Genomic DNA, 57,671 nt, shown 5'->3' with positions numbered 1-57,671 from the left:
GGCGGCCGCTGCGCTGTGCCGCCACGACGGGCATGAGACCCGGCACTTCGGCCACCATGTCCATGGCGTGAGCCTGCACGGCATGGGCGCCGAGCGCCATGCGGGCACGGGCACGGATGCCGAGTCCGGCCCGCCTGCGCAAAAGGCCGACCAGGGCCTGCAGTCCTCGCTCAGCGTGGACTGCTCCATGTGCCACGCCTGGGTGGCCGCTGCCACACAGCACTGGCAGGCGGCGCCGGTGGCCCCGCCGCCCGCGCAATTCGCCGAGCCGCTGCGCCGGCATGCCTCGGCCGTGCTGCTGCGCCCCGACCGGCCCCGCTGGCAGGGCTGACGCTCCTGCAGCCGCCGGCCGGGCATTCGGCGTTCATCGCCCTGTTTCGCCCCGGACCGGCATTTTCCAGAAATCCCTTCGCGCGCAGCGGCCCTCGTCCGTGCGCGCCCTGTGGCGTGGGGCCTGATCGACCAAGCGATCACGCCTGATCCGCGCTGCGGGCAAGGAGCCCGTGTATGTCTTTTCCTTCGTCCTTTCCGTCGAGGACAGCCTTCGCACCGTGGGTGCTGGCGGCGCTGGCCGCCTGTGGCGTCGTGCAGGCCGCCGAGCCACCGGCCGATTCCGTGGCGCCACCCGCCTTTGCAGGCGCATCCCTTCCTGATGGCCCGCCGCTGGACCTGCAGCAGGCACGGGCCCTGGCGCTGGACGGCAATCCCGGCCTGCGCGCGGCCCGCCAGGCGCTGGCCGCCACGGAGGGGGCCGTGCTGCAAAGCCAGGCCCGGCCCAATCCCGAGCTGGCCTGGTCGCAGGAGGACACGCGCCGCAGCACCCGCACGCTGACCGTGCAGCTGAACCAGACCCTGGAAGTGGGCGGCAAGCGCGAGGCCCGCATGCGCGTGGCCGAGCGCGGCCGCGACCTGGCCCGCGCCGAACTGGCAGGGACCGAGGCCGCGCTGCGCGCCGATGTGGGCGCGGCCTTTTTCGGCGTGCTGGCCGCGCAGCAGCGCGTGGTCCTGGCCGGGCAGACGCTGGAGATCGCCAGCAGCGCGCGCGAGGCGGCGGCCCGGCGCGTGGCGGCCGGCAAGGTGGCGCCGCTGGAGGAGACCCGGGCCCGCGTGGCCGAGTCCGGCGCCCTGCTGGAGCAGGCCCGGGCCCGCTCTGCCCTGCGCGTGGCGCGCGGCCAGCTGCAGGCGCTGTGGGGCGAGAGCGTGCGCCCCTTCGGCCAGGCCGAGGGCGCCGTGGACGCGCTGCCCCAGCTGCCGGAACTGGCAGCCCTGCAGCAGCGCATCGAACAGGCTCCCGCCGTGCTGCGTGCGCGCCAGGCGCTGGAGCAAAGCCGCGCCACGGCCGACCTGGAGCGTGCGCGCCGCCTGCCCGATCCCACCGTCAGCCTGGGCGTCAAGCGCGCCACCGAGGTCGGGCGCAACCAGCTCGTGGTCGGCGTCTCCGTGCCCCTGCCCGTGCTCGACAGCAACCGGGGCAATCAGCTGCAGGCCCTGCGCCTGGCCGACCAGGCCGAGGAGCAGTTGCTGGCCACGCGCGTTCAGCTGCAGGCCCAGCTGTTCGAGGCGCGCGAGCTGCTGCAGTCCAGCCGCGAGCAGGCGCGCCAGCTGGCCGAGGAGGTGCTGCCCACGGCGCGCACGGCCTACGAGCTGGCCTCGCGCGGGTTTGCGCTGGGCAAGTTCGGCTACCTGGACGTGCTGGACGCGCAGCGCACCTGGTCCGAAGCGCGCAGCCAGTACCTGGACCAGCTGCTGGCCACGCACCGCGCCGCCGCCGACATCGACCGCCTGCTCGGCACAGAAGCCGGCCTCTGACCCCGATAGCAACCTGATTGCATCCAGACCATGAACACCAAGCCCTCCTCCTCCCCCCTCGGACCGCGCCGCACCCTCGTGGCCATTGCCGTCATCCTGGCCGTGGGTGCGCTGGCCGCCACGCTGATCCTGCGCAGCGGCCCGCCGGGTGCCGCCAAGGCCGACAGCCATGGCCACGGCCACAGCGAGGCCGCAGGCCATGCCGATGGCGAGCACCACGGCGCTGCAGCCGCAGCCGCAGCCGATGGCCACAAGCACGACGAAGGCCATGCCGACGATGAGCACCATGAAGATTCCAAGGCGGAAAAAGCCGAGGCCAAGCCCGCCGCCAAACCCGCAGCCACCGCCGAAGCCGGCCATGGCGACGACGAAGGCCTGATCGCCATGGACGCCCAGCGCATGCAGGCGGCCGGCGTGCGCCTGGCCGAGGCCGGCCCGGCCACCGTGCGCTCCGTGCTGCAGCTGCCCGGGGAGATCCGCTTCAACGAAGACCGCACGGCCCACGTCGTGCCGCGCGTGGCCGGCATTGCCGAGAGCGTTCCCGCCAACCTGGGCCAGAACGTGAAGAAGGGCCAGTTGCTGGCCGTGCTCAGCAGCGCCGCCGTCTCCGAGCAGCGCAGCGAACTGCTGGCCGCCAGCAAGCGCCTGGAGCTGGCCCGCACCACTTATGCGCGTGAAAAGCAGCTGTGGGAGGAAAAGGTCTCGGCCGAGCAGGACTACCTGCAGGCGCGCCAGGCGCTGCGCGAGGCCGAGATCGCCGTCTCCAACGCCCAGCAGAAGCTGGCCGCCACGGGCGCCGGTGCCGGCGGTGGTGCGGGCGGGCTCAACCGCTTCGAGCTGCGCGCGCCGTTTGACGGCGTGATCGTGGAAAAGCACCTGTCCGTGGGCGAGGCCGTGCAGGACACCACCCAGGTCTTCACCATCTCCGACCTGCGCAGCGTCTGGGCCGAGATGCGCGTGGCCGCGCCCGACCTGCCCGCCGTGCGCGTGGGCGAGAAGGCCACGGTGCGCGCCACGGCCTTCGACTCCTCGGCCACGGGCGAAGTGGCCTATGTGGGCGCACTGATCGGCCAGGACACGCGCACGGCCCCCGCGCGCATCACCCTGCCCAACCCCGACGGCGTGTGGCGCCCGGGCCTGTTCGTGAATGTGGAGCTGACGGCATCGTCCCGGCAGGCGCCGCTGGCCGTGGCCACGCAGGCACTGCAGAAGATGGAGCAGCAGACCGTGGTCTTCGTGCCCGTGCAGGGCGGTTTCCGCGCCCAGCCCGTGCGCGTGGGCCGCGCCGACGGCAAGACTACCGAGGTGCTGGACGGCCTGAAACCCGGCCAATCCTACGTGGCCGAGGGCAGCTTCATGCTCAAGGCCGAGCTGGGCAAGGCCAGCGCCGAACACAGCCACTGATCGGAGAGTCCATGTTTGAACGCATCATCCGATTTGCCATAGAGCAGCGCTGGCTGGTCCTGCTGGCCGTGCTGGCCATGGCGGGCCTGGGCATCTACAACTACCAGCGCCTGCCCATCGACGCCGTGCCCGACATCACCAATGTCCAGGTGCAGATCAACACCCAGGCCAGCGGCTACTCGCCGCTGGAGACCGAGCAGCGCGTCACCTATCCCATAGAGACGGTGATGGCCGGCCTGCCCCACCTGGAGCAGACGCGCTCGCTGTCGCGCTACGGCCTGTCCCAGGTCACCGTGGTGTTCAAGGACGGCACGGACATCTACTTCGCACGGCAGCTGGTGGGCGAGCGCATACAGCAGGCGCGCGACAGCCTGCCTGCCGGCATCACGCCCACGCTGGGCCCCATCTCCACGGGCCTGGGCGAGATCTACCTGTGGACCGTGGAGGCCGAGGACGGTGCGAAAAAGCCCGACGGCACGCCCTACACGCCCATGGACCTGCGCGAGATCCAGGACTGGGTCATCAAGCCGCAGCTGCGCAACGTGCCCGGCGTCACCGAGATCAACTCCATCGGCGGCTACGCCAAGGAGTACCTGGTGGCGCCCGCGCCCGAGAAGCTGGCCGCCTACGGCTTCACGCTGGCCGACATCGTCACCGCCCTGCAGCGCAACAACAGCAACGTGGGTGCGGGCTACATCGAGCGCCAGGGCGAGCAGTACCTGATCCGCGCGCCGGGCCAGGTCGGCGGCATCGCCGACATCCGCGAGGTCATCGTGGGCTCGGCCCAGGGCCAGCCCATCCGCATCCGCGATCTGGCCGAGGTAGGGCTGGGCCAGGAGCTGCGCACGGGCGCGGCCACCGACAACGGCCGCGAGGTGGTGCTGGGCACGGTGTTCATGCTGATCGGCGAGAACAGCCGCACCGTCTCGCGCGCCGTGGACCAGCGCATGGCCGAGATCAACCGGGGCCTGCCCCCGGGCGTCAAGGCCATCACCGTATACGACCGCACCAACCTGGTGGACAAGGCCATCGCCACGGTCAAGAAGAACCTGGTGGAGGGCGCGGCCCTGGTGGTGGTCATCCTCTTCCTGTTCCTGGGCAACCTGCGCGCGGCGCTGATCACGGCGCTGATCATCCCGCTGTCCATGCTGTTCACCTTCACGGGCATGGTGCACTACAAGGTCAGCGCCAACCTCATGAGCCTGGGGGCGCTGGACTTCGGCATCATCATCGACGGCGCCGTGGTCATCGTGGAGAACTGCGTGCGCCGCCTGGCGCATGCGCAGGAGGCGCGCGGACGGTCGCTGACGCGCAGCGAACGCTTCCATGAAGTCTTCGCCGCCGCGAAGGAAGCGCGCCGCCCGCTGCTGTTCGGCCAGCTCATCATCATGGTGGTCTACCTGCCCATCTTCGCGCTCACGGGTGTGGAGGGCAAGATGTTCCACCCCATGGCGCTCACGGTGGTCATTGCGCTGGCCGGCGCCATGCTGCTGTCCATCACCTTCATCCCGGCGGCGATTGCGCTGTTCATGGGCGACAAGGTGGCCGAGAAGGAAAACCGCCTCATGGGCTGGGCACGCCGCGGCTATGCGCCCGTGCTGGCGCGCGTCATGGCCGCGCCCGCCGTGGTGCTCACGGCCGCCGCCGTGGCCGTGGCGCTGAGCCTGCTGCTGGCCACGCGCCTGGGCAGCGAGTTCGCGCCCAACCTCAACGAGGGGGACTTCGCCATCCAGGCGCTGCGCATCCCCGGCACCAGCCTCACGCAGTCGCTGCAAATGCAGATGCAGATCGAGAAGGCGCTCAAGAAGGAGTTCCCCGAGATCGACCGCGTGTTCGCGCGCACCGGCACGGCCGAGATCGCCTCCGACCCCATGCCGCCCAACATCTCCGACGGCTACATCATGCTGAAAGCCCGCAGCGAGTGGCCCGACCCGGCGCGCCCGCGCGATGAGCTGCTGGCCGCCGTGCAGGCGTCGGTGGACCGCATCCCGGGCAACAACTACGAGTTCTCCCAGCCGATCCAGCTGCGCTTCAACGAGCTGATCTCGGGCGTGCGCAGCGACGTGGCCGTGAAGATCTTCGGCGACGACATGGCCGTGCTGGAGAAAAGCGCCCAGACCGTGGCCGGCATGCTGCAGCAGATCGCGGGCGCCTCCGAGGTCAAGGTCGAGCAGACCACGGGCCTGCCCATGCTCACCGTGCAGATCGACCGCGAAAAGGCCTCGCGCTACGGCCTGAACATGGGCGATGTGCAGGACGCCATCAGCACCGCCATGGGCGGCACCGAGGCCGGCACGGTGTTCGAGGGCGACAAGCGCTTCGACATCCAGGTGCGCCTGCCGGACGCCGTGCGCAACGACCTGCAGGCCCTGAGCCGCCTGCCCATCGCCCTGCCGCGCGGGGCGGACGGGCGCATCGGCTTCGTGCCGCTGTCGGCCGTGGCCACGTTCGAGACCGCGCCCGGCCCCAACCAGGTCAGCCGCGAGGACGGCAAGCGCCGCATCGTGGTCAGCGCCAATGTGCGCGGGCGCGACATCGGCTCCTTCGTGGGCGAGGCGCAGCAGAAGCTGCAAGGCCTGTCGCTGCCGCCCGGCTACTGGACGCGCTGGGGCGGCACCTTCGAGAACCTGGAGTCGGCCACGCGCCGCCTGCAGATCGTCGTGCCCGTGGCCCTGCTCATGGTCTTCGTGCTGCTGTTCGCCATGTTCGGCAATGTGCGCGACGGGCTGGTGGTCTTCACGGGCATTCCGTTCGCGCTCACGGGCGGCATCCTGGCGCTGTGGCTGCGCGACATACCGCTGTCCATCTCGGCGGCGGTGGGCTTCATCGCGCTGTCGGGCGTGGCCGTGCTCAACGGCCTGGTCATGATCTCCTGGATCAGGAGCCTGCGAGAGCAGGGCGCCAGCGTGCCCGACGCCGTGACCGAAGGCGCGCTCACCCGGCTGCGCCCCGTGCTGATGACGGCCCTGGTGGCCTCGCTGGGCTTCGTGCCCATGGCCATTGCCACGGGCACGGGTGCCGAGGTGCAGCGGCCGCTTGCCACGGTGGTGATCGGCGGCATCCTGTCGTCCACGCTGCTGACCCTGCTGGTGCTGCCGCTGCTGTACCGGCTGGTGCATCGCAACGATCCGTCGGAGGCCAGCGGCACAGACCCCGTGCCCGCCGCGCCGGCACCTGCCGTGTGACGCGGCGCCCGGGCAGCACCCGGGCGGCCACTTTGGAACCCGCTGCAGCCTGGCTGCAGCGGGTTTCTTCATGCCCGGGATATCCCGGGCCACACATCTTTGCCCATCGATGTGAACCTCGCGCATTTGGCATGGAGCGGCTGCGAACCCCTGCCTAGAATTCGTCCCACAACAGCAAGGACAACGGGAGGGAGACAAGGCCATGAACAGCCCCGCCAGCGGACGGCACGGCCGTGCCCGCATCGCCGTGGAGAGCCGGTCCATCGACTGCATTCCCGACAGCGAGCGCCACGCGCGGCTCGCCGACCAGGGGCCGTTCTGGTTCCTGGGCAACTTCCACTTCTTCACGCTTTCCATCGGCTTCGTCGGCCCGTCGCTGGGGCTGTCGGCGCCCTGGAGCGCCCTGGCCGGGGCGCTGGGCATCATGTTCGGCACGCTGTTCATGGCGTTGCACGGCGCGCAGGGGCCGCAGCTGGGGCTGCCGCAGATGATCCAGTCGCGCGCGCAGTTCGGCTTTCGCGGTGTCATCCTGCCGCTGTGCGCCACGCTGCTGGTGTTCACGGGGTTCAACGTCGTCAACGTCTCGCTCATCATGCAGGGCATGCAGGCCGTGTTCGGCCTGCCGCCAGCGCCCACGGCCTGCGTGGCCGTGGCGGCAGGCGCCTTGCTGGCGGTCTGCGGCCACGATGTGATGCACAGGGCCTTCCGCTGCGCGCTGATGCTGGCGCTGCCGCTGTATGCGCTGGCCACGCTGGCGTTGCTGGCTGGCGTGGGCGAGCCTTTGGCACGCCAGGGCACGGGCCCGGCGCCGGGCTTTGCATGGAGCGCCTTTGCCGCGCAGTTCACCATCGCGGCCAGCTACAACATCTCCTATGCGCCCTATGTGTCCGACTATTCGCGCTACCTGCCGCGCCACACTGCGCCCCGGCGCCTGATCGCAGCCATCTTCCTGGGTGCATCGCTGTCCGGGGCCTGGATGATCGGGCTGGGCGCCTGGATGGCGCAGCGGCTGCAGGCCGGGGACGCGCTGGCGGCGCTGGGCCAGATCGGCGCGGCGCTTTTCCCGGGCGCGGACCGGCTGCTGCCTGCCCTGGCCGTCGTGGCCTTCCTGCCCATCATCGCGTTGAACACGTACAGCGCGGCGCTGACCGTGCTCACGGCGGCGGATTCGCTGGGCGGCCTGCGCCCCACGCGCAGTGCACGCATCGGTGCCATCGCCGCCATCAGCGCCACCATCCTCGCGTGCGTGCTGTCCATCCAGGGCAGCGGCGTGGCACTGCTGCACTCCTTCCTGGCGCTGCTGCTGTACTTCCTGGTGCCATGGACGGCGGTCAACCTCGTGGACTACTTCCTGGTGCGCAAGGGCCGCTACGCCATCGCTGATTTCTTCACGCCACAGGGCATCTACGGCGCCTGGGGCTGGCGCGGCATCTGCGCCTATCTGGGCGGCTTTGCAGCCATGGTGCCGTTCATGCACATCCACGACGCCACCGATGGCCATGCGGTCTTCATCGGCTGGGCTGCGCAGCGGCTGGGCGGCGTGGACTTCGCCTGGCTGCCGGGCATTCTCGTCGCCGGCAGCCTTTACGGGGGGCTGGCCCGCAACCTGGATCTGCAGGCCGAGGAGGCCGCCAGTTGCCAGCCGCGGCAGGACAGCCACCCTTTGCATCCCAAGGAGCGCACACCATGACGGAGCACCGCATCCGCATCATCCAGCCCCGTCTGCGTGACGGCGACATTGCCGGCAACTTGGCGATGACGCTGAAGACGATCAGGGCCAGCGCGGGTCAGGCCGACCTGCTGGTCTTTCCCGAAACCTGCATCAGCGGATTTCCCCGGCCCGACAACGTGGCGCAGCTGGCCGAGCCGCTGGATGGCCCCTCGGCCACTGCGCTGCGCGAGGCCGCGCGGCAAGCCGGCGTGGCTGTCGCCATCGGCCTGGCCGAAGCAGACCAGGGCCGCCGCTTCAATGCCGGCCTGCTGATCGATGCCGACGGGCAGGTGCTGCTGCACTACCGCAAGACCATGCTCTACGACTCGGACCAGGGCGTGTTCGAGGCAGGTGAGCGCTGGCCCCCATGCGAATGGCGCGGCCTGCGGCTGGGAATGCTGATCTGCTTCGACATCGAATTTGCGGCACCGGCCCGCGCGCTGGGTGCGCAGGGCGTGGACCTGATCGTGCTGATGGACGGGATGATGCACCCCCACGGCCACATCCATCGCCATGCCGTGCCCGTGCGTGCGATGGACAACCAGTGCTACATCGCCATGGCCAACCGCGTGGGCCCTGGCGACAGCTACGCTTTCAGCGGAGGCAGCCAGTTCGCCGATCCCTTCGGCCAGACGCTGGCGCGCATCGCGGGCGATGCCGAGGGCCTGCTGGACGTGCGCCTGGACCCTCTGGCGCCCGGCCGCGCGCGTGCGCAGTACCGGGGCTGACGAGCGCCGAGGCGCCACCGTGGCGCGGTCATCTGTGTCGGTTGTATGACAGCATTGTCACCATCCTGTGGGGGTGGCGTGGGGGGGCGATTTCTACATTGGAGTCCTCTCCCCGGCGTTCCGCCTTGCGGGGCGTGGGGAGAACGAATCACCAACGTTCTTTGAAAGGGACACACCATGTCGCAACGCCGTTTCACCCCCGCTACCCTGATCGCCGGCCTGGTCGCATCGGCAGCGCTGCTGCTGCCGGGCATGGCATCGGCGGCCGGGTACATCCACCCGGCCAACAACGAGGCGGGTGCCGTCGTCCATCCCGAACATTTCAAGAGCAGCAAGACGCGCGCCCAGGTGACGGCCGAGGCCGAGGCGGCCGTGCGCCAGGGCGGCACCTCGCGCTTCAATGCCGGCGTCTACCCGGCGCCTGCACCGCAGACCGGTGGCGGCAAGACGCGGCAGGAAGTGATCAATGAACTGATCAACGAAACGCCTGCCCAGCGCGATGCACGCCAGCGTGCCATGGGTGGTTGATGCACGTGCGGGGCGATGCAATGCTGCCCCGCAGCAGCCGTATCAGGGGATGACCGACGCGCCGCGCGGCTACGAGCCTGCGGCGCGTTCCGCTTCCTCGGCCTCATGGGCGCGTGCGATGGCCAGGATCACGTCGCGCGCCAGGCGGCGCTTGGGTACGGGAAGGCGCAGGTAGATCTTGAACAGCTCGTTGTCCTCGTAGCCCAGGCCGGCGGACCAGCTGCCCTTGGGCTCACGCACCTCGCGCGCCGGCTGCGGCGCGCGCAGGAACTCCTCCAGCGGCACCTGCAGCCAGTCGGCCAGCGCAGCAAGTTTCTTGGTGTTGGGCATGGTCTTGCCCAGCAGCCACAGACGCACGCCGTGCTGCGACATGGGCTTGCCCCAGAAGCGTGTGTTGAATTCGCGCTCCAGCACCGAGGGCTTGGCTTCATAGCCACGGGCCTCCAGGGAATCACGTAATTTCTGCGCAAACCGCTGCTTCGCATCCTGCATGCGGGCACGCTATGGGATAAGTCTGATTGTGCAGTGAGTATTGTGAAAAATCACATATCCGGTGTGATTGATAGTTAACATCAAAGACTCAACCAGAAATCACAAGCACAGGAGGGCCCATGCGCTGGCAAGGAGTGTGGCTGCTGCCTGCGGGCCTGGCCCTGCTGCTGGGCGGTTGCGGCGGTGACGATGGCGAGGTGCTGACCGTGCGGGCTGCGCCCTGGGGCGCCGCCTCGGGCGTGTCGATAGGGCAGGTGCTGCAGGACAGGTCGGCCTGCGCGCGCAGCAGCTGGCGCAGCGTGGGAGACGGCAGCGGCGGGCGCATCGTCGAGTACGCCTGCGAGCGCGCAGGCGTGCGTGACTACCTGCAGGCCAGTCTGCGCCAGGAGGTCGGGCCACTGCAGCGCGCCGCCGAAAGCGAACAGGCCCGGTTCGAGGCGCGGTTGCGTGGCGAATGGCGTGAGCTGCTCGTGCTGGAGCGGCAGCGGCAGGAGATGCTGCGGCGCCACGCGCAGGAGGCGCAAAGGGATGCCGACCACAGGCAGCGGCACCTGGAGGATCTGCGTGTGCTGGGGGACATGAAGGAGTGCGGCAGCTTCCGTCCGCAAAGCCTCAGTGCCGAGGCCGCGCCGCAGCGCCTGGTGCTGGCAGCCCAGGCCTGTGCGCAGGCCGGGCGCGCGGCCGGGCATGTCTATGCGCGCGAGCGGGAGCGGACGCTGGTGCGGCTGCGCGCGGCCCTGCCGCGCTACGACGAGGCCCGGCTGGGCCGCGAGGCGGCCTTGCAGGCGATGGACCGCACCCTGGAGCAGCAGGAGGCGGCGCTGCGCCGGCTGGAGGAAGACCGCCCCGAGGCGGGCGAGCGCATACGCCGCTCATTGGCCGCGCGCATGGAGGCCATGCGCCTGCGGCTGGGCCAGGTGGGCCGCGTGCGCGAGCTCACGCGCTGGAGCGTGGCCGGCGCACGCGTGGTCTACCTGGACACGGCCCTGGCCATGGAGTGCGGCGTGCGCACGCTGACCGAAGCCATGCCGCTGGACACCCTGGTCGAAGACCTGGGCGAGGGCCAGGCCGTGCCCCGACAGGGAGGCGCATTGGCCCGGGCGCTTGACGGACTGTGGGCGCGCTGCCTGCAGCAGCCCTGAGGGCGGGAAGGACTGCACGGCGCCGGTTGCACCGCGCCCGTTGCACCACGCCTCAGAATCTCGGCAGGTCCGGGTGTGAGATCTGGCCGCCGCGCACCAGCATCTTTCCGTATTCGGCACAGCGGTTGAGCGTGGGAATCACCTTGCCGGGGTTGAGCAGGGCCTGCGGGTCGAAGGCGGCCTTGAGCGCGAACATCTGGTCGTTCTCGGCCGTGGTGAACTGGGTGCACATGGAGTTGAGCTTTTCCACGCCCACGCCATGCTCGCCCGTGACCGTGCCGCCCATGGCCACGCTGGTCTCCAGGATGTCGGCGCCGAACAGCTCGCAGCGGTGCAGCTCGTCGGGGTCGTTGGCATCGAACAGGATCAGCGGGTGCAGGTTGCCGTCGCCCGCGTGGAAGACGTTGGCGCAGCGCAGGCCGTATTTCTTTTCCATCTCCTGGATGGCCAGCAGGATGTCGGCCAGGCGCTTGCGCGGGATGGTGGAGTCCATGCACATGTAGTCGGGGCTGATGCGCCCGCTGGCGGGAAAGGCGTTCTTGCGCCCGCTCCAGAAGCGCAGGCGCTCGGCCTCGCTTTCGCTCACCGTGATGGCCGTGGCCCCGGCGCCGCGCAGCACCTCGCTCATGTGGGCGATCTCTTCCTCGACTTCCTCGGGCGTGCCGTCGCTCTCGCACAGCAGGATGGCCTCGGCCGTGAGGTCGTAGCCGGCCTTGACGAAGTCCTCGACGGCGGCCGTCATGGGCTTGTCCATCATCTCCAGCCCGGCCGGGATGATGCCGGCCGCGATCACGGCGGCCACGGCGTCGCCGGCCTTGCGCACGTCGTCGAAGCTGGCCATGATGCAGCGCGCCAGCTGGGGCTTGGGGATCAGGCGCACGGTGACTTCGGTGGTCACGGCCAGCATGCCTTCGCTGCCGACCAGGATGGCCAGCAGGTCGAAGCCCGGCGTGTCCAGCGCCGTGGAGCCGAACTCCACCGGCTCGCCCTCCACCGTGAAGCCGCGCACCTTCAGCACGTTGTGTACGGTCAGCCCGTACTTGAGGCAGTGCACGCCGCCCGAGTTCTCGGCCACGTTGCCGCCGATGGTGCAGGCGATCTGGCTGCTGGGATCGGGCGCGTAGTACAGGCCGAAGGGCGCGGCGGCCTCGCTGATGGCCAGGTTGCGCACGCCGCACTGCACCACGGCCGTGCGGCTGGCGGCATCGACCTGGAGGATCTTGTTGAACTTGGCCAGCGACAGCGTCACGCCCATGGGATGGGGCAGGGCGCCGCCCGACAGCCCGGTGCCTGCGCCGCGTGCGATCACGGGCACCTGGATGGCGTGGCAGGCGCGCAGCACGGCCTGGACCTGGGCCTCGGTCTCGGGCAGGCAGACCACCAGGGGGCGCTGGCGGTAGGCCGTGAGTCCGTCGCATTCATAGGGGGTGGTGTCCTCGGCGTTCCACAGCAGGGCATGCGTGGGCACATGGCGGGCCAGCGCGGCCACGACCTCGGCCTGGCGCCGTGCGCGTTCGGAGGCCGTGGGCTGCTGGTGGGCGGCATCGGCGGCGGCCGACGCCATGGCGCCGGGGGCAGGGCTGGCTGGGGAGCTGGCGGAAGTCATGGGGCCTGACTTTAGGCGATGCCGCCGTCTTTGTGCAGCGGGACTGCGCTGATGTTTATTGCAACGGCGCGTGAAATCCGCGAAATCCGCGAAATCAGTTATGGGCGCCTCAGCATGCCATCGCCCTCTTCAACCATTCAGCAAAGGCCGCGCATTCCCAGCGGTCCATGGTGCCGGTGCGCCAGCACAGGTAGTGGGCGTGGGGGCTGGCCGTGTCCATGTCGAACAGGCGCACCAGGGTGCCGTTGTCCATCCAGGGTGCGCCCAGCTTGTGGCGCACCAGGGCAATGCCCATGCCGGCCGAGGCCGCGTCGCACATCAGGCCGATGTCGTTGAACTGCGAGCCCTCGTGCGGCTCGGGCCAGTCCAGGCCGGTGGCGCCGAACCAGGTGCGCCAGGGCTCCAGCGGGCTGCGCAGCAGGGGCATGCCTTCCAGGTCCTGGGGCTGCTCGAAGGGGCCGTGCTCGCGGATGAAGGCCGGCGAGGCCAGCGGCGTGACCACGTCGCGCGCCAGCTCGATGTGCTCCACGTCGGCATAGTGGCCGGGGCCGAAGCGCACCATCAGGTCGGCATCCTCGGCCACCACGTCCAGCAGCGGGATGGAGACCTGCAGGGCGATGTCGATCTCGGGATAGGTTTCCGTGAACTGGCGCAGGCGCGGGATCAGGATCACGCGCGCAAAGGTGGGCGTGACCGCAAGCTTGAGCCTGCGGCGGCCCGGCGCCGTCACCTCGCCCGGGAAGCGCTGCAGCGCGCCCAGGCCCTCGCGCACGTGGGACAGGTAGGCGCTGCCTTCGGTGGTGAGCGAAAAGTCCGAGCGGCCGAACAGCCGCGTGCCCAGGATCTGCTCGAGCTGGCGCACGCGGTGGCTGACGGCGCTGGGCGTGACGCACAGCTCCTCGGCCGTCTGCGTCACGCTGCGCAGCCGCGCCAGCGCCTCGAAAGTGAGCAGGCACTGTATGGGCGGGATGCGGCGGGCGCCGCTGCCGGGCGGGGCAAAGCCGCTGCCGGCGGCAAGGGTCACGTTCGCCATGGGCGGCCGGGAGCCGGCTTCAGCGGAAGACCACGGTCTTGTGGCCGTTGAGGATGACGCGGTGCTCGCTGTGCCACTTGACGGCGCGGGCCAGCACCTGGCTCTCGGTGTCGCGGCCGCGGGCCGTGAGGTCCTCCACGGTGTCGGTGTGGTCGGCGCGGGCCACGTCCTGCTCGATGATCGGGCCTTCGTCCAGGTCGGCCGTCACATAGTGGGCCGTGGCGCCGATCAGCTTCACGCCGCGGTCATGGGCCTGGTAGTAGGGCTTGGCGCCCTTGAAGCTGGGCAGGAAGCTGTGGTGGATGTTGATCGCGCGGCCGGCCAGCTTGGTGCACAGGTCGTTGGACAGCACCTGCATGTAGCGCGCCAGCACCACGAGTTCGGCGCCTTCGGCCTCGATGATCTCGAACTGCTTTGCCTCGGCCTGGGCCTTGGTGGCAGCCGTGACGGGGATGTGGTGGAAGGGGATGTTGTAGCTGGCCGCCAGCTGGTAGAACTCGCGGTGGTTGCTGATGATGGCGCGGATGTCCACCGGCAGCAGGCCGCTCTTCCAGCGAAACAGCAGGTCGTTGAGGCAGTGGCCTTCCTTGCTGACCATGAGCACGGTCTTCATGGCTTCGGCCTTGGTGTGCAGGCGCCACTTCATCTGGTACTGGCCGCCCAGGTCGGCCAGGGCCGCCCTCAGAGCCGCGGGATCGCAGCCGTTGCAGGCAAATTGCACGCGCATGAAGAACAGTCCGGTGGCCGGGTCGTTATACTGCGCGGCCTCTTCGATGTTGCCGCCTTGCTCGAGCAGGAAGCCCGAGACGGCATGTACCAGACCGAGCCGGTCGGGGCACGAAAGGGTAAGAATATAGGCTTGGGTCATAGCGGCGCAATTGTCGCAGCATGCACACGACCCTGCGCAAGTCACACGTTCTGGGAACGTTCTGAGGAACCACATGCAAGATCAGGGAGAGCAGCCCCGAATACCGCTCTGGGGCGCATTGACCCTGTATGTGTGCGCAGGTCTGCTGTGGCTCTGGGGCGTGGAATGGCTGCTGGCGCACCTGCAGATACCGCCCGGGCCGGCAGCGCAGCGGCGCATGCTGTCCTCGGTGGCCCTGGTGCTGGTCACGGCCGTGGGCGGCGGCTGGCTGCTGTGGCGCATGCGCCGTGGAGAGCGCACTGCCCATGCCGCGATGGCCGCCGGGCGGGAGGCCGACGAACGCCAGCGCCTGGCCGCCGCCGTGGTGGACAACACCATGGAGGGCGTGGTCGTCACAGATGCGCGCAGCCGCATCCTCTCGGTCAACAGCGCCTTCACGCGGCTGCTGGGCTATACCGAGCAGGAGATGCTGGGCAAGACCCCGCGCATGTTCAAGTCCGGCCGCCACGACAAGGCCTTCTACGAGGCCATGTGGGACAGCATGCAGGCCACGGGCCACTGGCAGGGCGAAATCTGGAACCGCCGCAAGAACGGCGAGGTCTTTCCCGAGCGCATGTCGCTCAGCGCCGTCAAGGACGCACAGGGCAAGGTCACGCACTACGTGTGCATGTTCACCGACATCTCGGCCGAGAAGGCGCGCGAGGCCCAGCTCGAATTCCTGGCCCACCGCGACATGCTCACCGGCCTGCCCAACAGCGTGCGCTTCACAGCGCTGCTGGAAGACGCCGTGGCCGAGGCGGCCGCCGAGCAGGGCACGCTGGCCGTGATGCTGCTGAACATCGATCGCTTCAAGGACGTCAATGACAGCTACGGCCACGCCATCGGCGACCAGGTGCTGCGCCACATCGCCGCCCGTGTGCACGACTCCCTGGGTCCCCAGGACCTCATAGGTCGCATGGCCGGTGACGAACTGGCCGTGCTGTGCAAGGGCATGAGCGAGCGCGGCGACGCCATCGCCCGTGCACGGCAACTGATCGCGGCGGCCGGCCAGCCCTGGAGCTCGCCGGACGGCCTGTCCGTCATGGCCGGCGTCAGCGTGGGCATCTGCATGTACCCCTCCCACGCCGGCAATGCCCAGGACCTGCTGCAGGGCGCGCATGCGGCCGTCTACGGCGCCAAGTCGCGCAGCGGCCGTGCCTGGTGCTTCTTCGAGGAAGACATGACCTCGGCCGCGCGCGAGCGCCTGGCCATGGAGGCACGGCTGCGGCAGGCCATAGACCTGGGCCACCTGCGCCTGTACTTCCAGCCCCAGATCGACCTGGCCACGGGCCGCCTGGTGGGCGCCGAGGCCCTGGTGCGCTGGCTGGACCCGGACGAGGGCCTCATCTCCCCGGCACGCTTCATTCCCGTGGCCGAAAGCTCGGGCGTCATCGGCGCGCTGGGCCTGTGGGTGCTGCGCGAGGCCTGCGCCCAGGGCCAGCGCTGGCGCGATCAGGGCCTGCCCGAGATGACCATCGCGGTCAATGTCTCGCTGCACCAGTTCCTGCTGACCGACATTGCCGGTGCCACCGCCGACGCGCTGGCCGCCACGGGCTTCGCCCCGCACTGCCTGGAGCTGGAGATCACCGAAAGCGCCCTGGCCGAGCGCCCCGAGGAGGCCCTGGCCGTCATGCGCCGCCTGCGCGCCCAGGGACTGCGGCTGGCCATCGACGACTTCGGCACCGGTTATTCCTCGCTGGCCCACCTCAAGCGCTTCCCGCTGGACCTGCTCAAGATCGACCAGGGCTTCATCCGCGACATCCCGCACAGCGCCGACGACATGGCCATCAGCGGGTCGGTGATCGCGCTGGGGCATGCCATGGGGCTGAAGGTGCTGGCCGAGGGCGTGGAGACGGCTGAGCAGCTGGCGTTCCTGCGCGGCAAGGGGTGCGACTTCTTCCAGGGCTATCTGTGCAGCAAGCCCATGCCTGCGCAGGCGTTCGGCGAGTGGGTCTCGGGCAACGAGGGGATGTGGGCCGTGCAGGGGTGAAGCTCAGTCCACCCGACCCGCATCCGCCCGCGGTGCCGGCGGGTTCCTGAACTTCTCGCGCAGCTCTGCGCAGTGATCCTTGGCCGGCAAGGCGTCCGTCTTCTGCAGCCAGTCCACATCGGATTCGTGCGCCACCGATGTCTCGCCTGCCTGCGCCACGGCCACTTTGGCTGCTGCGGACTCCGGCAGCCAGGTCGGGATGCCCACCCCGCGCAGGACATGGCCCCGCCCGGCCACCAGCACCACGGTCTTGCCGGGCCTGATCGCCGCCTTGGCCACCTCGGCCATGCTGGCATCGCGGGCCAGCTGGATGCGGGCCATGGGCGGCAGCTGTGTGTCGGGCAGCAGGCCGCAGTGGCCTTCGCGGATGGCGTCGAGCTGGCGCTGCCAGCCTTCGGGCGGCAGGTGGGTGTCCAGGTTCTGGTTGCGCATGGCCTGCTTCATGTCGGCGCGGGGCAGGTTGCCGCCCAGCACGGGCACGCCTGCGCGCACGGCGGCCATGACCACGCCGCGGTAGCGCGGCCAGGGCCAGGCGGCGTCCTGCCATTGCAGGGCCTGCTGCACAGCGTCCTCGGAGGCATCGCGCGCCAGGCTGGCCGTGGAGCCCGTGCGCGGCGCCATCTCGATCACCAGCGCGGCCAGGCGCTCCTGCGTGGCCAGCTGCTGCACCGTGGCCTGTTGCCAGGCCTGGTGGGCCGCCGCATCGTGCTGCTCGCCCAGCAGCACCAGGGGTGCGTCGGACCAGCGCTGCAGCTGCTGCGTCCAGTCCCGCGCCGGTGTGGAGGAGCTGGCGCAGCCGGCAAGGGCTGCCGCCAGCCATGCGGCCGCAGCCAGGCCGGCAAGGCGCGGGGTGCGGATGAAGGGGCGGGGGATGGAGCGGACTTGCATGGCCCCATGCTAAACACTGGCCTCGCCCGGGGGCCCCATAGGCCCTGTGGGCATTGGGGGCAGTTGAAAGGATCCTAGGAATCGGGGCGGGGCACGGCGCAAACGGGCGGCGCTTGATTCAGGTCAAGACGCGCAAATGTGCCGTGGCTACAGTGCAACCATGCATGGCAAGCCCTCGCTTTCGACCAAGCTGCTGCTCATGGGCGCGGCCTGCCTGCTGGCGGCCGTGGCATCGATCGGCTTCACGCTGTGGGTGGCCTGGCAGCTGGAGGGCGGCGCGGCCGCCGTGAACGAGGCCGGGCGGCTGCGCATGAGCATGGTGCGCATGGCCATGGCGCGCCAGAACGAGGCGCCTGCGCAGTGGCAGGCGCGCGCGCAGCAGTTCGACGCCAGCCTGGACCTGCTGCGCAGCGGCGACATGTCGCGCCCGCTGTTCGTGCCCTGGAGCGACGAGGTCAGGGAGCGCTACGAGCGCATACGCCGCGACTGGAGCGCGCTGCACGCGCGCTGGCAGGCCGAGGACCAGGCCGATGCGCAGGCCATCATGGGCAGCGCCGACGCCTTCGTGCGCGAGGTGGACGGCTTTGTCGAGGCCATCGAGGACCGGCTCTCGCGCTGGACGGCCATCCTGCACCTGTTTCAGATGTGTCTGATGGCGCTGGCCATCATCGCGGCCGTGAGCTTCATGGCCACCAGCTACTGGCTGGTGCTGCATCCCGTGGGCCAGCTGCGCTCGGCGCTGGAGCGCATGCGCCGCGGACACTTGGACACGCGCATGAGCGTGGAGGTGGACGACGAGTTCGGCCAGCTGGCGGCCGGCTTCAACCTCATGGCCCAGTCGCTGCAAAGCTCGCACGCCGAACTGGAGGACAAGGTGCGCGAGAAGACCGCCAGCCTCAACGTGCAGCACCAGCAGCTGCAGGCGCTGTACGCGGTCAGCGTGCAGGCGTCGGAGGCCGCCAGCCTGCAGTCCCTGGCCGAAGGCTTTGTGCGCCAGGTCCGCCTGGCGGCCCAGGCCGATGCGGCCACGGTGCGCTGGTCCGACGAGGCCAACGAGCGCTACGTGCTGCTGGCCGGCGACGGCCTGCCCCAGTCCATGTCGGTGCAGGAGCACTGCCTGCACACGGGCGCCTGCCTGTGCGGCCAGCCGCGCGAGCAGGCGCGGCTGCGCGTGATCCCCATCACGCCGGCCAGCGACCTGCAGCTGCCGCACTGCCGCGAGGCCGGCTTCGAGACCGTGGTCAGCATCCCCGTGCAACTGCAGCAGCGCCTGTTGGGCGAGGTCAACCTGTTCTTTCGCTCCACCGTGGTGCTCACGGACGACATGCGCGACCTGCTGTCCGCCATGGCGCGCCACCTGGCCAGCGCCATGGAAAGCCTGCGCGCCACGGCGCTGGAGCGCGAAGCCGCCGTGGCCGAGGAGCGCGGCCTGATCGCGCGCGAGCTGCATGACTCCATTGCCCAGTCGCTGGCCTTTCTCAAGATACAGACCCAGCTGCTGCGCGACGCCGTGGCCAAGGGCCGCGACGAGGCGCGCGACCGCAGCCTGGGCGAGCTGGAAGTGGGCGTGCGCGAATGCTATGCCGACGTGCGCGAGCTGCTGGTGCATTTCCGCACGCGCACCAGCGCCGAGGACATCGAGGCCGCGCTGCGCGCCACGCTGTCCAAGTTCGAGCACCAGACGGGCATTGCCACCTCGCTGAGCATGACCGGCCAGGGCCTGCCGCTGGCGCCCGATGTGCAGATCCAGGTGCTGCACATGGTGCAGGAGGCGCTGTCCAACGTGCGCAAGCACGCGGGTGCCAGGCATGTGCAGCTGCGCGTGGGGCGCCACCCCTGGCGCTTCGAGGTCAGCGACGACGGCTGCGGCTTCGTCCCCGCCGACGTGGCGCCGGACTCGCTGCATGTGGGCCTGGGCATCATGCGCGAGCGCGCCCTGCTGGCGCAGGCGCTGGTCCATGTCCACTCCCGCCCCGGCGAGGGCACGCGCGTGCTCATCGAGCTGCCGCCGTCGGCCTCGGCCGGGGCGCCGGCGCAGGCCCTCCCCTCGAACGCGTGACACGCTCCCGGAAGAAAAAAGCCGCCCCATGTCCTTCTCCAGCCCCATCTCCGTCTTCGTCATCGACGACCACACGCTGTTCCGCCGCGGCCTGATCGCCCTCATCGCCCAGGACGCAGGCCTGCGCGTGGTCGGCGAGGCCGGCGACGCGGGCGAGGCCCTGCGCCTGGTGCCCGCGCTGGCGCCCCAGGTCATCCTGCTGGACAACCACCTGCCCGGCGTGCTGGGCGTCGATGCCATCGCGGGCCTGCGGGCCGCATCGCCCGGCAGCCGCGTCGTCATGCTCACCGTGAGCGAGGACGGCCAGGACCTGGCGGCCGCGCTGCGCAACGGCGCCCAGGGCTATCTGCTCAAGACCATCGACGGCGACCTGCTGTCCGAGGCCCTGCGCCGCGCCGCGCGCGGCGAGCCCGTGGTCAGCCCCGAGATGATGGGCAAGCTGGTGGCCGCCTTCCAGTCCCAGGGCGCGCCCGAGCCCCAGGCGCCCGAGCCGGACGAGGCCCCGGCCTCGCCGCTGTCCCCGCGCGAGGAAGAGGTGCTGGTCCAGATCGCCCGGGGCGCCAGCAACAAGGAAATCGCCCGCACGCTGGACATTGCCGAGACCACGGTCAAGATCCATGTGCAACACATCCTGCGCAAGCTCGGCCTGAGCTCGCGCGTGCAGGCGGCCGTGTATGCGTCGGAGCGGCAGCGGGATTAGCGGCCTACGCTGTGGCTGAAGCCCAACCATCCCCCGCACACCGCAGCGCCCACACCCAGGCCAGCGCGGCCGCCACGGTCAGGCCGGTGAGCATGGCTGCCGCGCCCACGGCGTCCAGCGCCACGCCGGCGGCCAGCGGCACCAGCATGCGGCTGGCGGCGAACAGGCTGGCCTGCAGGCCGTAGTCGAAGGCCTGCCAGCGCGGGCGGGCGAATTGCATCATCAGTCCGAAGACGCAGGCCGAGGAGGCGCCCATGGCTGCTGCCACGCAGGCCACGGCCGCGACCAGGCCCGGGGCCGGGGCGCCGGCTGCGATGACGGCCGCCAGCAGGGCCAGCGCCGCCACGTTGCAGCCCGCATACAGGGGCAGGGCGCGCCGGGTGCCCAGGCGGCGCGTGAGCAGGGGCGAGGCCGCGCCCGCCAGCGCGGCCACCACGCCGCCGCCCATGCCGGCCAGCAGGGCGGCCTGAGCGGGCGCGAAGCCGTGGTCCAGCATCAGCGGCTTGAGGTAGAACCAGGCCGCGCCGATGAAGGGGAAGAAGCTGACCAGCACCAGGGTCCAGCGCCAGGCGCCGGGCTGGGCGCCATAGCCGCGGACCATGGCGGCCAGTCCAGCTTTGGGCGCAGGCAGCAGCACAGGCGAGGGCGCATCCCCGGGCTCATGGCGCACCACCCAGGCCAGCAGCAGGGCGCCCAGGGCCAGCGTGCCGGCCAGGCAGAGGAAGGGCGCGCGCCAGCCCCATTTCGCCTGCATGAGCAGCATCATCCCGCCGCCCACGATGGCGCCCAGCGACAGCGCCGCTGCGCGCACGCCCCCGGCGCGCATGCGCTCGGACGCGGGCAGCAGGCGGATGGCCAGGGCGCTGACGGGAATGTCGGCCCAGGTGGCAGCCAGCGCGGCCGCGAAGGCCAGGCCGAACAGCCACAGGCGCTCGGCCAGCAACTGCTGCCAGCCCAGGGCCAGCAGCACGGCCGCATAAGCCAGGCACAGGGCCAGCGCCCAGGCGCGGTAGCGCGGCTGGCCGTTCGCGCTGCGCGCTTCCACGGGCGCGGCCAGCGCGAACTTGATCAGCGCGGGCAGGCCCGCCAGCTGGAACAGGCCGATGGCCGTGCCCGACCAGCCATGCTGGCGCATGACCAGGGGCAGGCCCAGCCAGAGGTAGACGCTGGGCGCCGTGAGCGCCAAGTGCAGCCAGCCGAAAAGTGCCTGGAGCAGCCAGACCGGGCGGGGAGCTGCGGCCGTCATGGCGCGGCCTTGCGGGCAATGAGCACGACCAGCGGCGCCATCGGAAACTCGCGCGACTCGATGCGTTCGATGCGCTCGAAGCCCGCCTGCGCCAGCAGCGCCTGCAGCTCGCCGCGCCGGGTCACGCTGCGGCCCAGCAGGCGCATGGGCAAGTAGTAGGGCAGGGTGCGCAGGGCGGCTTCGGGCGTCTCATCCACCTCGGCATGGGCGCAGACGAAGACGCCGCCGGGCGCCAGCGCGTCGAACACCTTGGCGACCACGGCTGCCGCATCGGGCACGAAGTGCAGCACGGACGAGCACCAGACCAGGTCGTAGCCGCTGCCTATGCTGTCCGTGGCCAGGTTGCCGCCCAGGGCGGTGAAGCGGTCGGACAGGCGGGACTGGCGGGCGTTGTCCGCCGCCACGGCCACGGCCTCGGGCCAGTCGAAGACGCTGGCCTGCAGCGCGGGCTGCCGGCGCAGCAGGGCCAGCGCGATCCAGCCGGGGCCGCCGCCCAGGTCCAGCATGCGGCGCGCGGTACCCGCACCGGCAGCGACCTCGGGCACCTGGTCCAGCACCTGCAGCGCGGCAGGCACGCTGACGGCGCGCTGCTCCTGGCCGATCTGGGCGCGTGCGGCGGCGGCCCAGCCTTCGGCATTGCCCGTGGCCAAGGGGGCGCTGCAGGCCGAGCCGTCCCCGGCAGGGCCGTGCTCGACCAGGCCGCGCAGCAGCGTGGCGGAGTGGCGCAGCGAGCGCAGGCGGAACAGCCAGGCCGCGCCGCAGGACTCGGGCGATGCGCTGTGCAGGTAGCGCAGCGCGTCGGTGGCCAACAGGTAGCTCACGGGCGCGTGCTGGCCGCGCCGCAGCAGGCCCATGCTCCACAGCAATTCCAGCCAATGGGAGGTATTGGCCTCGTTCCAGCCCTGGGCCTGGGCCAGCTCGGCCGGCGTCTGTGGCGTGGCCAGCCGGTCCAGTGCCCCCGATTCGAGCGCCAGCACCAGGGCCTCGGCCTGCACCTGGGCGGCGGCCAGGTCCCACAGCGGCTGCAGGGCGTGAGAGGGGGCGTGGGTAGGGAATTCACGGCGGGGTGTATTCATCGTAAGGTCCTTTTCACGAAAGGGAGTCACATGCGCCAGGTCAGCCGCACGCCGAACTCGCGCGGCGGGCTGTAGACCACGACCTGGCCGTTGAGGTAGCCCACGGCGTCGTAGCGGCGGTTGGCGGCATTGCGCAGGTAGGCGGCGATTTCCCAGGACCCCTGGGCATAGCCGGCCGCCAGGTTGAGCAGCCCGTAGCCGGGGCGGCGGTAGGCGTTGGCGGCGTCCAGGTAGACCTTGCCCGTGCCCTGCACGGCGGCCTGCGCCCACCAGCGGCCGGGCGCGTCGTAGCGCAGCGCCACATGGGCCGTCATGTCGGGCGCAAACGGGTTGCGGTGGCCGTCGTAGACGGCGCCGCCGTCGCGGAAGCTTCCGAAGCGCGTGCGGTTCAGGCCCAGGGCGGTCTGCAGCTGCCAGCCGCCGCCGAACACATAGTCCAGCTCGAAGTCCGCACCCGTGGAGCGCGCCCGCGCCGCATTGGTGATGTAGACCACGCCCGGCAGGCCCATCTGCTGCACCTGCATGTCGCGCACCTGCTGGGTGTAGACCGAGGCCGCATAGCGCAGGCGCTGCCCCAGCAGCCGGCCCTTGGTGCCGATCTCCCAGGCGCGCACGGTCTCTGGCTCGTAGGCCGCATAGCCCATGGCCGGAGAGAACACGTTGAAGCCGCCCGCGCGGTAGCCCTCGCTGAGGCTGGTGTAGACCTGGCCCTGGGGCGACCACTGGTATTGCAGCGAGAGCTTGGGGCTCAAGCGCGACCAGTCGTCGCTGCGCGCCGCCGCGCCCACGGGGGCCAGTTCCACGCGGTTGCGCTCCGCGCGCGCGCCGGCCGCCAGCGTCCAGCGCTCGGACAGCGGGACGGTCCAGTGCGTGAACAGCGCCGCCGTGCTGCCCTTGAGTCCGGCCGTGGGCCGCATCAGCGCGGCGGGCAGCTTTTGCTCGTAGCGCAGGTCATGGTCGTCGCGGTCCAGGTACAGGCCGGCCAGCCAGCGCGCGTTCCACAGGCCTGCGGCCTCGCCCTCCAGGCGCAGTTCCTGCGAGGTCGTGGCCAGGCGGTAGTCGCGCCGCACGTGGAGCAGGTCGGCGCTCTGGAAGTCCGTGTCCTGCAGCACGCGGTCGTCGAAGACATTGCGCGCGGTGATGGAGCGCAGCCGCAGGCCCGAGGCAAAGCGGTGCGAGACATCGAGCGACAGCGTCTGCCCGCGCGAGCGGTTCCAGCTGTCCGTGCCCGAGTTCACCGTGGCGCGCGGCGCGGCAATGCTGCCCCATTGCGCGGCGCCGTCGTCCCAGCGCTGCTGGGCGTAGCGCAGCGTGGCCTCGGTCTCGGCCGTGGGCGTCCAGCGCAGGGCCAGGCGGCCGCTGGCGCGCTCGCGGTCGTCCACGCGCGCTCCCGTCGCCTGCTGGCGAATGAATCCGTCCTGCGCGCGCCACTCGCCCGACAGGCCGATGTAGAGCTGGCCCGGCACCAGGGCGCGGCCCAGCTCGAAGCTGCCCGCGCGCTGGCCGTGGTTGCCGGCCTCGGCGCTGATCGATGCATAGGGCGCGTCGCCGGGCTGGCGCGTGACGATGCTGACCACGCCCGCTTCGGCATTGCGGCCGTACAAGGTCGATTGCGGGCCGCGCAGCACCTCCACGCGGTCCACGCCCTGCAGGTTGTGCTCGAAGCCCTGGGCCATCAGCGTGGGCACGCCATCGACCAGCAGCAGCGTGGACGAGGAGAACGACACGAAGTTGGCCGTCAGCCCGCGCATCACGGGCGGCTGCACGCCCGACTGGCCGAAGGCCTGGAACACAAAGCCCGGCACCTGGGCGGACAGCGCGTCCAGCCCGCGCACGCCGGCCGCCTCCAGCGCCGCGCCCTCGAAGACGGAGACGCTGGCGGGCACGGCGTCCAGGCTCTCGGCCTGCTTGTTCACCGTGACCGTGATCTCGGGCAGGGCGGCTTCGGGCGCCTGGCCCTGGGCCGCCACCGTGAAGGGGGCCAGGGCCAGCGCGGCCGGCCAGCGAAGGGGGAATGCCATGGTTTTCTCGTCCTCTCCAAAAGGGAATCTCGTTGGAGACCGATGCTAGGGAAGATGAGAATCGCTATCATTTGAAAACGTATGCGCGCCGGAGCATTTCCTATGCGAAGCGCGCCTCCATTCCTCTCCCATGACCTCCCGCATCCCTTCCTCGCTTGCCTTGCCCCAGCCCTGTGCACCGGGCTGGACGCGGCATGCCCTGCCCGCCGAGCTGGGCGACTGCCATGCGGAGCGCTTCACGCTGGGCGACGGCATCGTGCTGGCGCGCTCGCACTACTGCCCGCTGCGCGACCTGGTGGAGGACAGCGTGCAGGCCGATGCCTCGGACCAGGGCCGCACCCTGGTCATCACGCTGGGGCTGGCGGGCGAATCGGGCTTTGTGGCGCGCACGGGCGCGGCGCTGCGCTTCGGCGCAGGGCAGACCACGCTGGCAGCCTTTCGCGGCAGCCAGGGCGAGCGCCGCTATGCGGCAGGCCAGACCGTGCGCCAGCTGCGCCTGCTGCTGTCGGGCGCGGCGCTGGACCGCTATCTGGGGCCTGAACTCTCGCAGCGCCTGACCCAGGTGGACGGCGCGGCCGGCGTGCGGCCCTTGGACCACCGTGCCAGCCTGCCGGCCAGCCTGGCGCTGGCGCGGCGCCTGGCCCAGCCGCCCGGGCACCAGCCCACCGATGCGCTGGACCGCCACATCGCCATGCTGAGCCTGGCCGCGCTGGAGCTGCGCCACCTGGCACCTGCGCCGCAGCCGGCCAAGGCGGCACCGCGCTGGTCGGCCGACGAACTGGCCCGGCTGGAGCAGGCGCGCGAACTGCTGTCCACCCAGATGGACCGCGCGCTGACCCTGGCCTACCTGAGCGCCGCCGTGGGCCTGGGCGAGCACCGGCTCAAGCAGGGCTTTCGCGCCGTCTTCGGCACCACGCCCCAGGCCCTGCTGCTGGAGCTGCGCATGCGCCGCGCCTGGGCGCTGCTGGAGACCGGCTGCCAGGTCGCCCAGGCCGGCTGGCAGGTGGGCTATGCCCATCCGTCGAACTTCAGTGCCGCGTTCACGCGGTTCTACGGGCGCAGCCCGAAATCGGTCTTCGGCCGCCGCTCCTGATCTGCGTCAAGCCTTTTTGTCCCCGATAGTTCTTTGGAACTAGGCCCGCCTGCGCGCTCCTAGTTCTTCCGCCTTGTCCGAGCGTACGGCTGGCGGATGTGCGGCGCGGCCCTCGCGCGGGACCATGCAAGCCATAGCCCCCACGAGGAAAACAAAATGGCAAACACAGCGCCCACCGCACAGGGCGACCCCCGAAAGAGCACCAGCACAGGCACACGCCACGACCGCCAGGCCTGGTCGGTCCTGGCCGTCAGCACCCTGGCCTTCACGGTCTGCTTCATGGTCTGGATGATGTTCGGCATCATCGGCATCCCCATCAAGAAGATGCTGGATCTGAACGCCACGCAGTTCGGCCTGCTCACGGCCATGCCCGTGCTCACGGGCTCGCTGGTGCGCGTGCCGCTGGGCATCTGGACCGACCGCTTCGGCGGGCGCATCGTGATGGCGGTGCTGATGGCCGTCACCGTGCCCGCGATCTGGGTGATGGGCTATGCCACCGAGTACTGGCACTTCCTGACCATCGGCCTGTTCGTGGGCCTGGCGGGCGGCTCGTTCTCGGTGGGCACGCCCTATGTGGCGCGCTGGTTTCCCAAGGAGCGTCAGGGCATGGCCATGGGCATCTATGGCGCGGGCAACTCGGGCGCGGCGGTCAACAAGTTCGTGGCGCCGGTGATCCTGGTGGCCTTCGGCTGGGCCGCCGTGCCGCATGCCTATGCGGCCATCATGCTGGGCGCGCTGGTGCTGTTCTGGCTGTTCAGCCACAGCGACCCGGCCCACCTGGTGCCCAGCAATGTGCGCTTCAGCGACCAGCTGAAGGCGCTCAAGGACCCGCGCGTGCTCAAGTACTGCCAGTACTACAGCATCGTCTTCGGCGGCTATGTGGCGCTGAGCCTGTGGATGGTGCAGTACTACGTGGGCGAGTACGGCCTGGACATCCGCGTGGCGGCCCTGCTGGCGGCCTGCTTTTCGCTGCCGGGCGGCGTGCTGCGCGCCATCGGCGGCTGGCTGTCGGACAAGTACGGCGCACACAGCGTGACCTGGTGGGTGCTGTGGGTGTGCTGGATCTGCCTGTTCCTGCTGTCCTATCCGCAGACGGATTTCACGGTACTCACCACCGAGGGCAGCACCCGCTTTCACCTGGGCCTGAACGTCTATGCCTTCACCGCGCTGATGTTCGTGCTGGGCATTGCCATGGCCTTCGGCAAGGCCAGCGTCTTCAAGTACATCAGCGACGACTACCCCGGAAACATCGGCGCCATCAGCGGCATCGTGGGCCTGGCCGGCGGCCTGGGCGGCTTCATCCTGCCCATCCTGTTCGGCGTGCTGCTGGACTGGACGGGCATCCGCTCCAGCGCCTTCATGCTGCTGTACGGCGTGGTCTGGGTGTCGCTGATCTGGATGTATTTCACCGAGGTGCGCCGCACCGACGTGCTCAACAGCCACGGCGGCCACAGCGATGTGCAGCCGGCCGCGCGCTGAACCGCAGGAGTTGCACATGCATGCGAACACCAAGACCGCCGCAAAGGCATCCGCGCGCAGCCGCCCCGGCAGCGTGCTGACCCTCTGGCGCCCCGAGGACAGGCAGTTCTGGGAGCGCGAGGGCGAGGCCATCGCCAGGATCAACCTCTGGATCTCGGTGCCCGCCCTGTTCCTGGCCTTTGCCATCTGGCAGGTCTGGAGCGTGGTGGCCGTGAACCTGCCCGCGCTGGGCTTCACCTACTCCACCAACCAGCTGTTCTGGCTGGCGGCGGCGCCCGCGCTGTCGGGCGCCACGCTGCGCATCTTCTATTCCTTCATGGTGCCGCTGATGGGCGGGCGCCGCTGGACGGCGCTGTCCACGGCCTCGCTGCTGATCCCGGCCATCGGCATAGGCTACGCCGTGCAGGACGCCAGCACCGGCTATCCGACCATGCTGATCCTGGCCCTGCTGTGCGGCCTGGGCGGGGGCAACTTCAGCTCCAGCATGGCCAACATCAGCTTCTTCTTTCCCAAGGAGCGCAAGGGCTCGGCCCTGGGCGTGAACGCGGGCCTGGGCAACCTGGGCGTGTCGGTGGTGCAGTTCCTGAGCCCGCTGGTGATCACGGCCGGCATCTTCGGCGTCTTCGGCGGCGATGCGCAGACCATCACCAAGGCCGGCGAGACCACCCGGGTGTGGGCGCAGAACGCGGCCTTCATCTGGGTGCCGTGGATCGCCATCGCCTCGCTGGCCGCCTGGTTCGGCATGAACGACATCGCCGACGCCAAGGCCAGCTTCGCGGCCCAGGCCGCCATCTTCCGGCGCAAGCACAACTGGGTGATGTGCCTGCTGTACCTGGGCACCTTCGGCTCGTTCATCGGCTTTGCCGCCGGCTTTCCGCTGCTGATCAAGAGCCAGTTCCCGGCGGTCAATCCGCTGGCCTATGCCTGGCTGGGCCCGCTGCTGGGCGCGCTGTCGCGGCCCTTTGGCGGCTGGCTGGCCGACAAGGCGGGCGGCGCGCGCGTGACGTTTTGGAACTTCCTCGTCATGGCCGTGGCCGTGGTGGGCGTGCTGTATTTCCTGCCCAAGGGCAGCGGCGGCTACGCGCTGGGCTTGGGCCCTGCCGAGGGCAGCTTCATGGGCTTCTTCCTGATGTTCCTGGTGCTGTTCCTGACCACGGGCATCGGCAACGGATCGACCTTCAGCATGATCCCGGCGATTTTCCTGGCCCTCAAGCAGCGCGAGCTCGGCGCCCATCCCAGCGAGGAAGCCCAGGCCCATGCCCTCAAGGAGGGCAATACCGAAGGCGCGGCCGCCCTGGGCTTTGCGGGCGCGCTGGGAGCTTACGGCGGCTTCTTCATCCCCAAGAGCTACGGCAGCTCCATCGCCGCCACGGGCGGGCCCGAGCTGGCGCTGTGGGTGTTTGCCGCCTTCTATGTGCTGTGCGTGGGCGTGACCTGGTGGTACTACGCGCGCAGGAACGCCGAGATGCCCTGCTGAGCCCCGGGCCGCAGGCACTACTGCACCGAACAGCAACGCACCGCAACGAACAACAAGGAGTCCCGCGATGAGCCATTTTCTGGACAAGCTTTCCTACTTCTCCCTGCCCCGGCAGGAATTCTCCAACGGTCATGGCCAGGTGACGGGCGAGGACCGCACCTGGGAAGACGCCTACCGCGACCGCTGGGCGCATGACAAGGTGGTGCGCTCCACGCACGGCGTGAACTGCACGGGCTCGTGCTCGTGGAAGATCTATGTCAAGGGCGGCATCGTGACCTGGGAGACCCAGCAGACCGACTACCCGCGCACGCGCGCCGACCTGCCCAACCACGAGCCGCGCGGCTGCGCGCGCGGCGCCAGCTACAGCTGGTACCTGTACAGCGCCAACCGCGTCAAATACCCCATGGTGCGCGGCCGGCTGCTCAAGCACTGGCGCGCTGCCCTGGCCGTGGCCAGGAGCCCGGTCGATGCCTGGGCCGCCATCGTCGAGAACGCGGATGCGCGCAGCGAGTGGCAAAAGCAGCGCGGCCTGGGCGGCTTCGTGCGCAGCAGCTGGGACGAGGTCAACCGCATGATCGCGGCGGCCAACGTCTACACCATCAAGAAGCACGGGCCGGACCGCATCATCGGCTTCTCGCCGATTCCGGCCATGTCCATGATCTCGTATGCCGCAGGCAGCCGCTACCTGAGCCTGATCGGCGGCGTGTGCATGAGCTTCTACGACTGGTACTGCGACCTGCCGCCGGCCAGCCCCCAGACATGGGGCGAGCAGACCGACGTGCCAGAGAGCGCCGACTGGTACAACTCCAACTTCATCATCGCCTGGGGCTCCAACGTGCCCCAGACGCGCACCCCCGACGCCCACTTCTTCACCGAGGTCCGCTACAAGGGCGCCAAGGTCGTGGCCGTCACGCCCGACTACTCCGAGGTCGCCAAGCTGGCCGACCTGTGGATGCACCCCAAGCAGGGCACGGACGCGGCCGTGGCCATGGCCATGGGCCACGTCATCCTCAAGGAGTTCTACTTCGGCGAGCGCGGCCGCCCGGCCTATTTCGAGGACTATGCGCGCCGCTACACCGACCTGCCGCTGCTGATCCGCCTCAAGCGCCAGCAACTGCCCGACGGCCGCACGGCCCTGGTGCCCGAGCGCTATGTGCGCGCCAGCGACTTCGACGGCCACCTGGGCCAGGACAGCAACCCCGAATGGAAGACCGTGGCGTACGGCGAGGACGGCGGCGTGGCCCTGCCCAACGGCTCCATCGGCTTTCGCTGGGGCGAGGCCGGCCGCGCCGACGAGGGCCTGTGGAACCTCGAATCCAAGGAGGCGCGCACGGGCAACGACGTGCAGCTCAAGCTCTCGGTGCTGGACGGCCAGGGCGTGGACAGTGAAGTGGCCGACGTGGCCTTCCCCTACTTCGGCGGCCTGCAGTCGCCGGGCTTCGACGCCAACGAGCAGGGCACGGATGTGCTGCTGCGCCGCGTGCCCGTCTCGCGCATGGTGCTGGACGGCGAGGAGGCCATCGTGGCCACCGTGTTCGACCTGCTGGCGGGCAACTACGGCATCCACCGTGGCCTGGAGGGTGAGGCCACCGAGGGCGCTGATGGCGGCTATGACGCCGATGCGCCCTACACCCCGGCCTGGCAGGAAAAGATCACCGGCGTGCCGCGTGACCAGGTGATCGCCATTGCGCGCCAGTTCGCCGACAACGCCGAGAAGACGCGCGGCAAGTCCATGGTCATCATCGGCGCGGCCATGAACCACTGGTACCACTGCGACATGAACTACCGCGGCATCATCAACATGCTGATGCTGTGCGGCTGCATAGGCCAGAGCGGCGGCGGCTGGGCGCACTACGTGGGCCAGGAAAAGCTGCGCCCGCAGACCGGCTGGACCGCGCTGGCCTTTGCGCTGGACTGGCTGCGCCCGCCGCGCCAGATGAACTCCACCAGCTTCTTCTACGCCCACACCGACCAGTGGCGCTATGAGAAGCTGGGCGTGGAAGAGGTGCTGTCCCCGCTGGCCGACCGCAGCCAGTACGGCGGCGCCATGATCGACTACAACGTGCGCGCCGAGCGCATGGGCTGGCTGCCCAGCGCACCGCAGCTGCAGGCCAACCCGCTGCAGCTGGTGCGCGACGCCCAGGCCCAGGGCCTGGACGTGAAGGACCACGTGGTGCAGTCCCTGCAGGACGGCTCGCTGTCCATGAGCTGCGAGGACCCCGACCACCCGGCCAACTGGCCGCGCAACATGTTCGTGTGGCGCTCCAACATCCTGGGCAGCTCGGGCAAGGGCCATGAGTACTTCCTCAAGCACCTGCTGGGCACCACGCACGGCGTGCAAGGAAAAGACCTTGGAGAACAAGACCCCCCCGATGCGCTGCGCGCCTCCCCCCAGGGGGCGGCCGGCTTGGGGCGGCCCGGCGCCGGCCATTCGGCCAAGCCGCAGGAAGTGCGCTGGCACGACAAGGCGCCCGAAGGCAAGCTGGACCTGCTGGTCACGCTGGACTTCCGCATGAGCACCACCTGCCTGTACTCGGACATCGTCCTGCCCACGGCCACCTGGTATGAGAAGAACGACCTCAACACCAGCGACATGCACCCCTTCATCCACCCGCTGTCGGCGGCCGTGGACCCGGCCTGGCAGGCCAGGAGCGACTGGGAGATCTACAAGGGCTTCGCCAAGTCCTTCAGCGAGGTCTGCGTGGGCCACCTGGGCGTGGAAAAGGACGTGGTGCTCACGCCGCTGATGCACGACACCCCCGCCGAGCTGGCCCAGCCCGATGGCGTGCGCGACTGGAAGAAGGGCGAGTGCGCCCTGATCCCCGGCAAGACCGCGCCGCAGATTGCCGTGGTCGAGCGCGACTATCCCAACCTCTACAAGCGCTTCACGGCCCTGGGCCCGCTGATGGACAGGCTGGGCAACGGCGGCAAGGGCATCGGCTGGAACACCGAGACCGAGGTGGAGCAGCTGGGCGAGCTCAACGGCCTGGTGCGCGAGGAAGGCGTGAGCCAGGGCCGCCCGCGCATCGTCACCGACATCGACGCCACCGAGGTGGTGATGATGCTGGCGCCCGAGACCAACGGCCACGTGGCCGTCAAGGCCTGGGAGGCGCTGTCGAAGCAGACGGGGCGCGAGCACGCCCACCTGGCCCTGCACCGCGAGGACGAGAAGATCCGCTTTCGCGACATCCAGGCCCAGCCGCGCAAGATCATCAGCTCGCCCACCTGGTCGGGCCTGGAAAGCGAGAAGGTCAGCTACAACGCCTGCTATACCAACGTGCATGAGCTGATCCCATGGCGCACCCTCACCGGCCGCCAGCAGTTCTACCAGGACCATCCATGGATGCGCGACTTCGGCGAAGGCTTCGTCAGCTACCGCCCGCCCGTGCACATGAAGGCGCTGCAGGAAGTGCAGGGCCAAAAGCCCAACGGCCACCCCGAGATCGCGCTGAACTTCATCACGCCGCACCAGAAGTGGGGCATCCACTCCACCTATGGCGACAACCTGATGATGCTCACGCTGGCGCGCGGCGGCCCCATCGTCTGGCTCAGCGAGGACGACGCCAAGAGCGCCGGCATCGCCGACAACGACTGGGTGGAGCTGTACAACGCCAACGGCGCCATCGCGGCGCGGGCCGTGGTCAGCCAGCGCGTCAAGCCGGGCATGGTGATGATGTACCACGCGCAGGAGAAGACCATCAACACGCCGGGCTCGGAGATCACCGGCACGCGCGGCGGCATCCACAACTCGGTCACGCGCATCGTGCTCAAGCCCACCCACATGATCGGCGGCTACGCGCAGTACAGCTACGGCTTCAACTACTACGGAACCATCGGCACCAACCGCGACGAGTTCGTCCTGGTGCGCAAGATGCGCCGCATAGATTGGCTCGACGACGAAGCCGAGGCCGGCGCAGCCGCCCATGCCTGAACAACAAGGAGAAACACGATGAAAATCCGCGCACAGATCGGCATGGTGCTGAACCTGGACAAGTGCATCGGCTGCCACACCTGCTCCGTCACCTGCAAGAACGTCTGGACCAGCCGCCCCGGCGTCGAATACGCCTGGTTCAACAACGTCGAGACCAAGCCCGGCATCGGCTACCCGCGCGAGTGGGAAAACCAGGCCAAGTGGAACGGCGGCTGGATGCGCCGCACGGACGGCTCCATCGCGCCCCGCCAGGGCGGCAAGTGGAGCCTGTTGATGCGCATCTTCGCCAACCCCAACCTGCCCCAGATCGACGACTACTACGAACCCTTCACCTACGACTACGAGCACCTGCAGTCGGCCAGGGAAAGCAAGGCCGCGCCCACGGCGCGCGCGCGCAGCCTGATCTCGGGCCAGCGCATGGAGAAGATCGAATGGGGTCCGAACTGGGAGGAGATCCTGGGCGGCGAATTCAGCAAGCGCAGCCATGACGTGAACTTCGAGCAGATCCAGAAGGACATCTACGGCCAGTTCGAGAACACCTTCATGATGTACCTGCCGCGCCTGTGCGAGCACTGCCTGAACCCGGCCTGCGTGGCGTCCTGCCCCTCGGGCTCGATCTACAAGCGCGAGGAGGACGGCATCGTCCTCATCGACCAGGACAAGTGCCGCGGCTGGCGCATGTGCGTCTCGGGCTGCCCCTACAAGAAGATCTACTACAACTGGCAAAGCGGCAAGGCCGAAAAATGCATCTTCTGCTACCCGCGCATCGAGGCCGGCCAGCCCACCGTCTGCTCCGAAACCTGCGTGGGCCGCATCCGCTACCTGGGCGTGCTGCTGTACGACGCCGACCGCATCGAGGAGGCGGCCAGCGTGGAGCGCGACCGCGACCTCTACCAGGCGCAGCTGGACATCTTCCTGGACCCCAATGACCCCGAGGTCATCCGCCAGGCCCGCATCGACGGCATCCCCGACGCCTGGATCGAGGCCGCGCAGTCCAGCCCCGTCTACAAGATGGCCGTGGACTGGAAGGTGGCCCTGCCGCTGCACCCCGAGTACCGCACCCTGCCCATGGTCTGGTATGTGCCGCCGCTGTCGCCCATCACCTCGGCGGCGAACGCCGGGCATCTCGACAGTGTCGGCCGCAGCCCCATCAATGGCGACCTGCCCGATGTCTCGCAGCTGCGCATCCCCGTGCAGTACCTGGCCAACCTGCTCACCGCCGGCGACACCACGCCCGTGGTGCGCGCGCTCGAGCGCATGCTGGCCATGCGCGCGTACCAGCGCAGCAAGCACGTGGACCAGGAACAGAACCTGGCCGTGCTCCAGTACGCGGGACTGACGGTGGACGAGGTCGAGGACATGTACCAGACCATGGCGATCGCCAACTACGAGGACCGCTTCGTCATCCCCTCGGCCCACCGCGAATACGCCGAAAGCGCGTTCGATTTGCGCGGCGGCTGCGGCTTCTCGTTCGGCAACGGCTGCTCCGAAGGCAGCACCGACGCCAGCCTGTTCGGCGGCAAGAAGCCGCGCACCATCCCCATCCGCGCGCAAATGTGAGGACTGCCGCCATGTTCAATCACAACACCTCCACCCCCGTGCGCCTGACGCTGCGCGCGCTGGCCTGCCTCATCGGCTACCCCGGCGCCGAGCTGCGCGCCCTGCTGCCGGGCCTGATCGACGCCCTGCGCCTGGAGCAATCCGTGGCGCCCGCGCGGCTGCGCGAGTTGCAGCAGCTGGCCGAGCAGCTGCAGGCCATGGACCCCTTCGAGGCCGAGGCCCGCTACGTGGACACCTTCGACCGGGGCCACCAGACCTCGCTGCACCTGTTCGAGCATGTGCACGGCGACTCGGCCGACCGGGGCCCGGCGCTGATCGACCTGCAGCAGACCTACGAGCGCGCGGGCCTGGCCTTCGAGGCCGACGAACTGCCCGACCACCTGGCCGTGGTGCTGGAGTTCGCCTCCACCCAGCCGCCGGCCATCGCCCGTGAATTCCTGGGCGAGATGGCCCACATCCTCAACGCCCTGTTCACGGCGCTGGCGCGGCGCGACAGCCCCTATGCCAGCGTGATCGCGGCCGTGCTGGAGATCACCGGCCACCGGGCCGAGCGCGTGGAAATCCGCCCCGAGCCCGCCATGGACGAGGCCTGGGCCGAACCCGCCGCCTTCGACGGCTGCAGCAGCCAGGGCCAATCGCGCCCCGGCGCCGAGCAGCCCGTGCATTTCGTGCGCCGCACGGCGGCGCCCCAAGCCCAAGGACCCCGCCAAAGGAGCCTGACATGACCCCCTCCTGGATAGACCACCTGCTCTTCGGCCTCTACCCCTACATCTGCCTGGCCGTGTTCTTCATCGGCAGCTGGCTGCGCTTCGACCGCGACCAGTACACCTGGAAGAGCGATTCATCGCAGCTGCTGCGCAGCGGCAGCCTGCGCTGGGGCAGCAACCTGTTCCACATCGGCGTGCTGTTCCTGTTCTTCGGCCACACCGTGGGCATGCTCACGCCGCACTTCGTCTACGAGCCCTTCATGGCCGCAGGCGCCAAGCAGCTGCTGGCCATGGTCAGCGGCGGCATCGCGGGCACGCTGGGCTTCATCGGCCTCACCATCTTGCTGCACCGCCGGCTGTCGGACGTGCGCATCCGCGCCCACTCCAGGTTCAGCGACATCGCCATCCTCTGGCTGCTGTGGCTGCAGCTGCTGCTGGGCCTGGCCACCATTCCGCTGTCGGCAAGGCACATGGACGGCTCCATGATGATGGCCCTGGCCGAATGGGCGCAGCGCATCGTCACCTTCCGTGGCGGCGCGGCCGAACTGCTGGCCGAGGCCGGCTGGGTGTTCAAGGCCCACATGTTCCTGGGCATGAGCATCTTCCTGGTCTTCCCCTTCACGCGCCTGGTCCACGTCTGGAGCGGCTTCGGCACCCTGGTCTACCTGCTGCGCCCCTACCAGCTGGTGCGCTCGCGCCGCCTGGGCCTGCCCGCATCGTCGGCACGCCGTGACGCCAAGCCCGGCCATTGAGGAGATCGACATGGAACATGGATGCAACGGATCGGGCGGCGGCCACTGCGGCTGCGCGTCTTCAACCCCTTCTACTTCTACTTCTTCTGCCCCGATGGGGGATCTCCCGGCGATTCCCGAAGTGCCGGCCTTCCAGCCCGTGGGCGAGGCCGGTGCCGAGGTGGCCCGCATCAACAACACGCCGCTGCACGCACCCGGACAGCGCCCGCCCGAGCGCGAACTGCGCCAGCGCGCCTGCACCGAGCTGCTGCGCCAGGCGGCCCAGCGCGAAGGCCTGCTGGGCGCCGATGATGCGGCCGGCGACGACGGCGTCATCAGCGAGCGCGCCTCCCAGGCCATAGAGCAGCTGCTGGAGCAATCGCTGCACCTGCCCGAGCCCGGCGAGGACGCCTGCCGCCGCCACTTCGATGCCAACCCCGCGCGCTTCGCCCAGGGCGAGCGCGTGCGCCTGCGCCACGTGCTGTTTGCCGTCACGCCCGGCGTGGACGTGCGCGCCCTCACCCAGCGGGCCGAGGCCCTGCTGATCGAGCTGCGCTGCGCCGACGACGGCGGCCTGCGCTTTGCCGAGGCCGCGCGCCAATGGTCCAACTGCCCCAGCGGCCAGCATGGCGGCGAACTGGGCTGGCTGGGCCGCAGCGACTGCGCGCCCGAATTCGCGCGCGATGTCTTTGCCTCCCAGGAAATCGGCGTGCTGCCGCGCCTGGTGCACAGCCGCTTCGGCCTGCACGTGGTCGAGGTCTGCGCGCGCGAGGCGGGCGTTCTGCCCGACTGGCAGCAGGCGCGCCCGGCCGTCGCCCAGGCCCTGCACCAGCAGACCTGGGTGAGCGCGCTCCACCAGTACCTGCAGCTGCTGGCCGGCCAGTCCGAAGTGGTGGGCGTGCGCATCGCTGCGGCCGACTCGCCGCTGGTGCAATAGCCGGGCAAAGGCGCAGTGCCCATGCCCGACGACGAACTGCTGCTGCGCCTGCGGCGCTTCCACGAGCACGCCTTCCCGCAGTACCGCGCGCAGTTCCGCACCCTGGTCGAAGAGGCGAGGGCCTGCCCGCCCTCATCTGGGGATCGCGTTGCCCCGCTCCAGGGTCGTATGCAAGGCGCACGTGCGCCGCAAGGCAGGTGCCTTGCAAGCGCGGGCAACGCCGCAGACGGCCCTGGAGCGGGGCAACCCGAAGGGAAGCTGCATGCCAGCGCGCCACTCCGCGTTGCACTCCTTGTGCGTGTGGACACACGCACGGCGTCGCGCGCCTTGATTGGCACGCTGGCATGCAGCTTCGCGACCCCAGATGAGGGCGGGCAGGCCCTGACATCCCACCACGCTGTTCATCGGCTGCTCGGACTCGCGCCTCGTGCCCTACCTGCTTACGGGGGCGCCGCCGGGCGAGCTGTTCCTGGTGCGCAACGTAGGCGCCTTCGTGCCGCCGTACGACGGATCGCACGGCCACCACGGCACGGCGGCGGCCATCGAATTCGCCGTGCTCAACCTGCAGGTCAGCCGCATCGTGGTCTGCGGCCACAGCCACTGCGGAGCCATCAAGGCCCTGTATGGAGAAGTCTCGCCCGAGGCGCGCAACCTGCAGCGCTGGCTGGACCTGGGCCGCGAGGCCGTGCTGCCCGTGCAGGGCGGCCCCGAGGCGCTGCGCCGCACCGAGCAGCGCGCCGTCGTGCTGCAGCTCGAACGGTTGATGGACTATCCCATGGTGCGATCGCGGGTAGAGGCCGGGCAGCTCAGCCTGCACGGGTGGCACTATGTCATCGAAGACGGCGAAGTCCATGTCTTCGATGTCCAGACCGGCCGCTTTGTTGCGGCATCTCAAGCTCCGCACAGCGGCACCGGGCCGTACCCGCCCTACGTGGAGCATGATGGACAAGTGCTTGTCGACTGAGGCCCGAGCAAGTGCCAGGGACGGCGGCAGGCAAGTCAACACGGGAGCCATGCCAATGCATCGCGAAAACCTGGGCCGCGCGCAGGACGCGGCGGATCTGCAGCCCATCAGCCTCGATGTGCTGCGCGAAAAATACCTCAAGAACGGCGAGACCGGCGTGGGCGAGCTCTACGCCCGCGTGGCCCGCGCCCTGGCCTCGGTCGAGCCCGAGGCGCGCCGCGCCGAATGCGAGGCCCTGTTCCTGGCCAACCTGCAGGCCGGCGCCATAGGCGCGGGGCGCATCATGAGCGCGGCCGGCACCGACTTGCAGGCCACGCTGATCAACTGCTTCGTGCAGCCCGTGGGCGACTGCATCCAGGGCGTGGACGACGGCGGCTACCCCGGCATCTACGAAGCCCTGCGCGAAGCCGCCGAAACCATGCGCCGTGGCGGCGGCGTGGGCTACGACTTCTCGCGCATCCGCCCCCGCGGCGCCGAGGTGCGCGCCACCGCCTCGCTGGCCTCGGGCCCGTGCAGCTACATCAACGTCTTCGACCAGTCCTGCGCCACCGTGGAAAGCGCGGGCGCGCGGCGCGGCGCCCAGATGGGCGTGCTGCGCATCGACCACCCCGACGTGCTCGAATTCATCACCGCCAAGCGCACGCCGGGCCGCTGGAACAACTTCAACGTCTCGGTCGGCGTCAGCGACGCCTTCATGCAGGCCGTGGCCGAAGACCAGCCCTGGCACCTGGTGCACCGCGCCCGCCCCGGCACCGCCCTGCTGGATCAGGGTGCCCACCAGCGCGCCGACGGCCAGTGGGTCTACCAGACCCTGCCCGCCCGCACGCTGTGGGACACCATCATGCGCTCGGCCTACGACTTCGCCGAGCCCGGCATCCTCTTCCTGGACCACATCAACGACGACAACAACCTGCGCTACTGCGAGGAGATCGCGGCGACGAATCCTTGCGTCACGGCAGATACCTGGGTACTCACCGAGTCGGGACCAGCCCAGGTTGCAGACCTCGTCGGAAAGACATTTGGCGCCGTGGTCGACGGCCAGGTTTATGCCACCGAAAGCGCGGGCTTCTTTGCCACCGGCCGCAAGCCGGTGCTGCGGCTGACCACACGCGAGGGCCAGGTGCTGCGCCTGACCGCAGACCATCTGGTGCGGCGTGTCGCTCGCCGTACGCGCTATGCGTTGCAGGCTGAATGGACTCCGGCCGCCCAACTGCAGGCAGGCGATGAGGTACTGCTGCACAACCACCGTGCGTTTCAAGGCTGGGATGGGCAGGGCACCGAGGCCGAAGGCTACCTGTTGGGCCTGCTGATAGGCGATGGAACCCTCAAGGCCGACAAGGCCGTGATCAGCGTATGGGCGCCCGAGCTGCGCCAGGTTGCAGGCAACGCCGGCAGTGCGGTGGCCTATGCCGCCACGGGCGCGGCAGGCATCATGCAGGCCGCTGAGGCTGCAGCAGCCAGCTTGCGCCACCGCGCGGATTTCCGTGGATTCCAGCGGCCAGTGGCGGGACGTGGCGAGTCGCGCATGGCCAGTGCCGCATTGCGCGATCTGGCGCTTGGCATGGGGATGGAGCCAGGGCGCAAGTGCATCACCAAGTCCATGGAAGCGGCCTCTTCTGCATTTTCCGCAGGGCTGCTGCGCGGCCTGTTTGATGCCGATGGATCGGTCCAGGGCACACAGGACAAGGGCGTGAGCCTGCGCCTGTCCCAGAGCGATTCTGAGTTGCTGCGTACCGTGCAGCGCATGCTGCTGCGCCAGGGCATGGCGTCGACGATTTATGAGAACCGTCGGCCAGCCCAACTGCGCGCTATGCCCGACGGCAAAGGCGGCCAGCGCGACTATGCAACCCAGGCACAGCATGAACTGGTCATCAGCGGCGACAACCTTGGCATCTTTGCCGACCGCATAGGCCTTGCGGATACCGACAAGGCCGAACGGCTGGAGCAGGCCCTGGCCCAGTACCGGCGCACCCCGAACCGTGAGCGCTTCACTGCCACCGTCCAGGCGTTGGAGAGCGACGGCGAGGAAATGGTCTATGACGTCACGGTGGCAGACTGCCACGCCTTCGACGCCAATGGCCTGTATGTGCACAACTGCGGCGAACAGCCGCTTCCCTCCTACGGATGCTGCGACCTCGGCCCCGTCATCCTCACGCGCTTCGTGCGCCATCCGTTCGGTTTCGCGGGCGAGCCTGCGTTCGACTTCGAGGCCTTCGAGCGCGCCGTGGCCGTGCAGGTGCGTGCGCTGGACAACGTGCTGGAGCTGACCTGGTGGCCGCTGCCGCAGCAGCGCGAGGAAAGCGAGGCCAAGCGGCGCATCGGCGTGGGCTTCACCGGCATGGGCAATGCGCTGGCCATGCTGCGCCTGCGCTACGACGCGCCCGAGGGCCGGGCCATGGCCGCGCGCATTGCCGAGCGCATGCGCGATGCGGCCTATGGCGCCTCGGTGGAGCTGGCGCGCGAGAAGGGGGCCTTCCCCAAGTTCGACGCCGATGGCTACCTGGCCGAAGGCACCTTCGCCAGCCGCTTGCCCGATGCGCTGCGCCAGCGCATACGCACGCACGGCATACGCAACAGCCACCTGCTGTCCATCGCGCCCACGGGCACGGTCAGCCTGGCCTTTGCCGACAACGCCTCCAACGGCATAGAGCCGCCGTTCTCCTGGACCTACAAGCGCAAGAAACGCACGGCCGATGGCGGCAGCGCCGAGTACGCGGTCGAGGACCATGCCTGGCGCCTGTACCGCTCGCTGGGGGGCGACGTGCAGCAGTTGCCCGAGTACTTCGTCAGCGCGCTGCAGATGCCTGCGGCCGGCCACATCGCCATGATGCAGGCCGTGCAGCCCTTCGTGGACACGGCGATCTCCAAGACCGTCAACGTGGCCGCCGACTATCCCTACGAGGACTTCAAGGACCTGTACCGCCAGGCCTGGAAGGCCGGCCTCAAGGGCCTGGCCACCTACCGGCCCAACACCATCCTGGGTGCCGTGCTCGAGACCCATGCGCCCGAATCTGCTGAAAAGCCGGCCTCCCCCGCGCCGGCGGGAGCGGCGGCTTCCGCACCCGACCCGCTGCGCACCGTGATAGAAAGCCGCCCCCAGGGCGCGCTGGACGCCGTGGCCGAGAAGATCGAATACTGGACCCAGCAAGGTCCCAAGCGCCTGTACCTGGTCGTCTCCTTCCTGCCCGTGGTCCTGCCCGATGGCCGCACGGTGGACCGCGCCATCGAATTCTTCATGCCCGTGGGCCAGAGCGGCGAGTCCCAGCAATGGGTGACCTCCAGCATGCGCCTGCTGTCACTGGCCGCGCGCGGCGGCTTCCTGGAGCGCGCCCTCAGCGATATGCGCAAGGTGGCCTGGGACCGGGGTCCCGTGCGCCTGGGCACCCACCAGCGCGAAGACGGCGCGCGCGTGCCCATGTGGCACGACTCCGAAGTGGCCGCCATCGCCTATGCGGTGCAGAACATCCTGGCGCGGCGCGGCAGCGGCGCGCCGCCCGCCCCAGCGCCGCTGCCCGAGCCCGAGGCCCTGGCCACCGACCCCATGGTCATGGCCGGCCGCAAATGCGAGGAATGCGGCGCCCATGCCGTGATCCGCAAGGACGGCTGCGAGTACTGCACGGCCTGCGGCAACCTGGGGAGCTGCGGGTGAAAGTTACCGTGGCCCCGTGCACCATAATCTGCAGTCCTTTGTGGAATGGCTTGCACAGGTCGCCGTGGCGGTGATGTCGCATTCGCGGGAGAGGTTGTTGAGATGGCACAGATCGAAGGTTTCAGGGTCCGCAATTACAAGGCGCTGCGTGACATCACGCTGGGCAAGCTTTCGACCGATCAAAAAGGTGATCCGCTGACCCCTTTCACGGTGGTCATCGGCAAGAACGGGGTGGGCAAAAGCACGCTGTTCGATGCCTTTGGCTTTGTGGCTGACTGCCTGAACACGGATGTGGAGACCGCCTGTGACGACAAGCTGCGCGGTGGCTTCGAGCGCATGCGCGCTCTTGGCGTCAATGAAGCGATTCAGTTCGACATCTACTACCGCGAGGGGCCGGGCGAGCGCCCCATCACCTACGAGCTGGCCATCAACATGGATGCGAGCGGCCGGCCGTTTGTGGAATCCGAAGTCCTGAAACAGCGCCGCAAAGGCCAGAAGCACGGCAGGCCTTATCCGTTTCTGCGCTTGAATCACGGGATTGGCAAGGTCTGGGCCGGGGAAGAGGCAGTCGAGGCAGAGAGCGACGAAGAAGACCGTGCCCAGGAAGACGTTGAGCTGACAGATCTGCGCCAACTTGGCATTGCCACGCTGGGAACCCTGAAAGAGCACCCGCGCATCAAGCGCTTTCGGGACTTCCTCAAGGGCTGGTACCTGTCCTATTTCCACCCCGATGCCGCGCGGACCATCCAGCCGGCGGGAGTGCAGCGCCACCTCAATGTGCATGGCGACAACATCGGTAACGTGGTCCAGTACATGGAGCGCGAGCACAAGGCGCGCTTCCAGGTCATCCTGGACCGCATCGCCACCAAGATCCCCGGGGTGACGAGCATCGACACCAAGGTCACGGACGACAAGCGCGTGCTGCTGAGATTCAACGACGGTGCGTTTGCCGATCCGTTCTATGCGTCCCAGATGTCCGATGGCACCTTGAAAATCTTCGCCTACCTGCTGTTGATGGAAGACCCCGAGCCGCCACCGTTCATCTGCATAGAAGAACCGGAGAACGGCCTGTATCACCGCTTGCTGGAAGCCTTGGCCAACGAACTGCGCAGCCACGCCACCGGCAAGAAAGGGGCTCCGCAGGTCTTTGTCACCACGCACCAGCCTTACTTTGTGGATGCGCTCTCGCCCAAGGAGGTCTGGATTCTGGAGAAGGGTGAGGACGGCTTCTCTGCCATCCGCCGCGCCTCCGACATTGAACTGGTTCGCAACCTCGTGGAAGAGGGCCTGCCTCTGGGGGGGCTCTGGTACAGCGACTACCTGGACGCGAGGTGAGCATGCATATCGAGGTGCTGGTGGAGGATGGTTCAGGCGCACGGCTGGTCGAAACGTTGCTGCCGCAGATCATTGGCGAACAAGGCCAGCCGCACACCTGGCGAATCCACGATTTCAAGGGGATCGGCCGCATCCCCAAAGGACTCGGCAAGAAAGGCGATCCCGTCAAGATGACCTTGCTTGACAGGCTGCCGGGGATTCTGCGAGCGCATGGCAAGACGCACGGCATTGATGCCGTCGTGGTGGTTCTTGACAGCGACACACGCGACTGCAGGCAATTTCTTGGCGAACTGGACGCGATACTCCAGCAATGTGACCCCGCGCCCCGAACCCTGTTTCGCCTCGCCATCGAGGAGATGGAGGCTTGGTACCTCGGCGATCGCCAGGCGCTGATTGCCGCCTACCCCAAAGCAAAAAAGGATGTGCTGGCCCGCTACCGGCAAGACAGCGTTTGCGGCACCTGGGAACTGCTGGCCGACGCAATCCATCCGGGCGGCCACGCCGCCATCAAACATGCCGGCTGGCCGTTGCCGGGGCAGATCAAGCATGAGTGGGCCAGGAACATAGGCCCGCACCTGGATGTGGAGCGCAATGAATCGCCAAGCTTTGGCAAATTCCGCGATGGCTTGCGGCGGCTGACTGCCGGGCAGGGATGAAGCGCAGGCGTTGCGCTACCCTGTCTTTGTCGAGAGTCTTGCTGGACAAAAAATGAACCACGATCCTGCACAGCGAACCTCCACGCTTCCAGGCTGGAGCGCACCGGCCGTGGGCTTCGACCAGCCCTTCGAGATGCTCGAAGCCTGCCACGAGCGCGTGCTGCGCATGCTGGCGCTGCTGGACCGGCTGCGCGTGCATCTCCGGACCAAAGGTTGCGACGACAGCGCACGCCAGGCGGCGCGCGACATCCTGCGCTACTTCGACCAGGCGGCGCCGCTGCACCATGAGGATGAGGAGCTGCATGTCTTCCCCCCGCTGCTGGAGCAGGGCGATGCGCAGACCGTGGCGCTGGTGCAGCGCCTGCAGCGCGAGCACGGCCTGATGAGTGCCGACTGGGCGCTGGCGCGCCAGCCGCTGCTGGACATGGCCGAGGGGCAGTCCCAGGGCTTTGGCGCGGCTGACGAGGAGGTGTTCGAACGCTTCGCGGCCTGCTATGCCAGCCATGTCGAGAATGAAGAGCGGCTGGCCTACCCCCAGGCGCGCGGCCTGCTGCCAGAGGCAACGCAGGCGGCCATGGGCCGTGAGATGGCCGTGCGGCGCGGCGCGGACCTGTCACGGAGATAGCGCCGCCGGCAGCGCGCGGGAGCCGGCGCGGCGATACTCGCAGGCTTTGGACCTGCCCCTGCCTCGCCTGCCATGCCCGAGCGCCGCCCCATTTTCCTGCTTCGCATCGCACTGACCCTGCTGGGCGCCCTTGCCGCCGCCCAGCTGTGCCTGTGGCTGCGCACGCCGCTGCCCTGGATGCTGGGGCCGCTGATCGCCACCTCGCTGGCCTCCATCCTGGGCGCGCCCACGGCCAGCGCGGGCCGGCTGCGCAACGGCGGGCAGTGGATCATCGGCGCCTCGCTGGGCCTGTACTTCACGCCGGCCGTGGTGCAGTTGATCGCGGGGCTGTGGTGGGCGATTGCCGTGGCCATCGTCTGGGCGCTGCTGCTGGGCTGGGGCTTCGGCGCCTGGCTGTACCGCGTGCATGCGCCGCGCATGCCGCAGATACCGGCTGGCGAGATGCGCGCCACCACCTACTTCGCGGGCGCCATTGGCGCGGCGTCGGAGATGACGCTGCTGGCCGAGCGCGAGAACGCGCGCACCGACCTGGTGGCGGCCAGCCACAGCCTGCGCCTGGTCATCGTCACCGTGAGCATTCCGTTCGCGCTGCAGTGGAGTGGCCTGCACGGGCTGGAGGGGCTGACGCCGCCCAGCATCCGCATCGTCGAATGGCCGGGGCTGGCGCTGCTGGCCGTGCTCACGGGCCTGGGCGCCTGGGCCATGGACCGGCTCAGGCGCGCCAACCCCTGGTTCCTGGGCGCGCTGCTGGTGTCCATGCTGCTGACCATGTGCGGCCAGGAACTGTCGGCCGTGCCCCAGGCCCTGGTCAATGCGGCGCAACTGGTGATCGGCATCAGCCTGGGCGTGCGCTTCAAGCGCGAATTCCTGCACACCGCGCCGCGCTGGCTGGGCTCCGTGGCCGTGGGCACCGTGGGGCTCATGGCGATCTGCGCGGGCTTCGCCTGGCTGCTGCACCTGGCCGCGGACCTGCCCTGGGTCACGCTGCTGCTGGGTACCTCGCCGGGCGGCATCACCGAGATGGCCATCACCGCCAAGGTGCTGCAGCTGGGCGTGCCCGTGGTCACGGCCTTCCAGGTCTGCCGGCTGATCGCCGTGCTGCTGCTGGTGGCGCCGCTGTTCCGCTGGGTGGAGGCGCGCGGGCCGGCCGCGTCGCGCACGGCCTAGGGCCCACCTCACCACAGCCCACTGTCGCTGGTCGATACCGCAATCGCACCACCGGCCAGCGCCTGCTGGACCTGCTCCTGGCTGCAGACGAAGCCCGAGGCCACGAGCGGCGGCAGGATGCGGCGCTCGGCCTCGGTGATGTGGGCCAGCATGGGGGCGGGCATGATCTGCACGAGGTTGGGGTCGCTCTGCTCCACGGCCTTGATGCTGCGCGGCCAGGTGGAGCGGTCGGTGACGAAGACCTTTTGCATGGTCAGCAGCCCGGCCTTGTTGGCGCGCTGGATGGTGGCCACGCGCGTGGACAGCAGGCTGCTGGCGCCCAGGTCCACAAGGTAGTCCACGCCGCCCTTGTCGGGCGAGATGCCGTCGCAGCTGTCGATGTTGACGATGGCGATCTTGCCCGCCCCGGTGATGGTGGAGATCACCGAGCGCAGCCGGCGCAGTTCGATGTTGGCGACGATGGCGACCTCGGCCTGGCTGGCCAGCAGCGCGTCCATCTGCTCGGCCCCGTACAGGGTGGCGATGACGGGGCGGCGCGCCAGCCGCGCGCCCAGGGAGTTGTCCGGGCGGCCCATGTCAGAGGTCCAGCCCCAGCTTGCCGGGGTTGAGCAGGTTCTTGGGGTCCAGCATGCGCTTGGTGGCCTCCAGCAGGGCAAAGGCCGGGCCCAGCGATTGCCGCATGTAGGGCGCGCGCAGCAGGCCCACGCCGTGGTGGTGGCTGAGCGTGGCGCCGTGGCGCAGCAGCACGGCGTTGGCCGCGTCCCAGGCCGCGCGGTACCACTGGGCGCGCTGGTCCACGGCCACCTCGCCGCGCAGCGAAAAGTACAGGCAGGCGCCATCCACATAGGCATGCGACTGGTGGGCCGAGCCGGCCAGGGTGCCGGGGATGGCCTGCAGGGCGGCGACCACTTCCTCGTAGATGGCCGGCAGGTCTTTCCAGGGGCCGCACATCTCCAGCGTGTCGGCGACGAAGCCCGGGCCTTTCTTGAAGCCCTCGGCGCTCTTGCCGGTCAGGTAGCGCGTGTCCAGCCAGCGCTCCAGGGTGGCGGCACCGTCCAGCCGTTCTCCCAAGGGTGCGCACACACGTTCGCAGATGGCCATGACGGCATCGACGATCTCGGGCGCGCCTTCGTCGGCGATCAGCAGCACGTTGAGGTCGCTGCGGCCGAATTGCACGCCGCTTTCCAGCGCGTCGTACAGCCGCAGCGCGGCGGGGTTGGCGCCTTGCTGCAGGATCTGTCGGCAGGCCTCCAGGCCCTGGGCAAAGCTGGCGAAGCCATAGGCGATGGCGCGGCCGTGGTCGGGCAGGCGGTGCAGCTTGAAGCGGATGCGCACGATCACGCCGAGCGTGCCTTCCGAGCCGATGAACAGCTGCTGCAGGTCCGGCCCGATGGCCGCGCGCGCGTAGCCGCCCACGGTGACGAGGCGGCCATCGGCCAGCACCACGTCCATGCCGTGGACCATGTCCTCGATCTTTCCGTAGCGCGTGGACAGCTGGCCCGCGCCCCGGCAGGCCACCCAGCCGCCCACGGTGCTGATGCCGAAGGACGAGGGCCAGTGGCCCATGGTCATGCCGTGGCGGCGCTGGATGGTTTCCTCGAACACGTCGCCGAACATGCCGGCCTCGACCTCGACGATCTGGCTTTGCTCGTCCATGGCGATGAAGCGATTGAGTTCGCACAGGTCCAGCACGATGCCGCCGCGCAGGGGCAGGGCCGCGCCCGTGACGTTGCTGCGCCCGGCCGAGACGGTGACGGGAATGGCGTGCGCGTCGGCAATGCGCATCACGGCCTGCACCTGCTCCACGGTGGATGCATGGGCGATGACGGCCTGCGGCGTGGCCGGGTGGCCCGAGGTCTCGGCCACCATGGTGCGGGCCCACCAGTCGCGCGTGCCGGCAACGATGTCGGCGCGCTCGGTCTGCACGCGGTCGCAGGCGGCGCGCAGCGCGGCGAGCGCGGCCTCGGGCACGGCCACGGGCTCGTGCTGCAGGCCGCAGGCAGGACCTTCGGAGGCAGGGCGGTCGGCTGCGGGTGCGGCCTGCGACGCCCAGCCCGGGGTCGTGGGGGCGCCCACCACGTAGTTGCGGCGGTTGTAGCCGCGGGCGATTGCGTCTTTGCTCAGCATTGGATGTCTCCCATCAAAATCTGTTTCTCGCGCTCCATGGCGCGGCGGTAGTCGTGGATCTGCTGCGCTATCTGCGCAGGTGCCAGCCCCAGTTCCTGGGCCAGGATGTCGCCCACGCGCGCTGCGGCGCGGGCCGATGCATCGCGCGCCATGAGCCGGGCGCGCATGCGGCGCGAGAGCACGTCTTCCACCGTGCGCGCCATTTCGTGGCGCGCGGCGTAGAGGACTTCGGCCTCGGTGTGGGGCAGTCCCTCGACGATGGGCCGGGCCAGCGCGGGATGCGCGTCGAGGATGTCGCTGACGAAGCGCGCCTCCGTGCCGTAGCGCTCGCCCAGGTGGGCCGACAGTCCGCCCGTGGCCGTGATGGCCTGGGCGTCGTAGCCGGCCGCGCCCAGCAGGAAGGCCGAGGCGGTGGTGCAGCGCGTGCGCCGGCCCAGCAGCTTTTCCACGGCGTCCACGGTCTGCTCGGCCATGTGGCGCGAGGTGGTGAGCTTGCCGCCGACGATGGTGACCAGGCCGTCGGCTGCCACATGGATCTCGTGGTTGCGCTTCATCTCCACGGTCTTGCCGCCGGGCGGGCCGACCAGGGGGCGGCAGCCGGCGATGGAGCCGACCACGTCCTCGGGCGACAGGTCCACCTTGAGCGCCGATCGGGCGCCTTCGAGCAGGAAGTCCAGCTCGGCGCGCGTGCAGTGCACGTCGTCCAGGCTGCCCGCATAGTCCTCGTCGGTGGTGCCCAGGTAGGACACATCGCCCCAGCGCGTGATGGTGGCGCGCCGGCTGCGGCCCGGCACGGGGATGGTGACGGTGCAGTCGTTGCGTATGCGCAGCCAGGGAATGGCCACGTGCACGCCCTTGGCGGGGCGCACGTGCAGCTGCGCCTGCTGGTCGGGCCTGCGGCCATCCCAGTCGCGCAGCCAGACGCCCGTGGCCATGACCACGCTGCGCGCGCGCACCGTGATCTCGCGGCCATCGGCCTGGACGATGGCGCCGTCCACGCCGCCGTGGGCGTTGCGCGTGATGGCGGTGGCCCGGGCATGGTTGAGCACGGCCGCGCCATGGAAGGCCGCCGTGCGCGCCACGGCCAGCGTGAGCCGCGCATCGTCCACGCGCGCATCGAAGTACATGTAGCCGCCCAGGAGCTGCTCTTCGCGGAAGGTCGGGCAGTGCGACAGCACCTCGGCCTTGCCGAGCTTGCGGTGCAGGATGCCTTCGCGCCAGCCGCCGGCCAGGTCGTAGGTCCACAGCAGGCTGCCGAAGGCCTTGGCCAGGCGGGCGTCGAAGACGCCGTCGCGTTCCATCACGGGAAACAGGAAGGGCAGGCGCTGCACCAGGTGCCGCGCATTGCGGCGCAGGCGCTGGCGCTCCAGCAGCGAGTGCCGCACCAGTCCCAGGTTGCCCTGCTCGATGTAGCGCAGGCCGCCGTGCACCATCTTGGAGGACTTGGACGAGGTGCCCGAGGCGAAGTCGTCCTTCTCCACCAGCGCCACGCGCAGGCCGCGCAGGCTGGCGTCCAGCGCCGCATAGGCGCCCGTGATGCCGCCGCCGATGACCAGCAGGTCGAAGGCCTCGTCGCCCAGCCGCGCGAGCTGGTCGGCGCGCTGCAGCTGCAGCGGCGCGGTCTGGGTCAGTGCGGCGCTGTCCCTGCGCTCCTTGCCAAAGGGCCATTGCATCATGCGCAGCCCTCCAGGGCGGCGCTGCGGCCGGGGGCCCGGGCGCGGGCCAGTTCGTCGCCCACGCGGGCGCGCCAGATGCGGCGGCGCTCGCCGCGCTCTTCGGCGGCCATGCGCGGGGTGAAGACCGCTTCGGTGCGCAGCGTGGCGCAGGCCTGCTCCAGCCCGTCCCACAGCAGGCCTGCGCTGCCGGCCATGAAGGCGATGCCGCGCAGGCTGGCCTTGTCGGTATCGGCCAGGCGGCGCACGGGCAGGCCGCCCAGGTCGGCCTGGATCTGCAGCAGCGCATCGCTGCCCGACAGGCCGCCGCCCACCAGCAGCTCGCCCACCTCGGTGCCTGCGGCCGCCTCGTCCGCCTGCACGCAGGAGGCCACGGAATGCGCAATGCCTTCGAGGATGGAGCGCGCCAGCTGCGGCCGCGAGGTGGCCATGGACACGCCCGAGATCGAGGCCCGCGCGCCCGGCTCCATGGCCGGCAGGCGCAGGCCGGTGAGCGCGGGGATGAAGACCAGGTCGGTCGGCGTCTCGGCCTCGCGGGCCAGGGTGCTGATCTGCTGCGGGTTGTCGAACCACTGCAGCTTCTCGCAGATCCAGTTGAGCGCCGATCCCGTGGTGGGCACATAGGTCTCGATGGCATAGCGCGAGACACCGTCCATGCGCCGCGCCGTCATGGTCAGCGAGCTTTCATGGGCCGCGTCATGCGCGGGCAGCTTTGTTCCCGTGAGCACATCGACGAAGCTGCCCGTGCCATGCACGCACAGCGCCTGGCCCCGCTCCAGGCAGCCCAGGCCCACGGCGGCCGCATGCTGGTCGCCCGCGCAGGCCAGGATGGGCACGGCCAGGCCCAGCAGCTCGGTGCGCGTGCGGCCGAAGTCCTGCACGTCCTCGCACAGGCGGGGCAGCAGTTCGGCGGGAAACTCCAGCGCGTCCAGCCAGTCCTGCAGGTAGCGGTGATCGCCCAGCGCATAGGCGTTGCCCGAGGTCACGTTGGTGGGCGTGGTGACCACGGCGCGCGCATCCGACAGATGCCACAGCAGCCAGGAGTCGATGGTGCCGAAGGCCAGGCGGCGCTGCTGCCAGGCCTGGGCCACGGCCGGGCATTCGCGCAGCTTGTGCGCGGCCCACAGGTAGGGCGAACGCACGCCCACGGGCCGGCCCGCGTGACGGATCAGCCGGGCATCCCAGTCGCCGGCCAGCAGGGCCAGTTCGTCGCGGTGGCGCGAGTCCTGCCAGACCATGATGGGCGCCAGCGAACGGCCCGTGGCCGTGTCCCAGAGCACGGCCGAGCAGCGCTGGTTGGCAATGGCCAGGGCCACGATCTGCTGGCCGCTGCCCTGGGCGCGGGCGATGGCGCGGCGGCACACGTCCAGCGTGCGCTCCAGCAGCAGGTCGGCGTCCTGCTCGACCACGCCGGGGCGCGGACAGTGGATTTCCAGCGGCAGATAGTCCTGGGCGGACACCTGCCCGTCGCGCCCCACGACGGCGGCGCGCGTGCCCGAGGTGCCTTCGTCGATGCAAAGGATCACGGCTTCATGGTGCATGGGGTGTTCTCTTTCAGGCGGTGGTTTGAGCGATCTTGGCGGGCGGGGCGGCGTCGTCCGCGAACTGGGGCGCGCCGGGCTCGTCGTCGGGGTTCACCGTGGTGCGCGTGGGGTCCCAGCGGATGGAAAAGCAGACGATGCTGGCCAGCAGCGGCACCACGGACAGGATGAGGAAGGTGTTCTCCAGCCCGTACTGCTGGCGGAACAGCGGGAACACCAGCAGCCCCAGCGCCGCGCCCATGGCGCCCAGCGCGCCGATCACGCCGTTGGCGCCCGCGCGCAGCTCGCTGCGGAACGACAGCGTGGACAGGCTCTTGCCGTTGGCGCCTGGACCGCCCGAGTGAAAGAGGATGAACAGCGAGGGCACGGCCACGGCCAGCCAGATCGGCATGCGGCCGTTGAACAGGCCCAGCACCAGCAGCATCAGGAACACCAGCGCAAAGCCGAAGGCCGAGGCCCGCCGCAGGCCCAGCCTGCGCCCGATGACGGGCGACAGGAAGCCGCCGACGATGCCGAACACGTTGAACACCAGCGCGCCCAGCGTGGCCTCGCGGAAGTCCTTGCCGAACAGCGAGGCGCTGATCAGCGGCAGGTACCAGCCCACGGCAAAGTACTGGATGGACTGGCCTATCTGCACCGTGGCCGCCAGCAGCGTGCGCGGCAGGTAGATGCCGCGAAAGATCAGCAGCACATTGGCCAGGCCGCGCCGGGCCGGGTTGAGCACGGGAAGGCGTTCGGCGGGCGGCGCGGCCTCGAAGCGCTGGCCGTGTGCGCCGTAGATGCGCGTCATGGCGCGGGCGGCGTCATCCAGCCGCTCCTTGCGTGCCAGCCAGGTCGGGCTTTCCACCAGCAGCGCGGCCTGCATGCCCAGGATGAACAGGCCGAACACCGCCGTGGCGGCCACCGAATAGCGCCACAGCGAATCGCCCACGTCCCAGGAATGGAACCACAGCGCCAGCACCAGGTTGCTGCACACGGCCATGTACCACATGCCCTGCCAGACATTGAGCCGGCTCTTGAGGCGGGCGGGCGTGAATTCGGCCAGCACCGCCATGGCGATGGCGAAGTCGATGCCATAGGCCGCGCCCACGAAGAAGCGGCCGAAGAGGATGGTGGCGTAGTCGGGCGCCATGCTGACCAGCAGCGCGCCGGCCACGGCCAGCACCTTGGCGATGACCAGGGGGCGCATGCGGCCCCAGCGGTCGGCCATCCAGCCGCCGATGGGGTTGAAGGCGATGGACACCCAGGAGGCCAGCGACGTCATCCAGGCCACTTCGGCCGGCGTCAGCTGCTGGTCGCGCGTCATGGGGCCCAGGCCCACGCTGAGTGCGGAGTTGGAGAATGCGTCGAGGAAAAGTCCGCCGAGGGCCAGCCACCAGATGGTGCCGGCGCGGCCTGAAATGCCCTGGCGTGCGTCGATGTAGGCGATGACATCCTGAACGCCGCGAACCCTGTGGATGCTGGTCTGCATGCTGGCCTCCTGTGTTTCTGCAAGAGGCCGGCAAACCGTACAGGCGCGACAAGACCATCTCACAGATGGTCTTCAAATCTTGAACCTGTGCGGCGATTCTAGGCAGCAGGCGCAGCCTGCGGATCGGTGAAAGCACCAGGGTGCGCGCAATGGCCGCGCCCAAAGAAAAGGCCCGCCGCAGGTTCTCTGCGGCGGGCCTGGCGCGAAGTCCCTTCACGGGACCGTGCGCTGTGTGCTGTCAGTGGACCACGACAGGCTGCTGGGCCAGGCCGGCGTAGCGCTCCAGGGCGTCCTCGACCTCTTCCTCGGTGGGGGCGTCCTGCTGCCAGGCGATGATCTGCTTCTGGAACATCTCGGCCCAGGATCCATCCAGGTAGACCTCCTTGCCCGAGCGCTTGTCCACGATTTCGAAGCCGTGGCGTGGCAGTTGGCGGGCGGCATTGACCGCAGCTTCGCCGGCCGCTGCATCCGGATCCATGTCGGGACGCAGATGGAGCACCACAAAAGATTCGGAGTCGTAAAGCATTTGCATGGTGTTCCCTTTCTGGCCCGTTGCCGGGCGTCGCACAGCCTACATGGCTGCGAAGCGCCGGATTTCAAGGACCGTGGGGGTCCCGATCTATCGCAGGCACTTGCATGCAGTATTCCACGGATTGGCATGCGCTGCGGCGTGTGCCGCAGGCCGCGCTGTGGTAGGCGGGCGGTGGCGGTGGCTGCAAGTGCAGGACTACCGGGAAATCACCGGTGTCCCACCGGTGTCCCGTGTGTCAAGGCGCCTGGCGGCTCTTGAGCTGCAGATCGGCGAAGTCGCCGTTGTCCTGCGCCAGCCGGATGCGCACGGGCAGGTATTGCATGGACGGCGCCAGCCACAGCGAGGCCTGCTGGTCATCGCCGGCCGCCGCGATCTTGTCCAGCCGCAGCGCCTGCGTGCTGCCCGAGGGCAGGTCCAGCGTCTCGGTCTCGCCCACGCGGAAGGTCCAGCGGTCGGCGCGCCGCGCGCTGACGGTGATGAAGCTGATCTGCGTGCCCGCCGGGTAGCGCTGCGGCGCCGCCGCCAGCAGGGCCGACAGCTGCAGGAACACGCTGAGCCGGTCCTGGGCGCCGGGCGCGATGGGCGCGTCGGGCGCGCCCGTGCTGAAGCGCGCCAGGTTCTGGTCGAACGCCAGCTGCGCCGATTGCTCCTTGCGCGCCTTGTCGTTGAAGCGGCTGGGCTCCAGGCCCCTGTCGGTGATGCGGCCCTCGCTGGTTTGCGAGCGCGAGCCCAGCAGGAACAGGCTGACTTCCTGGCTGGCCTGGTACTGGCCGTTGGCATGGCGCCAGACCAGCTCGGCATTGGCCGAATAGTTGAAGCGCTTGGCCTGGCCGGTGACGGCGAACGACAGCCGCGCGGGATCGGGCAGTTGCACGGGAACGGGGGCGTCGGAGGCCAGCGGCGTGCCGTCGGGCGAGGTGATGGCCATGCCCTGGGCCGGGCCGGCCGAGGGCGTGGGCGGTGTTTCGGGTTCGGGCTTGGGAGCGGGCGGCGCCGGCGGTGTGGCCGGAGTTGGCTCGCTGCCGGCACCCGTATCGGCAGCAGCACGGGCGGTTTCCGAGGCGTCCGATGCAGCAGGCTCCTGCGCTGCGGCCATCGGCAAGGGCTCCACGGTTTCGCGGATGGGCGTGTCCAGCGGCTCGGCCACGGGTGCGGTGGGCGCGGCGGGTGTCGGGCGCTGGACCTTGGGGCGAGGGCGGGGTTGCGGCTTGGGTACGGGCGCAGGTGTCTCGGGCGCGGCGGCGGGCGGGGGCGCGGGTGGCTCGGGCAGGGACAGCGCCCGTGTCTGCATGGCCGCCACCTCGGTGCGCGGTGCCGATACCTGGTTCCACAGCGGCAGGCCCAGCAGGGCCAGCGCATGGCCGCCCAGCACCACGGCGGTGAGGGCGGGCAGGGCGCGCTGGCGCAGGTGCATTTCAGGCATTCCAGCCCAGGTCCTGGGACAGCTGCACGCAGGCCTCGCGCAGGGGCGCATCGATGGCGCCGCCGTATTCGGGGTCGAAGGTGGCAATCGAGCCCAGCGTGGTCAGGCCCAGCACGATATGGCCCGAGGAGTCGAAGACCGGCGTGCAAAAGGCCACGATGCCGGGCAGCACGGTATCGACCACCCGTGCGGTGCCGCGCTCGCGCACCTCGGCCAGCATGGCGTCTATGGCCTCGGGGGTGAGCGGCAGGTCCTTGCGCTGGATGCGGCGGGCCTTGTCCACCTCGGGCTCCAGCAGCGGGGCCGTGACCTCGCGCGGCAGCCAGGCCGCGAAGCAGCGCCCGGTGGCCGAGGCCAGCATGGGCATGACGTCGCCCAGGCGCAGATTGGCGGTGACCGACTGCGCGCTTTCCTCCCAGTGCACGATGGTCGGCCCGTGGTTGCCCCAGACGGCGATGGCCGCCGTGTGGTGGATGCGCTCCATGAGCGCGGGCATGCGTTCGCGCGCCAGCCGCACGGGGTCCAGCCGCGCCAGCGATGCCAGGCCCAGCTTGAGCGAGGCCGGGCCCAGGTCGTAGCGGGAGGTGCGCGCGTCCTGGGTAACCAGGCCGATGCGCTGGAAGCTCACGAGGTAGCGGTGGGCCTTGGCGGCGCTCATGCCGGCGTCGGACGCCAGGTCCTTGAGCATCTGCGGGCCCCGGGCGCGCGTCAGAGCCTCCAGCAATGTAAAACCGACCTCTACCGATTGAATCCCTGCGCGTTCCTTATCCATTGCAATAGAATTTGGTTTTGTTTAGTTAAATCAATTTAACTTATCGTAATTCGTGGCTGCGTCGCCATGGGTATCCAGGCCGCTGCCCGGATGCCGTGGCGCGCGGCGGCGGCACGGGGGAGCAGCATGAAACTTGCCACATACAAGGACGGATCGCGGGACGGGCAACTGGTCGTGGTGTCACGCGACCTGAGCCAGGCCCATTATGCGACCGGCATAGCGAGCCGCATGCAGCAGGTGCTCGACGACTGGAGCTACATGGCGCCCCAGCTGCAGGACCTGTACCACCTGCTCAACAGCGGCAAGGCGGTCCATGCCTTTGCCTTCGATCCGCGCCAGTGCATGGCGCCGCTGCCGCGCGCCTACCAGTGGGCCGACGGCTCGGCCTACATCAACCATGTGGAGCTGGTGCGCCAGGCGCGCGGCGCCGAGGTGCCTGCCAATTTCTACACCGACCCGCTGATGTACCAGGGCGGCAGCGACGATTTCCTGGGCCCTTGCGACGATGTGGTGGTGCCCAGCGAGTCCATGGGCATCGACTTCGAGGCCGAGATCGCCGTCATCACCGCCGACGTGCCCATGGGCGCCACGCCCGAGCGTGCGCTGGGCGGCGTGCGCCTGGTCATGCTGGCCAACGACGTGAGCCTGCGCAACCTGATCCCCAATGAGCTGTCCAAGGGCTTCGGCTTCTTCCAGTCCAAGCCCGCCACCTCCTTCAGCCCGGTGGCCGTGACGCTGGACGAGCTGGGCGACGCCTGGAAGGGCGGCCGCCTGCACCTGACGCTGCAGTCCACCTGGAACGGCCGCAAGGTCGGCATGTGCGATGCGGGCGAGGACATGAGCTTTCACTTCGGCCAGCTCATCGCCCATATCTGCAAGACGCGCAATGTGCGCGCCGGCTCCATCGTGGGCAGCGGCACCGTGAGCAACAAGGGCGTGGAAAGCGGCAAGGGCAAGAACCGGCGCATGGAGTGGCCCAAGGGCTACAGCTGCATTGCGGAGAAGCGCTGCATAGAGACCATCCAGGACGGCGCGCCCAAGACCGAGTTCATGCGCTTCGGCGACACCATCCGCATCGAGATGAAGGGCAAGGACGGCCAGAGCATCTTCGGCGCCATCGACCAGAACATCGTCGAGCCTGCCGAATGAGCCGCGTCTGCGCACCCTGGTGGCGCCTGGCGGGCAGGTCGCTGCGCGCCGGCCTGGCCGCGCTGGCGCTGTCGCCGCTGGCCGCGGCATTCGCGGCGCCCCCGGCCGCGGACCCCGTCACCTGCCCGCCCGAGGCGCGCATGCCCGGCCCGGACGAGATCCGCGCCCTGCAGCGCAAGGCGCAGGACCGTGGGCTGCTGTGGCGCATCGAGCACCGGGGCCGCACCAGCTGGCTCTACGGCACCATGCACGCGGCCAAGCTCGGCTGGAGCGTGCCCGGCCCCACGGTGGCGGACGCGCTGCGCGCCTCCGACAGCCTGGCGCTGGAGCTGAACATCCTCGATCCCGAGGTCATGAAGGTCTTGTTCGCCGGCATGCAGGCGCGGCCCGATGCGCCGCCGCTGCGCGGCGATCTCCAGCGCCGGCTTGAGGAGCAAAGGCGCCTGGCCTGCGCCGGCCCCGAGCTGGCCCTGCTGCGCCCCGACGCCCAGGTGATCTCCCTGTTGTCGCTGGCCGGCCGCAGCGAGGGGCTGGACGCGTCCTATGGCATCGATTTCTCGCTGGCCGGCGTGGCGCTGGCCCTGGGCAAGCCCGTGCTGTCGCTGGAGACACCCGAGCTGCAACTGCGCGAGCTGGTCTCGGACGACCCCGCGCGCGTGGCCGAGACGGTGGAGTCCGGCCTGCGCCAGCTCGAAAGCGGCACCGCGTCCCAGAAACTGGGGCTGATCGCAGGCGTCTGGGCTGATGGCCGCATCCACCTGCTGGAGAGCCTGCCCGACTGGTGCGACTGCATGGCCAATGCCGCCGAGCGTGCCGACTACGACCGCATGGTCTATGGCCGCAACCCCGGCCTGGCGCGCGAAGTGGCGCGGCAGATCCGTTCCGGCCGCAGCGTGTTCGCCGCCGTGGGCGCCCTGCACATGGTGGGCACGCGTGGCCTGCCGGCGCTGCTGGCGGCCCAGGGCTTCAAGGTGCAGCGCGTGGAGTTCCCCGCAGCCAGCCCGCCCTGAAACACACGGCCGCCGCCTCCATGAACAAGAGCAACAGGGCGCGGCCAGGACCCATCCACACCCATCCCACAGGAGACAACAATGGACCGTAGACAATTCCTGGCCGCCGTGGCGGCCTCATCGGCCGGCATGGCCGCGCCTTTTGCACAGGCGCAGGACTGGCCCGCCAGCAACATCCGCTGGGTCGTGCCCTATCCGCCCGGCGGCGGCACCGACGTGCTGGCGCGCACCGTGGCCGAGGCCATGCGCCAGACGCTGAACCAGACCATCGTGGTGGACAACCGCCCCGGCGCCTCCACCAACATCGGCGCCCAGATCGTGGCCACGGCCAAGCCCGACGGCTACACCATCATGTCGGCCGACAACGCCGTGCTGGCCTACAACGAGCACCTGTTCAGCAAGCTGTCCTTCAACCCCGAAAAGGACTTCACCTACATCGGCGGCATCAGCCGCTTCCCGATGGCGCTGGTGGTGAACCCGAACTTCGAGGCCAAGACCTTCAAGGAATTCCTGGCCTACGTGAAGGCGCATCCGGGTCAGGTCAACTACGCCTCTCCCGGCAACGGCTCGCCCCACCACCTGGCCATGGAGATGTTCAAGAACCGCACGGGCACCTTCCTGACGCACATCCCCTATCGCGGCGCGGCGCCTGCGCTGGCCGACGTGATGGGCGGCCAGGTGCCCTGCATGTTCCTGGACCTGGCCTCGGGCCTGCCCGTGATCCAGTCGGGCAAGGTGCGCGCCCTGGCCATCGGCACGGGCAAGCGCGTGCCCAGCCTGCCCGAGCTGCCCACGCTGGCCGAGGTCGGCGTGCCCGATACCGAGGTCTATGCCTTCCAGGGCATCCTGGGCCCGGCCAAGATGCCCCCGGCCGTGGTGCAGCGCCTGAACGCCGAGCTCAACAAGGCCCTGGCCAACCCCGCCGTGGTCAAGCGCATGCAGGACTTCGGCATGGAGGCGCTGCCCGGCACGCCCGAGCAGTTCCTGGCCATGTCGCGCGCGGAGTCCAAGCGCTGGGGGGCCATCATCAAGAGCGCGGGCGTGAAGCTGGACTGACCCCCTGAGGCGCTGCGCGCCTTCCCGTTGCACGTCGCCCCTTCTCGCTTCGCGGAGGGGGCGTACGGGCAGCCGGCGACA

At 69.6% G+C, this 57,671-nt stretch carries 43 protein-coding genes and 1 pseudogene (1 of these 44 running past the window's edge); 28 read left to right on the top strand and 16 right to left on the bottom strand.

What is annotated here, in order from left to right:
• The 7 genes from DTS01S_RS01555 to DTS01S_RS01525 form a co-directional block, all read left to right on the top strand.
• On the top strand, nt 1-331 hold the 3' portion of the coding sequence (locus tag DTS01S_RS01555; RefSeq protein WP_223275155.1) for a hypothetical protein. The gene continues 80 nt to the left of window position 1, outside the view; the window shows 331 of its 411 coding nt (coding positions 81-411); its start codon lies off the left edge, out of view; it ends in the stop codon at nt 329-331.
• Between the two features lie 176 nt (nt 332-507).
• Nucleotides 508-1,809 (top strand): TolC family protein, encoded by a 1,302-nt coding sequence (locus tag DTS01S_RS01550; protein ID WP_034363521.1) that lies wholly within the window; start codon nt 508-510, stop codon nt 1,807-1,809.
• Between the two features lie 30 nt (nt 1,810-1,839).
• The gene (locus DTS01S_RS01545; RefSeq protein WP_061287219.1) at nt 1,840-3,213 is read left to right on the top strand and encodes an efflux RND transporter periplasmic adaptor subunit; all 1,374 of its coding nucleotides are present in this window, start codon (nt 1,840-1,842) and stop codon (nt 3,211-3,213) included.
• Between the two features lie 11 nt (nt 3,214-3,224).
• Entirely contained in the window at nt 3,225-6,398 is a 3,174-nt protein-coding gene (locus tag DTS01S_RS01540) for a CusA/CzcA family heavy metal efflux RND transporter (protein ID WP_061287218.1), read from the top strand.
• 202 nt (nt 6,399-6,600) lie between these two features.
• Complete coding sequence (locus tag DTS01S_RS01535) at nt 6,601-8,088, top strand: purine-cytosine permease family protein (RefSeq protein WP_017405263.1); 1,488 nt, start codon at nt 6,601-6,603, stop codon at nt 8,086-8,088.
• Nucleotides 8,085-8,837: a carbon-nitrogen hydrolase family protein gene (locus tag DTS01S_RS01530; RefSeq protein ID WP_017405262.1), complete on the top strand. Its 753-nt coding sequence runs from the start codon at nt 8,085-8,087 to the stop codon at nt 8,835-8,837. The genes DTS01S_RS01535 and DTS01S_RS01530 overlap by 4 nt, the downstream gene beginning before the upstream one ends.
• Before the next feature lie 177 nt (nt 8,838-9,014).
• Nucleotides 9,015-9,365 (top strand): DUF4148 domain-containing protein, encoded by a 351-nt coding sequence (locus DTS01S_RS01525; RefSeq protein WP_016446650.1) that lies wholly within the window; start codon nt 9,015-9,017, stop codon nt 9,363-9,365.
• Between the two features lie 69 nt (nt 9,366-9,434).
• On the opposite strand, the gene DTS01S_RS01520 is transcribed toward DTS01S_RS01525, so the two are convergent.
• A complete protein-coding gene (locus tag DTS01S_RS01520) occupies nt 9,435-9,857 on the bottom strand; it encodes a hypothetical protein (protein WP_016446649.1) in 423 nt (140 codons plus the stop codon).
• Between the two features lie 119 nt (nt 9,858-9,976).
• Between DTS01S_RS01520 and DTS01S_RS01515 the strand changes: the two genes are divergently transcribed.
• Entirely contained in the window at nt 9,977-10,999 is a 1,023-nt protein-coding gene (locus DTS01S_RS01515) for a hypothetical protein (RefSeq protein ID WP_061287217.1), read from the top strand.
• 52 nt (nt 11,000-11,051) lie between these two features.
• Here DTS01S_RS01515 and DTS01S_RS01510 read toward each other — a convergent pair whose 3' ends face one another.
• From DTS01S_RS01510 to purU, 3 genes are all read right to left on the bottom strand, one after another.
• A complete protein-coding gene (locus tag DTS01S_RS01510) occupies nt 11,052-12,563 on the bottom strand; it encodes an FAD-linked oxidase C-terminal domain-containing protein (protein ID WP_061287216.1) in 1,512 nt (503 codons plus the stop codon).
• Between the two features lie 151 nt (nt 12,564-12,714).
• Nucleotides 12,715-13,638 carry a LysR substrate-binding domain-containing protein gene (locus DTS01S_RS01505; RefSeq protein ID WP_017405258.1) on the bottom strand — a complete coding sequence of 308 codons (924 nt, stop codon included), beginning with the start codon at nt 13,636-13,638 and terminating at the stop codon, nt 12,715-12,717.
• A 19-nt stretch (nt 13,639-13,657) separates the two neighbouring features.
• Nucleotides 13,658-14,506, bottom strand: a complete 849-nt coding sequence (gene purU, locus DTS01S_RS01500; RefSeq protein WP_013804418.1) for a formyltetrahydrofolate deformylase — start codon at nt 14,504-14,506, stop codon at nt 13,658-13,660.
• Nucleotides 14,507-14,579: 73 nt separating this feature from the next.
• Between purU and DTS01S_RS01495 the strand changes: the two genes are divergently transcribed.
• Nucleotides 14,580-16,535 carry a putative bifunctional diguanylate cyclase/phosphodiesterase gene (locus tag DTS01S_RS01495; RefSeq protein WP_016451962.1) on the top strand — a complete coding sequence of 652 codons (1,956 nt, stop codon included), beginning with the start codon at nt 14,580-14,582 and terminating at the stop codon, nt 16,533-16,535.
• A gap of 3 nt (nt 16,536-16,538) precedes the next feature.
• On the opposite strand, the gene DTS01S_RS01490 is transcribed toward DTS01S_RS01495, so the two are convergent.
• Nucleotides 16,539-17,423: a ChaN family lipoprotein gene (locus tag DTS01S_RS01490; protein ID WP_017405256.1), complete on the bottom strand. Its 885-nt coding sequence runs from the start codon at nt 17,421-17,423 to the stop codon at nt 16,539-16,541.
• Nucleotides 17,424-17,583: 160 nt separating this feature from the next.
• On the opposite strand from DTS01S_RS01490, the gene DTS01S_RS01485 reads away from it, so the two are divergent.
• Nucleotides 17,584-19,482, top strand: coding sequence for a type IV pili methyl-accepting chemotaxis transducer N-terminal domain-containing protein (locus tag DTS01S_RS01485; protein WP_026062352.1), 1,899 nt, complete (start codon nt 17,584-17,586; stop codon nt 19,480-19,482).
• Between the two features lie 28 nt (nt 19,483-19,510).
• A complete protein-coding gene (locus DTS01S_RS01480; protein WP_012203037.1) occupies nt 19,511-20,182 on the top strand; it encodes a response regulator in 672 nt (223 codons plus the stop codon).
• A gap of 4 nt (nt 20,183-20,186) precedes the next feature.
• On the opposite strand, the gene DTS01S_RS01475 is transcribed toward DTS01S_RS01480, so the two are convergent.
• From DTS01S_RS01475 to DTS01S_RS01465, 3 genes are read right to left on the bottom strand one after another with little or no spacing between them, the layout of a single operon-like run.
• Entirely contained in the window at nt 20,187-21,428 is a 1,242-nt protein-coding gene (locus DTS01S_RS01475) for an MFS transporter (protein ID WP_061287214.1), read from the bottom strand.
• Entirely contained in the window at nt 21,425-22,504 is a 1,080-nt protein-coding gene (locus DTS01S_RS01470; protein ID WP_061287212.1) for a class I SAM-dependent methyltransferase, read from the bottom strand. Before DTS01S_RS01470 ends, DTS01S_RS01475 begins: the two co-directional genes overlap by 4 nt.
• Nucleotides 22,505-22,530: 26 nt before the next feature.
• Nucleotides 22,531-24,525: a TonB-dependent receptor gene (locus DTS01S_RS01465; RefSeq protein WP_061287210.1), complete on the bottom strand. Its 1,995-nt coding sequence runs from the start codon at nt 24,523-24,525 to the stop codon at nt 22,531-22,533.
• A gap of 130 nt (nt 24,526-24,655) precedes the next feature.
• Between DTS01S_RS01465 and DTS01S_RS01460 the strand changes: the two genes are divergently transcribed.
• The 14 genes and pseudogenes from DTS01S_RS01460 to DTS01S_RS01395 all read left to right on the top strand — a co-directional run bounded on the left by DTS01S_RS01460 (nt 24,656) and on the right by DTS01S_RS01395 (nt 44,836).
• Entirely contained in the window at nt 24,656-25,618 is a 963-nt protein-coding gene (locus DTS01S_RS01460) for a helix-turn-helix transcriptional regulator (protein WP_013804390.1), read from the top strand.
• Between the two features lie 156 nt (nt 25,619-25,774).
• Complete coding sequence (locus DTS01S_RS01455; RefSeq protein WP_034363526.1) at nt 25,775-27,097, top strand: MFS transporter; 1,323 nt, start codon at nt 25,775-25,777, stop codon at nt 27,095-27,097.
• A 16-nt stretch (nt 27,098-27,113) separates the two neighbouring features.
• Nucleotides 27,114-28,574: an MFS transporter gene (locus DTS01S_RS01450; protein ID WP_016446636.1), complete on the top strand. Its 1,461-nt coding sequence runs from the start codon at nt 27,114-27,116 to the stop codon at nt 28,572-28,574.
• Nucleotides 28,575-28,641: 67 nt separating this feature from the next.
• Nucleotides 28,642-32,505: a nitrate reductase subunit alpha gene (locus DTS01S_RS01445; protein ID WP_017405249.1), complete on the top strand. Its 3,864-nt coding sequence runs from the start codon at nt 28,642-28,644 to the stop codon at nt 32,503-32,505.
• Between the two features lie 18 nt (nt 32,506-32,523).
• Nucleotides 32,524-34,065: a nitrate reductase subunit beta gene (narH, locus tag DTS01S_RS01440; protein WP_017405248.1), complete on the top strand. Its 1,542-nt coding sequence runs from the start codon at nt 32,524-32,526 to the stop codon at nt 34,063-34,065.
• Nucleotides 34,066-34,076: 11 nt separating this feature from the next.
• Nucleotides 34,077-34,790, top strand: coding sequence for a nitrate reductase molybdenum cofactor assembly chaperone (narJ, locus tag DTS01S_RS01435; RefSeq protein WP_013804386.1), 714 nt, complete (start codon nt 34,077-34,079; stop codon nt 34,788-34,790).
• Nucleotides 34,787-35,524 carry a respiratory nitrate reductase subunit gamma gene (gene narI / locus DTS01S_RS01430; RefSeq protein WP_017405247.1) on the top strand — a complete coding sequence of 246 codons (738 nt, stop codon included), beginning with the start codon at nt 34,787-34,789 and terminating at the stop codon, nt 35,522-35,524. The genes narJ and narI overlap by 4 nt, the downstream gene beginning before the upstream one ends.
• A gap of 94 nt (nt 35,525-35,618) precedes the next feature.
• Nucleotides 35,619-36,440: a peptidylprolyl isomerase gene (locus tag DTS01S_RS01425; protein WP_017405246.1), complete on the top strand. Its 822-nt coding sequence runs from the start codon at nt 35,619-35,621 to the stop codon at nt 36,438-36,440.
• 385 nt (nt 36,441-36,825) lie between these two features.
• Nucleotides 36,826-37,404: pseudogene (locus DTS01S_RS01420) on the top strand (carbonic anhydrase); the annotation flags it as partial.
• Between the two features lie 55 nt (nt 37,405-37,459).
• Entirely contained in the window at nt 37,460-41,053 is a 3,594-nt protein-coding gene (locus tag DTS01S_RS01415; protein WP_061287209.1) for an LAGLIDADG family homing endonuclease, read from the top strand.
• A gap of 102 nt (nt 41,054-41,155) precedes the next feature.
• On the top strand, nt 41,156-42,388 hold the full coding sequence (locus DTS01S_RS01410) for an AAA family ATPase (RefSeq protein ID WP_017407750.1): 1,233 nt from the start codon (nt 41,156-41,158) through the stop codon (nt 42,386-42,388).
• A 2-nt stretch (nt 42,389-42,390) separates the two neighbouring features.
• Complete coding sequence (locus tag DTS01S_RS01405; RefSeq protein WP_026062994.1) at nt 42,391-43,044, top strand: DUF4276 family protein; 654 nt, start codon at nt 42,391-42,393, stop codon at nt 43,042-43,044.
• 52 nt (nt 43,045-43,096) lie between these two features.
• Nucleotides 43,097-43,669, top strand: coding sequence for a hemerythrin domain-containing protein (locus DTS01S_RS01400; protein WP_017407421.1), 573 nt, complete (start codon nt 43,097-43,099; stop codon nt 43,667-43,669).
• A gap of 72 nt (nt 43,670-43,741) precedes the next feature.
• Nucleotides 43,742-44,836, top strand: a complete 1,095-nt coding sequence (locus tag DTS01S_RS01395; protein WP_017407420.1) for an AbrB family transcriptional regulator — start codon at nt 43,742-43,744, stop codon at nt 44,834-44,836.
• Nucleotides 44,837-44,844: 8 nt separating this feature from the next.
• On the opposite strand, the gene DTS01S_RS01390 is transcribed toward DTS01S_RS01395, so the two are convergent.
• The 8 genes from DTS01S_RS01390 to DTS01S_RS01355 form a co-directional block, all read right to left on the bottom strand.
• Complete coding sequence (locus DTS01S_RS01390) at nt 44,845-45,411, bottom strand: glycerol-3-phosphate responsive antiterminator (RefSeq protein ID WP_012203049.1); 567 nt, start codon at nt 45,409-45,411, stop codon at nt 44,845-44,847.
• A gap of 1 nt (nt 45,412) precedes the next feature.
• Nucleotides 45,413-46,963 (bottom strand): FAD-binding oxidoreductase, encoded by a 1,551-nt coding sequence (locus DTS01S_RS01385; protein ID WP_061287205.1) that lies wholly within the window; start codon nt 46,961-46,963, stop codon nt 45,413-45,415.
• On the bottom strand, nt 46,957-48,639 hold the full coding sequence (locus DTS01S_RS01380) for a glycerol-3-phosphate dehydrogenase/oxidase (protein ID WP_061287204.1): 1,683 nt from the start codon (nt 48,637-48,639) through the stop codon (nt 46,957-46,959). The genes DTS01S_RS01385 and DTS01S_RS01380 overlap by 7 nt, the downstream gene beginning before the upstream one ends.
• Nucleotides 48,636-50,177 carry an FGGY family carbohydrate kinase gene (locus DTS01S_RS01375; RefSeq protein WP_061287202.1) on the bottom strand — a complete coding sequence of 514 codons (1,542 nt, stop codon included), beginning with the start codon at nt 50,175-50,177 and terminating at the stop codon, nt 48,636-48,638. Before DTS01S_RS01375 ends, DTS01S_RS01380 begins: the two co-directional genes overlap by 4 nt.
• A gap of 13 nt (nt 50,178-50,190) precedes the next feature.
• On the bottom strand, nt 50,191-51,648 hold the full coding sequence (locus DTS01S_RS01370) for an MFS transporter (RefSeq protein ID WP_016451943.1): 1,458 nt from the start codon (nt 51,646-51,648) through the stop codon (nt 50,191-50,193).
• Between the two features lie 238 nt (nt 51,649-51,886).
• Nucleotides 51,887-52,180 carry a BTH_I0359 family protein gene (locus tag DTS01S_RS01365; RefSeq protein WP_017407311.1) on the bottom strand — a complete coding sequence of 98 codons (294 nt, stop codon included), beginning with the start codon at nt 52,178-52,180 and terminating at the stop codon, nt 51,887-51,889.
• 235 nt (nt 52,181-52,415) lie between these two features.
• Nucleotides 52,416-53,603, bottom strand: coding sequence for a DUF3108 domain-containing protein (locus DTS01S_RS01360; RefSeq protein ID WP_017407312.1), 1,188 nt, complete (start codon nt 53,601-53,603; stop codon nt 52,416-52,418).
• On the bottom strand, nt 53,596-54,375 hold the full coding sequence (locus tag DTS01S_RS01355; protein WP_012203056.1) for an IclR family transcriptional regulator: 780 nt from the start codon (nt 54,373-54,375) through the stop codon (nt 53,596-53,598). The genes DTS01S_RS01360 and DTS01S_RS01355 overlap by 8 nt, the downstream gene beginning before the upstream one ends.
• A 126-nt stretch (nt 54,376-54,501) precedes the next feature.
• Here DTS01S_RS01355 and DTS01S_RS01350 point away from each other — a divergent pair, with 126 nt between their 5' ends.
• The 3 genes from DTS01S_RS01350 (at nt 54,502) to DTS01S_RS01340 (ending at nt 57,590) form a co-directional block, all read left to right on the top strand.
• Nucleotides 54,502-55,524, top strand: coding sequence for a fumarylacetoacetate hydrolase family protein (locus DTS01S_RS01350; protein WP_026062874.1), 1,023 nt, complete (start codon nt 54,502-54,504; stop codon nt 55,522-55,524).
• On the top strand, nt 55,521-56,534 hold the full coding sequence (locus DTS01S_RS01345; RefSeq protein ID WP_017407315.1) for a TraB/GumN family protein: 1,014 nt from the start codon (nt 55,521-55,523) through the stop codon (nt 56,532-56,534). Before DTS01S_RS01350 ends, DTS01S_RS01345 begins: the two co-directional genes overlap by 4 nt.
• 81 nt (nt 56,535-56,615) lie before the next feature.
• Entirely contained in the window at nt 56,616-57,590 is a 975-nt protein-coding gene (locus tag DTS01S_RS01340) for a Bug family tripartite tricarboxylate transporter substrate binding protein (protein ID WP_016446620.1), read from the top strand.
• Nucleotides 57,591-57,671 lie beyond the last annotated feature (81 nt).

The sequence above is a fragment of the Delftia tsuruhatensis NBRC 16741 genome (assembly GCF_001571325.1).
GTDB lineage: Bacteria > Pseudomonadota > Gammaproteobacteria > Burkholderiales > Burkholderiaceae_C > Comamonas > Comamonas tsuruhatensis.
Note: the sequence above shows the minus strand (reverse complement) of the source record. Positions and strands in the feature narration are given on the sequence as shown.

Coding starts and splice junctions, on each gene's coding strand:
- DTS01S_RS01550 (WP_034363521.1), top strand. CDS start 508: ATGTCTTTTCCTTCGTCCTTTCCGTCGAGGACAGCCTTCGCACCGTGG.
- DTS01S_RS01545 (WP_061287219.1), top strand. CDS start 1,840: ATGAACACCAAGCCCTCCTCCTCCCCCCTCGGACCGCGCCGCACCCTC.
- DTS01S_RS01540 (WP_061287218.1), top strand. CDS start 3,225: ATGTTTGAACGCATCATCCGATTTGCCATAGAGCAGCGCTGGCTGGTC.
- DTS01S_RS01535 (WP_017405263.1), top strand. CDS start 6,601: ATGAACAGCCCCGCCAGCGGACGGCACGGCCGTGCCCGCATCGCCGTG.
- DTS01S_RS01530 (WP_017405262.1), top strand. CDS start 8,085: ATGACGGAGCACCGCATCCGCATCATCCAGCCCCGTCTGCGTGACGGC.
- DTS01S_RS01525 (WP_016446650.1), top strand. CDS start 9,015: ATGTCGCAACGCCGTTTCACCCCCGCTACCCTGATCGCCGGCCTGGTC.
- DTS01S_RS01520 (WP_016446649.1), bottom strand. CDS start 9,857: ATGCAGGATGCGAAGCAGCGGTTTGCGCAGAAATTACGTGATTCCCTG.
- DTS01S_RS01515 (WP_061287217.1), top strand. CDS start 9,977: ATGCGCTGGCAAGGAGTGTGGCTGCTGCCTGCGGGCCTGGCCCTGCTG.
- DTS01S_RS01510 (WP_061287216.1), bottom strand. CDS start 12,563: ATGGCGTCGGCCGCCGCCGATGCCGCCCACCAGCAGCCCACGGCCTCC.
- DTS01S_RS01505 (WP_017405258.1), bottom strand. CDS start 13,638: ATGGCGAACGTGACCCTTGCCGCCGGCAGCGGCTTTGCCCCGCCCGGC.
- purU (WP_013804418.1), bottom strand. CDS start 14,506: ATGACCCAAGCCTATATTCTTACCCTTTCGTGCCCCGACCGGCTCGGT.
- DTS01S_RS01495 (WP_016451962.1), top strand. CDS start 14,580: ATGCAAGATCAGGGAGAGCAGCCCCGAATACCGCTCTGGGGCGCATTG.
- DTS01S_RS01490 (WP_017405256.1), bottom strand. CDS start 17,423: ATGCAAGTCCGCTCCATCCCCCGCCCCTTCATCCGCACCCCGCGCCTT.
- DTS01S_RS01485 (WP_026062352.1), top strand. CDS start 17,584: ATGCATGGCAAGCCCTCGCTTTCGACCAAGCTGCTGCTCATGGGCGCG.
- DTS01S_RS01480 (WP_012203037.1), top strand. CDS start 19,511: ATGTCCTTCTCCAGCCCCATCTCCGTCTTCGTCATCGACGACCACACG.
- DTS01S_RS01475 (WP_061287214.1), bottom strand. CDS start 21,428: ATGACGGCCGCAGCTCCCCGCCCGGTCTGGCTGCTCCAGGCACTTTTC.
- DTS01S_RS01470 (WP_061287212.1), bottom strand. CDS start 22,504: ATGAATACACCCCGCCGTGAATTCCCTACCCACGCCCCCTCTCACGCC.
- DTS01S_RS01465 (WP_061287210.1), bottom strand. CDS start 24,525: ATGGCATTCCCCCTTCGCTGGCCGGCCGCGCTGGCCCTGGCCCCCTTC.
- DTS01S_RS01460 (WP_013804390.1), top strand. CDS start 24,656: ATGACCTCCCGCATCCCTTCCTCGCTTGCCTTGCCCCAGCCCTGTGCA.
- DTS01S_RS01455 (WP_034363526.1), top strand. CDS start 25,775: ATGGCAAACACAGCGCCCACCGCACAGGGCGACCCCCGAAAGAGCACC.
- DTS01S_RS01450 (WP_016446636.1), top strand. CDS start 27,114: ATGCATGCGAACACCAAGACCGCCGCAAAGGCATCCGCGCGCAGCCGC.
- DTS01S_RS01445 (WP_017405249.1), top strand. CDS start 28,642: ATGAGCCATTTTCTGGACAAGCTTTCCTACTTCTCCCTGCCCCGGCAG.
- narH (WP_017405248.1), top strand. CDS start 32,524: ATGAAAATCCGCGCACAGATCGGCATGGTGCTGAACCTGGACAAGTGC.
- narJ (WP_013804386.1), top strand. CDS start 34,077: ATGTTCAATCACAACACCTCCACCCCCGTGCGCCTGACGCTGCGCGCG.
- narI (WP_017405247.1), top strand. CDS start 34,787: ATGACCCCCTCCTGGATAGACCACCTGCTCTTCGGCCTCTACCCCTAC.
- DTS01S_RS01425 (WP_017405246.1), top strand. CDS start 35,619: ATGGGGGATCTCCCGGCGATTCCCGAAGTGCCGGCCTTCCAGCCCGTG.
- DTS01S_RS01415 (WP_061287209.1), top strand. CDS start 37,460: ATGCATCGCGAAAACCTGGGCCGCGCGCAGGACGCGGCGGATCTGCAG.
- DTS01S_RS01410 (WP_017407750.1), top strand. CDS start 41,156: ATGGCACAGATCGAAGGTTTCAGGGTCCGCAATTACAAGGCGCTGCGT.
- DTS01S_RS01405 (WP_026062994.1), top strand. CDS start 42,391: ATGCATATCGAGGTGCTGGTGGAGGATGGTTCAGGCGCACGGCTGGTC.
- DTS01S_RS01400 (WP_017407421.1), top strand. CDS start 43,097: ATGAACCACGATCCTGCACAGCGAACCTCCACGCTTCCAGGCTGGAGC.
- DTS01S_RS01395 (WP_017407420.1), top strand. CDS start 43,742: ATGCCCGAGCGCCGCCCCATTTTCCTGCTTCGCATCGCACTGACCCTG.
- DTS01S_RS01390 (WP_012203049.1), bottom strand. CDS start 45,411: ATGGGCCGCCCGGACAACTCCCTGGGCGCGCGGCTGGCGCGCCGCCCC.
- DTS01S_RS01385 (WP_061287205.1), bottom strand. CDS start 46,963: ATGCTGAGCAAAGACGCAATCGCCCGCGGCTACAACCGCCGCAACTAC.
- DTS01S_RS01380 (WP_061287204.1), bottom strand. CDS start 48,639: ATGATGCAATGGCCCTTTGGCAAGGAGCGCAGGGACAGCGCCGCACTG.
- DTS01S_RS01375 (WP_061287202.1), bottom strand. CDS start 50,177: ATGCACCATGAAGCCGTGATCCTTTGCATCGACGAAGGCACCTCGGGC.
- DTS01S_RS01370 (WP_016451943.1), bottom strand. CDS start 51,648: ATGCAGACCAGCATCCACAGGGTTCGCGGCGTTCAGGATGTCATCGCC.
- DTS01S_RS01365 (WP_017407311.1), bottom strand. CDS start 52,180: ATGCAAATGCTTTACGACTCCGAATCTTTTGTGGTGCTCCATCTGCGT.
- DTS01S_RS01360 (WP_017407312.1), bottom strand. CDS start 53,603: ATGCCTGAAATGCACCTGCGCCAGCGCGCCCTGCCCGCCCTCACCGCC.
- DTS01S_RS01355 (WP_012203056.1), bottom strand. CDS start 54,375: ATGGATAAGGAACGCGCAGGGATTCAATCGGTAGAGGTCGGTTTTACA.
- DTS01S_RS01350 (WP_026062874.1), top strand. CDS start 54,502: ATGAAACTTGCCACATACAAGGACGGATCGCGGGACGGGCAACTGGTC.
- DTS01S_RS01345 (WP_017407315.1), top strand. CDS start 55,521: ATGAGCCGCGTCTGCGCACCCTGGTGGCGCCTGGCGGGCAGGTCGCTG.
- DTS01S_RS01340 (WP_016446620.1), top strand. CDS start 56,616: ATGGACCGTAGACAATTCCTGGCCGCCGTGGCGGCCTCATCGGCCGGC.